Raw genomic sequence first — 48,565 nt, 5'->3', positions numbered from 1 at the left:
TCGTCAGGCTCATAACCTGAAGGTCAGAGGTTCAAATCCTCTCCCCGCTCCCAATAACTTCCACTCAAAATTGCTATATCATCACTTAAACGAATTTTACTCGTTATATCAGTTTAAAATTTAATTTGATATTTATATATTGCTTGTTAATTGCTTTTAATTTGTAGGTCTGGTTCATTAAAAGAAATATTATTTTTCTGCAATGTCAATTCTATGAAAGGAGATTATGACACAAAAAAAAACTTACAATTCTATTAATCAGACTTGGTTTAAAATTCTTTTTTTGTTTCATTTTAGTTTTTTTTACAGTGTTTACTATTCTAAATGCGTTTTTTCACAGACTTATTCTGATCATGAAATTGATACATTAGACCAAAATGGTAAAAGTGTACCTTACGATTCAGATGGTGAATTATTTTTCCATAAATTAAATGAAAAGTTGGATCCTCATGGTGTGCAGTTTGCTTTAAGCTGGACAGGTGAAACAGCAGGTATTGTAAGGGGAGGACGTAGAAAGGGTGTCGATTATGCACATCAGATTGCTTTTTCAGTTGATATGGATTGGGAGAAAATTGCAGGTTTTAAAGGGTTTTCGACTCATGCGATGATTTTAAATCTAGCTGGGCGTAATGCCAGTTCCGATTATGTTGGGGATTCACAAATTCAGGCCCAGGAAATATATGGGGGTGGATATGACCGATTATTTCATATGAATTATATTTATATTGAACAACAGTTATGGAAAGATCAGGTTAATATTCGTGCAGGACGGTTAAGTGTTGGAAATGAATTTGCATCAAGTCCATTCGCATGTCAGTTTATGTTAATTGCAACTTGTGGTCAACCTAGGAGTATTCAGTCCCAACAAGGTTTCACACCCTGGCCTGGAACTGTTTGGGGGATTAGATTTTTATTTCATTTAACAAAACAAAGTTACTTTCAATTGGGTGCTTATGAAAGTTCTCCATGGGGAACCGGTAAAGGGGGTGTTGCAGGTTTTGACTGGAGTACGAATGCTGCAACAGGTGTTTTTATGCCAATTGAATACAGTTATAACCCTGAATTTGGTAAAGATAAGTTAACGGGATATTATCATATAGGTGCTGGTCTTGATACCAGTCGTTTTCAAACCTGGTCTGCACAGGCTGTAAATGGAAATAAAAAAGATCATCGCAGTCAATTTTGGGTTATGATGGATCAGATGATTTTTCGTAATGACCCCAAGAAAGATCATGGATTATATTTAATTTTGAATTATGGACATGATTCAACAACAACTTCTACATTTAAGGATCTTTATAATGTAGGTTTTATTAATAAGGGATTTTGGAAAAAAAGACCCTATGACCAAATAGGCTTCATGTTTACCTATTATACAGTGCCTAAGAGTTTAAAACATGCACAAAAATATCAAATGACGCAATTGTCTTCCCCTTTTAATGCAAAGGTTTTGTCATTATTGAATGGTGCACCCGCAGCACAGACAAATTCTGCTTTGTTTGAATTGAATTATGGTATTTCTGCTTATCGGGGTGTTATGGTCATGCCAGTTGTCGAATATTTTCATCATGTTGCTGCCACTAAAGCCTACAAAGATGCTTTTGTTATTGGATTAAAAACCAATATTAATTTTTAGAAAATTTATTCAGAGGTTTTTTGTTCAATCTATACTTATAAGATGTGAAATCCTTGTATCGTTTCATTATATTGTAAATTAGTGAATAAATAGGTAATAATTTGTAGTGCGTATTTTTATTTTCCCTTTTATATAATGTATAATTAATACAGTTTAAAATTTACTGAAAAAAGGTGGTTTTTCTTTAATGAAACAAAAAGGAAATAGATTGATTTTGGGGATAATTGGGGGATTGATGGTAAATTCAATGATTCCGTTCTTATCTTGTTTCGCACGTCACCACCATCATCACCATGTTCCCCCTCCAAAGACGGTTGAAAAAAAAGAAGATGAAAACACGCCGCAACAAACGATTAAAGACGCGGATTCCATTCCTTCAACCATCAGGCAAAAAATGCAGGAGAATCAAAGGGTTGAACATTATCAATCTTTAAAACAAGAAAACAAGCCCGCCTTGTTACTTCCCAATCATTATACAAGGGGTGATAAAGGCCATTTGAATGCTGAACAAGGTTGGGTGAACAGTAAACGTCAACGTGGTCATCATGATATTGGTATTAATGCACCGCTTCCTCAAACAGCGGATCCAACTCAAAATAAAACACGTAACGTTTTTCGTAGAGCAATGCCGATATATGAACCAAATTATTAAACGTTCATGAAACAATATTTAATTTTTCGGCAATTGCTTTTTTAGCCTGATTAATGGTTTCTTCAATGGGTTGTGTATTATTGTCAATATCAATAATGGGGGCACCATTATAGGTTAACTGTTGTAATGTTCCAATTTTTTTGATCATTGATTCAAGGCGATGATCAGGTTTTCTCTGTTGGGCTGTTTCAACGGTTACGTTTAGCCGTATAACCAGATCGGGTGTATGGTTGATCATCCAGTTATAAAGTGATCGTTCAAGCTTTGTGAGCAGGCGTGTTATGGACGACGCTGGGTTTTCTGTTGTCAGATCAGGTCCATCCAGTCCACCAATAACGGCAACTTGGGGAAATCGGTCAGTAAGAATGTAAAAGCCTTGCTTACGCAGTGAAAGCATCCTGTAAAAGCGATAAACGCGACGCAGAGACATTATGAATATTCCCAATGCCAATAATGCGTTCGGTCCTTCTTTTGATTTAGCCTGTTTATTGGTCTTGGTAATATTTTTATCAAGTTTTTTCCCTAGAAACGGAAGTTTAATCAGACGTCTTCTTATATTTCCCGTTTGTCTGCCCAAGTGGCATAATTTTGTAGGATGAATTGAATTCAACCAGCGTTCCAATTCCAGACAGACTGTTGTTTTGCCAGATCCGTCGCACCCAATAATAGCAATAATCGGTGGCGTAGAAGATTGTGTCATAAATTATATATCTCTTGGTTATTTGAATGGGATATCGTAATCTTTCTATATTTCAATAGATTACGGTCAAATTTGATTTGTTAGTCAATGAAAACTGTATTATAAGACAACCTTTCCTAGTCTGTTAGGTTGGAAATTACTTGGAATTTTTCAGTATAGAATCAGTAACTTAAAGCAAATCAGGCTTTGAGTTAAAACTTTTGTTCCAAAGATATCCATAATTATATACATAAATCTGTTATATTTTAGAAGATTATATATGCATAAAAAAAGATCAACTGAAAATCAGGGCCCATTAATTGCATTAGTCGGTTGTGATGGATCAGGAAAATCAACATTAAGTTTTGATCTTGCTGAAGCATTAAATCAAGGGCGACCTGCAAAGTGCTGCTATTTGGGCCAAGGATCAGGAAATATTGGTCGAAAGATCAGTCAATTCAGATTTGGGGGAAAAATACTTGGACGTATAATCGATAAGAAAGCGGGAACGGCTCGTACCAAGGGAAAAAAAATTCCTGGTGTTTTAACGGCCTTGGTTATTTTCTTTTTTTCCTGTGTTCGTTTTCTTAATTTTATAAAAATGTTGAAATTAAGAAAACAGGGGGTTTTGATTATTGCGGATCGCTATCCTCAGACAGATGTTGTAGGATTTTATGACGGACCCGGTTTGTCAGCTGCACATACGCAAAATCGTTTTATCCAGTTTCTTGTTAAAACAGAATACAGGCTTTATGATTACATGGCTTCTATAAAACCGGACTTGATAATTCGGTTGAACATTGATGTTGATACCGCATATCAACGTAAACAGGATCACGATTATAATTTGTTAAAAATCAAAGTGGAAGCCACTCAAAAATTGAAATTCAGAGGGGCACCAATTGTTGATATTGATGCTTCTTTGCCTTATAAAGAAGTTTATGAAACAGCTATGCGGGCAATTAGGAAAGTAGAAATTGCATATAGCGAAGGGAAAATAAGGAATTAATTGTTGTTCAATCATAAAATGCTATTTTTAATAGGTTTTATTTTTCTTTTATTTGCTGTTTTTTTATTCCTTTGCACAGATCTGGATCAGAAACTCAATGGTGTTTTGCTTTCTGATCATGACAGTAGCTTGATTTATTGGAATAGACTTGTATCTAAATCGGGTTCATTTGCGGTTGTTCTTCCCTTAAGCTTAATATTCATATTATGGGTCTGGATTCATCGTTCGCATCGAGACGCGGTTTGGCTGTTTGTAATCTTGATTTCAGCGCGTCTGGTTTTTCTTTTAATGAAAAATATAATTGTTAGAGCAAGGCCCGCTTTTCCATTTTCTCATATTCATGCGACAACCGCCAGTTTTCCAAGTGGACATGCAGTCAATGGACTGATGTTTGTGTTGATTATATTATACTGTTTAAGAAATTACAGTTTGGTTTGTTGGATATCATTGATATGGGTTTTTTTGGTGGGATGGTCGCGTTTGGCATTGGGAGCACATTGGATAAGTGATATACTGGCAGGATGGGGATGTGCGATCATGTGGTTTGCTTTTATGATGGGGATTAGAAATACTGTATTTGTTCAAAAATTGCTAGATTATATTTTATAATCAGGCAGGTTTTTACTGTATTAATTTTATAGCGGAAATATCGTGAATTTTAAATTTTTTACCAAGCCACAGAATATTATACAATTTGAGGGTTTCCATTTTTCTCGTTTTCAATGTGATCAGCTATATGAAATGATTTTGGTGGATGATGAAATTCACCTCAATGTTTCATTACCTGACAAACTTGTATTTGATTATACACAGGATCAACTGATTGACGGTTTTATGATTAGTCGTCAATTATGGGTGGAAGGGGTTATGGAACCCGCATTTATGAATATTTTGCATTCCTTGAGATACTCTTGCCATTTATCCAAGGAAAATAAAGCCGTTTACAAGAAGGTAAGGGCCAAATTCAAACATTTGTGCTATGCATATAGGGCTTTTGATGAACGCCATTGTAGACCGTACTGGCTTGGCAAGATGACGGGTTTATTAGGCAAATTACAGGATGGCTTCAAAAACAGGAAATCTCTCATTGTAAAACCAAGGGCGGTATTTCTGGATTATATTTGGCATGAAAAAGGGTTGTATTTATTAGAACGGGAAGTAAATTGCTTTTTTCCCTGCAACCTGAAAAGCTTTGTAAAATATTTTCGAAAAAGACTGGAAATTATTAAGAAAGAGCTTGAAACACATGTAACTATAACAGCTCATGAGTTTCATAACATGAGAAAAACAATCAGTATGATTGCAGCCACCTATGGTACTTTTGATGTTTTGTTTCCATCAGATTATCATCATCACACTTTTCAATATTTATCGACAATTAATGGTATGATGGGCGATTATCATGATGAATTGGTGGAAAAAAAATTGAATAAAATTCAAAATTACTATTTTGATCGATTTATGATACCTGAAGAAATTAAGAACAGGTTAAACACTTTTGCATGTCGTTTTATAGACGATAGTAATGATTTTTATTGATCTTGTTTTACTTTATTGAATGGATAATCAATTTTAAAATGAACCACCAAGCGTAAATGGATGCTGATGATGATGCTTCATTATCATCTAGTAGTCCATGAGCGGTATTATTACGAAGATTAAAGCCTATTGGATCAATAAATAAACTTTTAAATTCAAAAAGTAAATTTACATCTAAAATTTTTTCTATTTCAGGTGATTTTAAAAGAGTATTCAGGCTATTATATGTTTCAATATTATTTTTATCCAAATTGCTGGTACGAACTTTAATTTTTTTAAGTTGATCTCTTATAATATTTTCAACTTGCGGGCAAAGTAGATAAATAGCAGCTATAAAATCCTTTTGAAAACCTGACCACAGGGCGTTTGCTATGATTTTTTCCCGATTTTTAGGAACAATAGGAGATTTATGACAGATATTTTCAAAAATTTCTTTTGAAAATTTATCTTCTTTATGAAGTTGGTTCAGCCCTTCATTAATCAATGATATGTTTGTATAAATAATTAATCTATATTTTTCTTGTTTTTTTTCATTTAATTTATTTTCTTCATCGTCAGGTGAGATTTTTGCGATTATACGTCCATCATCACTTCTATAATCTTTTGTAAATAAATTAGAGAAAAAAAATTGATCTGATTCTTTTACAGCATTTTGAACAAGATCTTGATAATCAATTCTTAAACCGGTAAAATATTTGAGAGTTTCAATAGGATCTGTTTTGTTTGAAATATGTTGTACAAATCCTTGCACTGAATTTGTAATATTAATGGGGCCTATATATATTTTACGCATATTTGCTAACACTATTTGGTTAGATTCTTTTAATTTAGCGTAAAGGTTGTGTATTTTATTATCTACATCGTAATCGTTTCGATTTTTTTTAGGTATTTTATTATATGTTTGTAAAGCTTCCTCATAAATATAATAAGCGCTACAATTATTATTTTTATATCTAAAATCCCCATCATATTCATGATATTCGGCTATGTTGAAAAGAGATTTTATTTCATTTTCTTTATCGTGAAACTGTTTATATTTATTGTTTAGAAATGTTAAAATAATTATTGCTAAATGAAAATTATTTTCATTTTTAAGTTGAATTGCCTCTTGATATAAGTTAGGCATTACAATTTTTTTTAATACATCCTTATTTTTTGTTTTATCTATTAATTCTGCTAATATTAATATTAGTCCACTGTCATTTTCATTTTTAAAAACATCTGTCAATTTAGATAGTATTTTACCTAATCGATTATTGTCATTTATCTGTTGACACAAATAAATCGCACGTTCGTAGTATTTGTTCAAATCTTGGAACAGAAAACTTACATTTTTTTTGTTGTCAAAAGTGTAATAAGTGTATGAATCAATTGCGATTTGGGCATATTTATAATTTTTTGGTTCTTGAACAAGCCATAAAATATCGGCTATTCTTGCTTTTAACGATGGTTCAGGAATGTCATTTAATATAAGGCTTAAAAATTCAAGCTCTTCTTTTGTAAGATCTGAAGGTTCTTTAGTACGTCCTAGTATATTTGTAAAAAAAGCCCTAAAAGGTTTATCTTTATTATCAGCATCTAAATACATTAAAGAAATTTCCGCTAACAATTCAAAAATTTCATATTGTTCTTGCTGTCCAATATCTAGTTTTTCTTTTGCAATTTTTTTTAAACTGGAGTGAAGTTTATCGTAAAAAACAGGGTTTTGTTCCGGTTCATATTTCCAATTACATTCAAGAAATGCCTCTCGCGTTAGTTTTGGCGAACTTTTCATTTTTTTAAATTAAGGTTAAATTCGTTTCGAATAAAATATAATAAACGAAATGAAATTTAATGAAATTAAATTAAAATTGAAAAGAGATCAGTGTTTTGTGGCAAATCACTGCAAACTACTAAATAATATATATATAATTAATTTTTATGGTGCCCAAGGGCGGAATCGAACCACCGACACAGCGATTTTCAGTCGCTTGCTCTACCGACTGAGCTACTTGGGCATCTTGATATTCGCTTTCGGTATTTGACGCGAATCAATGTATACAAAGCATTTACCCTACATTGGGATCAGGATCAAGTCTTTCTTTTATGGAATTTAGCAATTCTTTTTCTTCCTCTTCATTTTGTGGAGGGGATGCAATGCGATAATCCTCGTAAAACCAACGACCTAGATCAATATCGGCGCATCGTTTAGAACAAAATGGTTTGAATTTTTCTTGGGCCGGTTTTTTACAGATAGGACAATGTAACGCAGGTTTATTCATAAGAAAAATCCCATTCTTGAGGTTTAAATGTTAAATCCGCTTTTAGTTGTAGCGATATAGAACATCGTCGTTCAAAATCTTTAATGGCATATTCATCCTTTAGTAATGCCTGATATAAATGGGGGTGAAGTTTCAATTTTAAAAGATGATAACGGTAATGGTGATTGACTGAATTGAATTCCAGCATGACCTTCGCAAGGATCTTAACAGCTTTTCCGTGATCCGAGGTTAACAGTTCATGAAGGGGTGGGCGTTTTCTCATTCGAACGATTTCGGCCAATCCCAGGTGCGTAAATCCCAATAATCGGGGGGATAATGGATCATTGGCCAATGCGTCATTGATGTCCTGTTGTAATAAACGTCTTTTTTTGATTGGCAGACCTATTAGATCAATAAAAATTGCACCTGATAGATTACGCAATTTTATTTGATGCAATAATGGTGGCAAAGCGATACGGTTTGCGTCAAATTGCGCCTTTATTTTTGTTTGATTTTCTTGGCTATGGCTTACACTATCCATATCAATAGCGACGAGAGCCGGGGTCGGGGTAATTGATGCTTGAATTCCTTTTGGTAATTTAACGGATGATTCCATTAATGTCTCAATCTGTTCCGATATAATGCTTGGACAGGAGGTCTGCGCAATTTGAACGCGATTATGCAACGAACTTGGTATGATATGAATAAGGTGCGGATCATCAATTATGATTGGTGAATTCCCCCAAAACCTTGAAAGATCTTCTAAAGGAGACGGTCCTTGCTGGATCAGATGTGTTTCAGTGCTTTTCTGGATATTGATGGATAGGTTTTTGGTATCCAAACGGACATTTTTTCCATTCTGGGCACTTCGTGAGACTTTGACAATTATTTTATCGCCATTGTGCAGATTTTTGGCACCTGCATTATCAGGCAAGAAACCGGATATGTTTTTACCCAGAAGAATAAAGGCTCCACCTAATGCAGGTAAATGGGCGGTAACCCGACCATAGTAAATGTCCCCGAAACCATCAGGAAATCCAGGATACCACAAGGCATAATCTAAGAGAGCGTCTTGATGGGTAACGGCAATATGTATTAGACCAGGCGCTGAAATAACCCAGATTTGAGGCATCAGGGGATTAATCCTTGACCGCGTATAAGCTGGGCTGTCTCAAATAATGGAAGACCGACAACATTACTGTAGCTCCCATTTATGGATTTGATAAAACTCGCGGCATAACCCTGAATGGCATAGGATCCAGCCTTGTCTTTCCATTCATCGGTTTCTAAATAAGAAAAGAGTTGTTTATCAGTCAATCGTGAAAAATGCACGATAGTACAGACAAGACGTGAGGAGATCCGTTGTGTCTTTGCATTATACAATATAACAGCTGTATAAACTCTATGTCTTCGACCAGACAGTAAACGTAATTGTTTTTCCGCGATTTTTACATCTTTCGTTTTATTTAAAATACGTCGTCCTGCTGCCGCAACCGTATCAGCGGCTAAAATCATGGGTGATTCAAGAGAGAGTTCTCTGCCAGCCGATAGTTTTTCCTGTGCAAGGCGCTGAACATACTGTCTGGGCAATTCTTTTTTTTGGGGCGTTTCATTAATTCGAGGATGAACGATTTTTTCAGGATTAATGCCGATTTGTTCAAGCAGTTGTAAACGTCTTGGTGATGCGGAGGCCAGTGTAATTGGAAAATCAGAATTTTCCATCAAGAAAGAGGAATGATGCATTATTATTTAAAGCGGAACGTGATGCGACCTTTGGTTAAATCATAAGGGGTCATTTCAACGCTTACACGATCACCCGCCAAAACACGAATACGGTTCTTGCGCATTTTACCGCTGGTGTGGGCCAAAATAACATGTTCATTATCCAATTTTACACGAAACATTGCGTTCGGCAAAAGTTCAGTAACAGTTCCGTTGAATTCGATCATATCTTCTTTAGACATTTTTAGTATATATATCCTTCAAGTTAAAACAATTAATTTTGTTCTTACCATAACGATGAATATTGAAAAATGTCCAGTTTTATTTATGCAAACTGTCCAAACGGGAGGAAATACTTAAGGCATGTGCGGTTAAACCCTCAGTTTTTGCTATGGCCACTGCAGCAGGTCCCACTTTTTCAATACCCTTTTCATCGCTTTTAAGGAAAGTCGTTCGTTTAAGAAAATTAAAAACCGATAATCCGGATGAAAAACGTGCAGTACGACTGGTTGGCAAAACATGATTGGGACCGCCAACATAATCTCCAATTGCCTCAGGACACCATTTTCCAATGAATATTGTGCCGGCATGCTTGATTTTGCTGAATAGGTCATCTGGATTTTCAAGCATGAGCTCCAGATGTTCAGGGGCAATCCGGTTGATAAGGGGAATGGCTTCTTCCCAGGATTTTACAACAAGAATAGCACCATGATTTTTCCAGCTTGTTTTCGCTATTTCTTTTCGTGAAAGACTTTTCAATTGTTCATTGACAGCTTGCGAAACTTGATGGGCAAATTCCTCATTATCAGTAATAAAGATTGATTGTGCCATGGTATCATGTTCCGCTTGTGCCAAAAGATCCAGGGCGATATGCGTTGGATTATTATGCCGGTCAGCAACAATCACAACCTCGGAGGGGCCTGCGACGCTATCAATTCCGACCAAACCGAAAACCTGTCTTTTTGCTTCGGCGACATAGGCATTGCCAGGACCAACAATATAGTCAACGGACTCAATGGTTTGTGTCCCGAAGGTCAGGGCGGCAATGGCTTGTGCTCCACCAACACGGTAAATTTCGGTAACACCTGCCCTATAAGCCGCAGCCAAGACGAGGGGGTTTAAATGGCCATCCGGGGTCGGGACACACATTGCCAACCGTTTGACTCCAGCAACCTTGGCCGGGATAGCATTCATTAAAACGGATGAAGGATAGGCAGCGGTACCTCCTGGAACATATAATCCGGCGGAATCCATGGCATTCCAGCGATACCCAAGATTAAATCCACAATCATCCCGGTAATCAAGATCGGGAGGCAATTGTTTTTCATGGAATTTTTGAATTCGTTGGGCGGCTAGATCAAGTGCATCAAGCAATTCCGGATCAATTTTCTTGCAGGCTTGCTTTATTTCCTGTTCTGTGATCCGTAATTCCGTGGGAGACAGTAACAAACGGTCAAAGCGTTTGGTATATTCACAAAGTGCATCATCGCCATCATTTTTTACAGCCTGTAGAATCTCTGTTACGGGTTTTGTTGCTTGTGAAGTGTCTGCTGTTCGCGCGGCAAGAAGATTACAGAAAAATGTTTTAAAATCCGGTTGATTTGTTGATATGATTTTCATGATATATCTTCATTGTTTGGAAGGGTGACAAGTTGGCGAAACCGTTCAATTAATGCATTAACGCGGGCAGATTGTGTTTTTAAGGCGGTGCGATTGATGATGAGACGGCTGGAGATTTGTGTAATCGTTTTAATTTCCTGTAGACCATTGGCCCTTAGGGTTGATCCTGTATCGACAAGATCCACAATCAAGCTGGATAATTTCAAGACAGGCGCAAGTTCCATGGCACCATGCAAATTAATGATATCTGCTTGCACGCCTTTACTGGCAAAATAACTTTGGGTGATATTCGGATATTTGGTTGCAACACTTATCTGTGACCAACGCGCGGGGTCTTCCAGATTTTTATTTTTTGTATCCGCTAATTGCGCGATAGATAAACGACAGCGTCCTATATTGAGATCAAGAGGTGCATAAATATCCGAATAATCAAATTCCATCAGGACATCGGAACCACAAACACCCAGAGAAGCCGTGCCAAAAGCTACAAATGTTGCGACATCGAAAGAACGGACGCGGATAATGTCAAGTCCAGGGTCATTTGTCTTAAAGCGAAGAAGGCGGCTGTCTTTATCAAAGAAAGCGGGTTCTGGTATAATATTGGCTGTTTCAAGAAGAGGGAGACAATCCTTTAGTATCCTTCCTTTAGGAAGGGCTAAAATAAGAGGGTTTGATTTCACGCCAGGTACAGACATTTAAAGTGTAAGCAAAAGTGGATCTGATTATAATAAAATTGTTAAATAATTTAAGGTTTAACTATAATCAGATCATTGGTATAAAACAAGTTCTCTTCTATGAGGAATGAAAATATTATTTAGTCTTGATTCTTTCAATTTGAGCACCGCAGGCAGACAGTTTTTGATCGACTGCTTCATAACCGCGGTCTAGATGATAAATCCTGTTCAGGCTTGTTTCTCCGGCTGCGGCCAGACCGGCTAGGATTAACGAAAACGAAGCCCGTAGATCCGTTGCCATAACAGGCGCGCCGGATAGGGAATGAACACCACGAATAATTGCTGAAGAACCATGAACATTGATTCTTGCACCCATACGGTTCAGTTCTGGGACATGCATGAAACGGTTTTCAAAAATTGTTTCCGTAATCATGCTCGCTCCTTCAGAAATTGAGAGAAGGGCCATGAATTGGGCCTGCATATCCGTCGGAAAACCTGGATAGGGTTCTGTCATGATATCAATGCCTCTTAAATCACCCGTGCGCCGGACAAGAATGGCGTTTTTTTCCGGAAACACCTCTACCCCAGCCTCTTCCAACGCATGAATAACAGATCCCATGGCATGAATGTCGGCTCCGATCAGGCGCAGTTCTCCACCTGTAATACCGGCTGCACAGGCATAGGTACCGCATTCAATTCGATCAAACAGGATGGAATGTTCCGCGCCATGTAAATGATCCACGCCATCAATGATCAGATGATTTGTTCCTTTACCCTCTATTTTTGCACCCATCGCGATCAAGCAGTCGATAAGATCGCAGATTTCAGGTTCACGGGCTGCATTCAGCAGTTCCGTTCTGCCTTTGGCAAGGCAGGCAGCCATGATTGTATTTTCTGTAGCGCCAACAGAAACAAATGGAAATACAAAGCGACCACCACGTAATCCCTTGGGTGCAGTTGCAATAACATATCCCTGATCAATTTCGATTTCAGCGCCCAAGGCTTTGAGTGCATCCAGATGAAGATTAACAGGACGGGTTCCGATTGCACATCCTCCCGGCAGGGAGACCTTGGCCTTACCACAACGAGCTAGGATGGGCCCTAGAACAAGGATAGAGGCTCGCATTTTCGAAACGATATTGTAGGGAGCTTCGGTGTTTGCAATATCCCCTTGAAAAGTGATATGATGTAGATCCTTGTCATTATAAGTGATAGTAAGACCATGTTGTTGCAGAAGTGCGCACATGGTACGTATATCAACAATACTTGGAACATTTTGCAGTGATAAAGGTTCAGGGGTAAGCAAGGCGCATGCCATGATTGGCAAAGCTGCGTTTTTTGCGCCCCCAATGACGATATCACCATATAAGGGTCTGCCCCCACGGATTAAAAAGCGATCCATTCTTTTTTTTTCATTTATAAGCGAGGGGTAGCGACACCCATCTGTTTCATGTATTTGCCATTTTTATCGGCATAACTGACTTCACAAGGTTCACTGCCCTTGAGGAAAAGAAGCTGGCAGATTCCTTCATTCGCGTAAATTTTGGCAGGAAGGGGAGTGGTATTACTGATTTCAATCGTAACCTGTCCTTCCCATTCAGGTTCCAGCGGAGTGACATTTACAATTATGCCGCAGCGTGCATATGTTGATTTTCCTAGACAGATGACCAAGATATTTTTTGGAATACGAAAATATTCCACGGTTCTGGCCAGAGCAAAGCTGTTGGGCGGAATCACGCATACATCTGTTTTACGGGTTACAAAGCTGCTTGGCGTAAAATTTTTAGGATCTACAATGGCATTGTCGACATCTGTAAAGATTTTGAATTCATCTGCAACACGGGCGTCATATCCGTAAGATGATACACCATAAGAAATTATTCCCTGACGATGCTGTTTATCAGCAAAAGGTTCAATCATTTCTTTTTCTTTAGCCATCTGTTTAATCCAGCGATCAGGCATAATTGGCATAAAGCTACTCCCTACCCTTTATATCTTTGCGTTTTAATTAAATAAATTTGAAATGATAAACAAGTATTTTGTAAACAAACCTTTACAAAAATTATTTTACGTCAGTGGTTCTCGCTCTTTTCTTTCACGCTGTTGCTGTTTTCTGCGTTTTAGATTCTCGCGTAACGCCGCGGCTTCCTTGTCGCGACGTTGAGTTATAGAATCTTTCAAAATTATTTTTTTTGGCTCACTATTCATAATGAATCAATTTACCTAATTTTTTGAAAGAATCAACAAAGCTTATTTTAAATGTTGGACTGCAAAAGCCGCAGCCGCTCCTAAAAGTCCTGGTTGTGGATAGGTAAGAATTTCAACAGGGATATCAGCCAGCATTCTTTCAAAGCGACCCTTATCAACAAACCGTTCTGCAAAACCCGAATGGGGAAGATAATCGGCTAGAAGAAGACCGATGCCACCACTAATTACAACACGGTTGGCCAATTGTACCAGAGCCATGTCGGAGCAGAAAGTTCCCAAATTCAGACAAAACCGTTCCAGTGCAGCCGTGGCAAGATGGTCGGTACCCTTTAATGCGGCCTCCCATAGATTGCTATCGCTGTGATGGGTAACAGGCAGTCCGGCATTTGCGCCAAGCGCATCATAGATATTGCCCAATCCGGGACCAGAAATGATCCGTTCTGCGGAAACCCTGCGATAATGTTGTTTCAGGTACCGTAAAATACTGATTTCGATATTGTCACAAGGGGCATAAGAGGAATGTCCGCCTTCACTTGGAATAACGGTATATTTGTCTGTATCAAATGCAAGAGAAGCCACTCCCAGTCCTGTTCCAGGACCGACAACTGTGGTTATTCCTTGAGGACTTTCTTTTCTTCTTGGACCACAAACATGTTTAAGATGGTCCTCTTGACAGTTGGCGATCGCATGTCCGATTGCTTCAAAATCATTTATCAGAACAAGCTTTTCCAGATTTAGCTGTTGGGGAATAAGGGCGGGCCGAATGATCCATGGACTGTTTGAAAATTTGAGAATATCACCTCGAATCGGACAGGCAATTGCCATGGAGGCTTGTTTAGGCAAAGGACGGCCAACCTTTTGTCCAAAGGCATCCCATGCAAGTTGCAAAGTTGCATAATCTGCTGTTTTTAAAATGGTTTCGCTGTCAATGGTAACGACCTGTCCATTTTGTATCTTGGCAATTGCAAAACGTGCATTTGTCCCTCCGATATCTGCAACGACAATTTCAATGGGAGCATCAACAGGAGTGGAGTTATTCTTGGAGTTGGACATAATAAAAATCTCCATTTAAGAGGATTAAAACAAATAATATTAACAATATTTTTGTTCACATAAATTTGAATTTAATTTAAGGATTTTTAATATTTTTTTCAACTTTTTGTTAAATTCGTTAAGGCATTTTTTGGGTAAAGATTAAAAACAATCTCTTTAGATTATTGCGAAGCGGTTGTGCTCGGTAAGGTTAAGTTAATCTCTGGATGTGTTGTTATTATAAGCTGCATAGCTTGATTGACTTGTTTCAGGGATAAAGATTGCGATGAAATGGGTGTGATCAGACGAGCCTTACGTACAGTAACAAGATTATTCACAAATTTTTGTCGGTTTTCCAAATCTATTGTCGCGGAATAATAGCAGTTTTCCTGATCTCTTTTCTGAAGAATGAGATTGATGCCCTGTTTTTCTGTTTTATCATTCAGGTAGAAAATAATTCCCGTATTTGGCCAAAGTGGCGTTACGGCATTGAGTGTGATTTTTTCAGCTGAAAAGGAAATATATAAGATTGGTGCAGCTCGGGACATTCTCTCATTCCACCAGGCAAGTGTCGGTGGATTAGATTGGGGATAATATAACCATTCCCCAAATTTTATGTTTTCGCTGGTTTGCTGGGTTATTTTTTGTGTTTTCAGAGTTTCAGAATATGTTGTCACAGAATAGGATGTTGTAAATAAACTCACACCCAGAACAAATAATTGACATGTTTTTGATAAAGAAATCATGGAATACGTTACCCTTCATAAATTAATTCTAGAGTAAAGGTTTAAAACCGAAGTTTAAAGCAAAAACTATGATTTGTTCTGGTTTACATAAATTAAATTTGATCTTTCATCATGGATTGAGCCTTTTGCAAATCCTCTTGGACCTTTTCTTTCAACTTGGGAACGCTTCCTTTAGGACTCATGATGCATAGTCGCCAATTTTTATTTTTATCATGTTGGTCAGGGTCACCGCTTCCCCAGCACCAGCCTTTATCTTTCATCTTTTTTAAATAATCGTTACGTGTTGTACACACTGATTTTCTGGTTGGACTATTTAATGGTTCTGAGGCATGATCAATACATTTTTTGACATAATAATCAGCCTGTTGAAAAAGAGGTATTAAATCTGGAGACATCCCGTCAGGAGGGGTAACAGGTTCAGGATTTGTTTTTCTTGTGACTAGGGGAGGGGGGGCTTTCAGATTTTTTTCCTTGATTACATTCATGAAAGAATTCAATGCAGATCGTTCACCATTCATGTCAATTGGAATTGAGGTTGAAATCGAAAGATTCAAAATCATTGGTGAACTGTGTTGCAAAGCATTAATGAATTTTGTGATGTTATCTGTGTAGATAGCGGTAGAATAGGTTACCCAGCCATTATGATCCCTTGTCTTGTTTAGGGTCACGGAAACTTCCCTGATGTTCCAGGTTATGTAAGAAAGCTTGAATTCCCGATAAGTATTTTTTTTGGCTGTTACATCAAGGGTTATTCTGTGTTCGAAAGGTGTAATATATAAATTTAAATTGGAAGTTGAATTTCTGTTCCAGTTAAGGGAGGCATGATTTTTACCGACAATCACATTCCAGTCATGAAAATCTTTTTCTTTAATGATGGAATGAATTTCCTCATTTTTAATTGTGGAAGGATAAGTTTTAGGATCAGGGGAGGATGAGGTCGTTGAAATATTGGCAAATGTTGAGAGTGGAAAAAAAGTTAAAAGGTAAAATAATTTACGCATTGGAATACCTGATTGCCTCGAAAAAGAATTAATTGCATTATAATATGAAAGTGGTAAAGCAAAGCAAAGAATATTTTTATTAAATAATGTTTTATAACTTCCATTATTTTATTACAAGTAAGGAACAGTAAGATATAATTCGTATTTTTTCTAAATTGTATTCTGTAAGGATGGTATTGTTAAAGTGAAAGCAAAAAGTTTAAAAGATCTGGCGGCACGTTCCCCAGTGACTGAAAATTTATATAATCAGCATGGCTGTAACGATGTCATGACGGCATTTAATATCGCTAATCACTTACATTTATACGGTTTTTTAGAAGAGGCAGCAGCTTTTTATCAAGAGGCGATTAATTATCGTAAATTAGAAGCCGAAGCACATCCACGCGAAGCTATATTATTGCAGGTTAAACTGTTGTGTTTGGTAAAGGCCGGTATAGCTCTGGATGAAAAAGATTGCCAAAGGTTGCACGAGCTTTCCCCATCCTTGATGAATTATATTAGGGGTGTTGAAGAATATAGATGCGGAAAAATTGATGCTTTACAGGCGATAAAGAAAATTGATCATACTTTTGAACAATTTCATACAGGTGAAGAAATTGATGCTATTAACGTTGGTTTAATTCATGATGCATTGAAATCTGATATTTTCCCTGAGAGAATGGTTAAGAATAAGATTCCTCAATCTATTTTTTTTTACTGGGATCAGAATTTACCGGAGGATGTTAAGGAAAACATTCAGTATCATCAGAATTTTCAGCATTTTAAAGTAGAGGTTTTTGACAGGGATAGGGCTTGTGAATGGTTATATGGCTATTACGGACGTGATGCCAGGGAACTTTTTCTAAAATCCAGACATCCTGCAGAGGCTGCGGATATTTTGCGCGTTCATGTCATTAATCTATTGGGTGGGTTTTGGGTAGATGCGGATTTGAAAATTGTTTCTGAAAATCAGTTTATTGAAATGATTCCGGCAAATTATGATGCAGTTTTTTTTCTGACTGAGGGAAATTTTGTTCATAATGATCTTTTTGGAGCCCAACCGCATAACGTTTTTTTAGAAGATTGTTTGTTGTCTATCTATCACAATTGTTATAAATATGATGGTTTATTTATTTCTTATAAAACAGGTCCGGGTGTTTTTATGAGAGCATTAAATAGAATTTATTCGCGTTGTATAAAAGAAAGAAAATTGAAATATCCTTCTTTGAAAATTATGGATTCTTCATTTTTTTCCAAATTAACTGAACAATATCCAGTTGCATACAAACAAAAAGGGACCTGGAGTTCAGTTTGATAGTCAATAGTGGTCTCATATTTGAAATATTAAGCAATTTTAGAATTGAATATATAATTAAGGTAAAGTTAAAATTATGACTGATAATATGAATTTGGATGTTGGTTATGAGGAGATTTTATCTGTTTGTCCCCAAGCTTTGGATGTTTTCAAACATCATGGGGCAAAAGATTTAAATCCCTTGTTTGATATTGCAAACATTCTCTCGACAAATCATTTTTATTCCGAGGCAGCTTTTTTCTATAAAATAGCGTTTGATACCCACTCCAAAAGTCCAACCCAATATCCATTGGCTCATGTTTTACTTATGGCCCGTCAGGTTGCTTTACTGAAAGCAAGTCTGCCTTTAAAGCAGGAAGAACTTGAACAGTTAAAAAATCTATGTATTCCTTTATATAATTTTGTGGTTGGATGGAAACAATATAGAGAAAACAATGATGCTTTTAATGCCATTCGAATTATGCAAAATTGTTATGAGGAATTTCATACCGGTGAGGAAGCCGATACAATCTATCTTACAATTATGATGAATATCTTTAATCCCGCATCATCGATAGGAATTAAAAATAGAGAAGTGGGTAGGGCCGATTTTAGTGTTATTCCCAATAATTTATTTTTATATTGGGATCAGAATCCTCCGGAGGAAATAAGTAATAATTTTAAATTTCTAAAAGAACTTGGTCATTTTAACCTAAAAATTTTTGATAAGGTGGAAGCAACAGAGTGGTTATATCAAAATTACGGTGTTGAAGCACGGCAAATCTTTCTTTCTGCTCGTCATCCAGCTGAAGCGGCGGATTTTTTAAGAGTTCACGTTATTAATTATTATGGTGGCTGGTGGCTGGATGCTGATATTCAGATTCAATCTGTTGAAAAATTTTACTCAATAACTCCTGCTATTTATGATCATGTATTCTTTCTAACGCATAATAATGTAGTTCATAATGACTTTTTTGGTTCTGTTGCGAAAAGTCCTATTCTAGAAGAATGTATGTTGAGTCTTTACCGGAATAGTTATTTGCATCAGGGTTTATTCATTGCTTACAAGACAGGCCCAGGAGTGTTCGCGCGTGCACTGAACCGTCATTTTTATCGTGCTTTGCGTGGAGAGGCAAAATATCCATCCTGTATATTATTGGATCATCAAAAATTTGCCGAGGTTATAAGGGAGTTTGATACACCTTATAAAGGAACAACTACAAGCTGGATGGCTGTTTGAAGAATAGCTGATTGTTTATTAAAATTCAATGACAATGGGGGCGTGGTCAGAAGGTTGGGTTTTGGCTCGTTCCTCTTTATCAATCCAGCAATTTTTTAATTGTTCAGTTATTTTTGCTGACAATAGAACATGGTCAATTCGAAGACCTGCATTTCGTTGCCATGCAGCTTTGGTGTAATCCCAAAAACTATATTCGATTGTATCAGGATGGAGAATGCGAAATGCATCCGACAGACCCAACCATAAAAGCGTATAAAAACCTTTTCGGCTTTCCGGACGGATCAATGCGTCATCGGAAGAAAGTATATTGGTGGTTAAATCACTGTCGGTGGGGCAAATGTTGAAATCACCTGCAAAAATACAGTTTTGTTTGTCGTTCAATAAGGATTGGGCATGTTTGATTAATGCATTGATAAAATCCATTTTGAATTGAAATCCCTCTTCGCCGCCGGAATTACCATTTGGCAAATATAGATTGCAGAGATGAATGTCTCGACTCTCAATCTCGAGATATCGAGCATGGTCTTTTGTATTCTGTAGATCAGGTAAATCCGTATGAAGCAATTTATAGGGATGGCGGCTTAAGGTGGCAACCCCGTTATAGGCTTTTTGTCCATGTACGATAACATGATAGCCTAAGGCTTTAAAACTTTCCGATGGAAACTGTGCGTTCTGGCATTTGATTTCCTGTAAAAAGAGCCAGTCAGGTTGTTCTTTTTGAAGCCATTTTTGAACATGGGAAAGTCTTTGGCGAATAGAGTTAACATTCCAGCTAGCAATCTTCATCAGGATAATCCTTGGTATGAAAAGATACAAATTGAATTCCAGTCAAATTAATCTCATTATATCTTGATGGCAAGGGTGGACAGATGATCCTTTTCGTCTCTAAGCTTTGATTTTTTGTGATTGGAAAAAATAAAATTCCGCATGATTGGATTATGTAAAATCGAGAGTGCTGTATTTTAATCTAACACATATATGATTGTAGTCATTGAATTTTGGTCGTATTTTAAAATAAATTGAGAGCTATATACCATTACAATTTTATAATGATATAATTAGAATAATAAATGATCAGGATAATTTAAATTGATTATGTTGGATAAATTTAGGCGTGGCAATCATGAATTTAGCACCTTATGCCGTTCAGGAAAAAACAGCTCGGGGACGATTTTATCCTGAAACGGAGGCACAAGGTCGTAACCCATGGCAAAGAGATCGGGATCGTGTAATCCATTCTACAGCTTTTCGTGTATTGCAATATAAGACGCAGGTTTTTATCAATCACGAGGGTGATTTTTTTCGAACTCGTTTGACGCATTCGTTAGAGGTTGCGCAAATTGCCTGTTCTGTTGCTCGCGCTTTGAAATTAAATGTGGATTTGACAGAATGTTTGGCGCTGGCACATGATTTGGGACATTCACCTTTTGGACATGCTGGAGAAAGGGCTCTGGCAAAGATGATGCAGGATTATAACGGTTTCAGTCATAATGACCAGTCATTAAGACAGGTAACGTTATTGGAGCAACAATATATTGCCTTTAATGGACTCAATTTAACTTGGGAAAGCTTAGAGGGATTAGCCAAACATAATGGGCCGGTTGACAATCCCGACCCTTATTTAGAACGGATTAATCGGTCATATCCCTTGGATTTGTTCAATTATGCATCAGCGGAAGCCCAAATAGCATCAATTTCCGATGATATTGCCTATCATAGCCATGATTTGGATGATGGTTTACGTGCGGGATTGATAGAATTTAAAGATTTGGAAGATCTTCCCGTTGTTGGAGAGGCTTTATATGAAGTAAGAAAACAAATGGAGCAATGTAAATTTAAGGATAGTCTTCAAAAGCGTTTGAGATATGAAGTAATAAGACGGGTTATCGATTGTCTGGTTCGTGATTTGAAAAAACAGACTGCTGATAACTTAAGCGGTTTGAACCCGAAGACGCCAGAGGATATCAGAAATTGTACATATGGGATCGTGCAATTTAGTCCTAAAATTATGGAAGGCAATCAAAAAATTCGTAAATTCTTGTATCAGAATTTATATTCGCATTGGCGTGTCAATCGTATGAGTCGAAAGGGGGAATTGTTGGTTCAGCATTTATTCGAGATTTTATCTGAAAATGTTGATTTGTTACCCAAAAAATGGCAAATACGTGCCTTGGAGGCAGGAAAAAGAAAACAGAAATCAGGTATTTTACGGGTTATTACGGATTATATTGCTGGTATGACAGATCGTTATGCAATAGAAGAGTATCAAAGACTGACCGATTTATCTATTTTGTCGTAAAAATCTAAATAATTTGTTGGATGGTTCAAAGTCTTGTTTAGGGTATGGTCAATTTTATTTTCAGTATTACTGAATAATTGGGTATGGATAAGGTGTTTATAAAGAAAGATAATTTTTGTATGGCTGAGCAGAATTTATATGTTTCCTTTTATCATTGTGTTATAAAGGCCTTGCGACAAATTTTACCTGATTTGTCAGAAGATTTGATAAAAAGAATTGAATTGACACCTACACGTGATGTTTCACATGGGGATATGGCGACGAATGCAGCCTTGATTACGGCAAAAATTGCCAAGCGTCGGCCACAGGAAATTGCCAAGGAATTGGCTGAACGCCTTCAATCTGTTTCTGGTATTGAAAAGGCTGAACCTGCTGGGCCGGGATTTGTGAATTTGAAATTGGCCCCTTCTGTTTTTCAAAATCTTGTTTCAACGATTTTGCAGATACAGGAAGCGTATGGAAACAGTCAAATTGGAAATAATATCAAAACCAACATTGAATATGTATCTGCCAATCCGACAGGGCCAATGCATGTAGGTCACTGTCGTGGCGCGGTCGTTGGGGATGTGTTGGCCAATTTGATGGCTAAGGCTGGTTTTGACGTTACCAAGGAATATTATATCAATGATGCGGGTAATCAGGTTGTTGCATTAACATGGGCAGCCTATTGGCGTTATGTTCAGGTTCTTGAAGGAGATTGTTCCCCGACTGATTTTGAAGAGCGTTACAAGGCGTACATGCCAACTGGTTTACAATACCAAGGAGATTATCTTATTCCAGTTGGACAGGATCTTGCTCAGCAATATGGTAAGACATTATTGAAGGGCATAGAACAAAAACCGTTTCCAGCATGGTTTGAAAAAGTTAAACAGTGCGTTTTGACTCACATGATGCATGATATCCGCCAAGATCTGAAAGCTTTAGGTGTTTTGCAGGAAGAATTCATCTCAGAACGTGCAATTCTTGAATCTGGTATAGCCGATCAGGCAATTCGGATATTGGAAAAAAAGGGACTGGTGTATACAGGTATACTGGAGCCTCCCAAAGGGAAATTGCCAGATGATTGGGAGGCTCGTCCACAAACACTTTTTAAATCAACGGCTTATGGTGACGACGTGGATCGTCCCTTACGGAAATCTGATGGCAGTGCAACATATTTTGCTAATGATATAGGTTATCATTATGATAAAATAAAAAGAGGTTATCAGATTCTATTGGATGTATGGGGTGCAGATCACGGTGGATATGTTTCCCGTATGAATGCGGCAGTAAAAGCTCTAAGTCCAGTGGATGTGTCAACTGATTTTGAAGTTATTTTATGTCAGATCGTTCGAGTTGTTCGTAATGGTGAGGTTGTAAGGATGTCCAAACGGGCAGGCACTTTTGTAACATTACGCGATCTGATCGATGAAGTTGGAAAAGATGCGGTGCGGTTTACCATGTTAACACGTAAATCTGATGCGCAAATGAATTTCGATCTTGAACAGGTTGTTGCTCAAACCCGTGACAATCCTGTTTTTTATGTTCAATATGCGCATGCAAGATGCCGTTCCGTTTTGCGTTCTGCTGAAGAGATTTTTGGTCAAGAGCGATTAACGGCCTCCGATCTGGCAAAAGCGGATCTGTCCAATATCAGAAATGAAGAGGAATTAGCGGTTATGCGGCGACTTGCACAATGGCCCCGTACAGTTGAAAGTGCCGCCTTGATGCGTGAACCACATCGTATTGCCTATTATTTGATGGAGCTTGCATCAGATTTTCATGCATTGTGGAATGCCGGACGGGATGATGCGACTTTACGCTTTATCCAAAAAGGTGATGTTCATGGCACGTTGGCCAGAATGGCGTTGATTGAAGCTATTGCAAGTGTAATTCGTTCTGCTATGCAGGTCTTGGGAATAGAACCAGTTGAGGAAATGAGATGATGGATCAAAATTCACCTGAACCACCTAGAAAAAGATCATTTTTTGATGATGATTCCATGGACGCCTCTCGTTCGGGTCAGGGCAGAGAGAATATGATACGTGGACAAGACCCGCGTATGAATCCTGCCCGTGAAGATGATGGACGATTGTCTCCACGTCAAAATCGTCCTGATCCAATTGGCAGGGAAAGAATGGCATCACGTTATCATGAAGAAGACGATGAAGAAGACGAATATGATGAGGACTATGATCGTCGCGGACAGCCACGTTTCGCATTTATGCAGAATTTATTTCATGGAGATTCCTCGACACGTCGATTAGCCTATGCCGCAGCGGGAATTGGCGGTATTTTATTGCTTTTCATTGGAGGGTGGATGATGTCTCATGCAGGACATCAGGGTATTCCCGTTTTTGAACCGCCTCAAATTGCTGCCAAGGAAAAACCTTTACCGGAAAACAACACAGAAACTATTGGTATGGATAAGGCTGAAGGTCAAATGGAAGCGAATGGAAAACCTGTTCTTGCACCTGGACCTGAACAGGCTGACCCATCGGCATTAGCTGCACAATATGGAACAGGCAATTCAACAGCCTCTAATAATCAGACTCCCGCAGTGACCAATGTGAATGGCAATGTTATGGATAATGGAGTATCGTCTCCCAATAATGTACCTTTGGTTGCAGCACCATCGACGGCAACGTCATCAATGGGTAATGACTTGCCAGAGAATAAAAACAATAGGCAGGCACAATCAAAGGAAGATGAGGGTAATGTCTCAGATGAACAATCGGATGAGGCAGAAAAATCTGTTGCGCCTGTTCCTTCAAAAAAACCTATTCGGCATCATCGTCAAGATAACGGTAAAAAAGTCCCTTCTGTAAAATTGGAAGAAAAACGCGTAGGAAATGGTCATTTTATTGTGCAGCTGGCTGCATTAGGGTCAAATGCTGCAGCACAAAAACAATGGCAGGTCATGCGCAAAAAAGCCCCAGAGTTATTGGGGCAATATTCTCCCACCATTCAAAAGGCTAATGTTAAGGGTAATACGATTTATCGAATAAGAATTAAGGGTTTTACCTCCAAGACTCAGGCAAATAGTTTTTGTAGCCAATTGAAAACGAAAAGTCTTTCTTGCACGTTGGCCAATTTTTAATCTGGTTTTCATAAATCTGGTATAATAATGCGGCAATCGGATCTTGTTCATGAGACGGAAATGGAAAATCATTCTTCTTCATGGAATGATGAGACTTTCATTGTTCGGCTTGATGGATTTGAAGGGCCGTTGGATATGTTGTTGCAATTGGCTAAAACCCAAAAAGTTGATTTAACTCAGATATCAATTTTGCCACTGGTTGAGCAATATCTACAAATTATTGAATCTGCAAAAAAAATAAGATTGGAGTTGGCAGCCGACTGGTTGGTTATGGCGAGTTGGTTGGCATGGTTGAAATCATGTCTGTTATTGCCGCAAAAAACTGATCATTTTGGCGATACTGAACAGGCGGTTGATTTACTTCAAGAACGTTTGCAAGGGCTGGAACAAATCAATAAAGCGGCATTGTGGATGCAGGAGCGACCTTTATTGGGGAGCGAGGTTTTTGCCAGGGGATATTATGAAGATCTTACTTCAGTGGATTCCTCTGGATTGATATTGGATAGTGCACGTTTTATTGACGCATATATTCGGATATTCCATCGTAAAAATAAAAAAAGGGAGTGGCGAATTCGATCGTTTCATTTTTGGACGGTCAAAGATGCTCTAAATCGTTTGAAACGTTTACTCAAATCTCATCATGTACCTGGATGGCATGCGTTGGATGCTTTTCTACCCTGTTGGGAGGCGGTTAATAAAAAGGATCAATCACCCGTCCAACAACAGCAACAATGGAAAGCTGCCTGGTGCGGAATGTTACTGGCCGGATTGGAACTGGCAAAGCTTGGTGAAATAAAGCTTGATCAGCAAGAGCAGTTTGGTCAAATTCGATTGCAATCACGAAATGAAAGTCAATCCTATCATAAAAATTTGGAAGCGGAATGAAAACGGACTTGGAAGATTTAAAAGGGTTGATCGAAGCATATATATTTTCGCAAACGGAACCTGTTTCAGAACAATCAATTGAATCTTTGCTGGAAAAAAATTCAATAAATTTAAATCCTGAAGGAAAGGCAACTGTTAGCATCCTTGACATTATTCATTCACTTCAAGAGGATTATGCGTATCGTGGCATTCGTTTATGTAAAGTTGCCGGTGGATGGCAATTTCGGACAGCTCAGGAATGGACGGCATATCTGGTAAAAATCATTGCCAGGCCAAAGCGTTTATCTCGCGCAACAATGGAAACCTTGGCCGTCGTTGCTTATCATCAGCCTTGCACTCGGACAGATATCGAAAAAATTCGAGGGGTCGGTTTAAGCCAAACTGTTTTGGAAACTTTATTGGAATATGGTCTTATCAAACCTTGTGGACATAAATCTGTACCAGGACGACCAACTTTATGGAAAACATCCAAAGAATTTTTAACTTATTTGGGGTTAAATGATTTAAATGATTTGCCAAAAAAAGAGGAGTTATTTGGAGATATTCCGTACCATTCTTTAAATGATGAATAAATAAGTGGTAATATCTTTGCTAAACAAATCATGATGCATATTATGGAAATAGAGGGGACAATATAAAGCATGTTTGATTTTTCTTGGGCAGAACTGATATTGATTGCGATTGTCAGCATGATATTTATAGGACCAAAAGATTTTCCAAAAATTGTCCATTGGTTTGGTGACATAGTGAAAAAATGCAGGGGCATGGCACGTGAATTCCATAGTCAGGTGGATGAGATGGTTAAGGATCCAGACCTCAAGGAAGCCAAAGATCAGTTGATGAAATTACGTCGTATGAATATTAAAAGTGCAATATTGGATGTAATCGATCGAGATAGAACACTTCAGGAGAATTTGAATTCCCCCCTAAATCAAACATCTATTCAATCTCCGAAACCTTATGAAATTCCTTTTTCAAATAAAGAGCCTGAGATTATTCCCGAATATTCAGCGTCAACCGATCATAAGGAACCTGATCTGGAAGCTTTGGCAAAAAAAGATCCAGCTCCAATTTTTTTTCCTCCTGCAATTGCGCAGCGTTTACAGGTTAAAAGATCGGCTCCACCTGTTCCAGCGATGATTCCACCACAAATTGTCAATTACAGGGAACAGGGATGGTCATGAATATTCCCGAAGAAGAGTTGATCAATGATAAATCAATGTCTCTGATGGAACATTTTATTGAGTTACGTCGTCGAATGATTGTCTGTCTGGCAACTTTTTTGATTGCTTTTGGGTTTTGTTATTACTATTCGGAACAAATCTATATGTTCTTGGCCCACCCCTTGGCGCAAGCCATGCGACAACAGGGAGAACAACCCCATCTTATTTATACGGCCTTATATGAGGCATTTTTTACTTATATCAAGTTGGCATTTTTCGGTGCAATTTTTTGTTCATTTCCTATGTTTGCCATTCAAGCATGGATATATATCGCCCCGGGATTATATCGAAATGAAAAAAGGATTTTTGCGCCTTTTTTGGTTGCAACACCGATTTTGTTTTTACTGGGTGCAGCGCTCGCTTATTTCTTTGTCTTTCCTTTTGCGTGGAAATTCTTTTTATCATTTCAGGTTGGGGGGGATCATAATATGCATATTGAATTGCAAGCCAAGGTTTCCGAATATCTTTCGTTAGTTATGCGGTTAATCATGGCTTTTGGTATTGCATTTGAGCTTCCTGTCATGTTGACATTGATGGCAAAAATAGGTTTTGTGACTTCATTAAAGTTAAAGAAATTCAGAAGATATGCATATGTTATTGCTTTTGTAATTGCTGCAGTTCTTACACCTCCCGATGTAATTACACAAACTTCCTTGGCTATCCCTTTAATTATTTTATATGAGATTTCAATTTTATCTGCCCGAATGGTGGAACCCAAATCAGAAAAGGAATTATTATAATGCATGATTTTCGTGCTCTGCGTTCTGATCCTGTGGCTTTTGATAACGATTTGGCCCGTCGTGGATTATCCGCAGTTAGTCAGACATTATTATCGTATGATGAGGAACGGCGCTCATATTTGAATGAGCTGCATCAAAAACAAGCTGATCGAAATAATATTTCAAAACAAATTGGTCAGTTAAAACGGAATAAAGAAAACAGTTCCGTTTTGGAAGCGCAAGCCATAAGGTTGCGTCAGGAAATAGATTCATTGCAGACGCGTGCGGATAAATTGGATCAACAAATTTTTGAGGTTCTGGCAAGTTTGCCTAATCGTTTGGCTGTGGAGGTTCCGACGGGAAAAGATGAAACTGAAAATGTTGTTGTACATTATTGGGGAAAAATACGTGAATTTGGTTTTACTCCATTGCAGCATTTCGAGTTGGGCGAAAAATCAGGGTTGATGGATTTTAATGCAGCTACCAAGTTAGCGGGCGCACGGTTCAGCATTTTACGTGGAGCGTTGGCAAGACTTGATCGTGCCCTGGGACAATTTATGCTGGATTTTCATACAACTGAACATGATTACGAGGAATATGTCGTTCCATTACTAGTTAATGAACAGACCATGTTTAACACGGATAAATTGCCTAAATTCGGGGATCAGTCTTTTTGTACAAAAGATGATCGTTGGCTAATTCCAACAGCAGAGGTCCCTCTGACAGGAATACAGGCAGGTGAAATAATCAATTATGATCAATTACCTGTTCGCAGAACTGCTTTAACCGCCTGCTTCCGAAGTGAAGCAGGAGCTGCTGGTCGTGATACAAGGGGATTAATTCGACAGCATCAATTTTATAAGGTTGAAATGGTCAGTGTGACCGCACCTGAAGAAAGTGAAAAAGAGCATGAGCGGATGACCCGTTGTGCCGAAATGGTTCTTGAAAAATTGGAATTACCCTATCGTCGTGTCTTGTTATGTTCTGGTGATACTGGATTTGGGGCAGCAAAAACCTGGGATCTGGAAGTTTGGCTGCCAGGCCAACAAGCCTGGCGCGAAATTTCATCTTGTTCCAATACACGTGATTTTCAGGCGCGTCGCATGAATGCTCGCTATCGCCCACAACCTGAAGAGGGTAGAAAAACAACTCCGGTATTTCTGCATACTTTAAATGGATCTGGTGTTGCAGTTGGACGGGCTTTGGTTGCTGTTATGGAAAACTATCAAAATGAGGATGGTTCAATATCTATTCCTGAAGTGCTTCGATCTTATATGGGTGGTATTGAAAAAATCGGATAATGAAATATAACAAAAGGGGATAAAATTCACCCCCTTTTGTTTTCGGACTGTCAAACTGTAAAAAGAAAAAAGTGTTATCCACTGGATAATTTGGCCGTTAAATCCTCTATAAATTGCCAGGCAACACGGCCATTTCTGGCACCACGAGTAACTGACCATTCGTTGGCCTGTGCTATGAGATCCTCTTTTGAAATGGGTAATTTTCTTGCTTTTGCATATTCTGTTACAATCTGATCAAATAAATCTTTGGAGCAATTATGAAATCCGATCCATAATCCAAAACGATCAGAAAGAGATACTTTTTCCTCAATGGCTTCAGAAGGATTAATGGCGGAAGAGGATTCATTTTCAATCATATTCCTTGGCATTAGATGTCTACGATTGCTTGTGGCGTAAAATAACACATTTTCTGGGCGTCCGGCAATTCCACCGTCTAATACAGATTTGAGCGCTTTATAATCACGGTCTTCTGATTCAAAGGAAAGATCATCTGAAAAAATGATGAATTTGTAAGACAGAGGTTTCAATAACCGTAAAAGAATGGGCAGGGAGTAGATATCATCCCTGGGAATTTCAATAATTTTCAAAAGAGGGCAAATGGTTGATAGTTTGCTGTTTACTTCATGATAAACCGATTTGATCAATGAAGATTTTCCTGTTCCCCTTGCCCCCCATAAAAGAACGTTATTGGCGGGAAGATTTTTGGCAAAATGATATGTATTCAGAAAAAGTGTTTCTTTTTGGTTTTCGATACCTTGTAACAGATGAAAGTCGATAAAAGACATGTTCTGAATGGGTGTCAATTCATTATTCTGGGCGGACCAGATAAAACAGTTATGTTTATCAATATTTTCAATTTTTGGCTGAGGGGGGGCAAGTCTCTCTAGGGAAATCGCGATACGTTCCAGTAAGGGGATAAGGGATTGAGTCATCTTTTTTCCGGTTTTCATGATCTTGTAGTATGCGAGATACTTTATATAGTGTATGAAGGTGCCTATAATGATAGATGATCAATATACGTAATGTGAATAAGATAGGAAAGCAGTTTGATGATCAATTTTATGGATTTATTTATTACTCCTGCCTATGCACAAAGTGCAGGCGGTGGTGGAGGTGGTACTGCCACAATCATGAGTTTATTGCCTTTTATTGGAATATTTCTGGTATTTTATTTTATTGTTATTATGCCGCAGCAAAAAAAAGCCAAGCAAGTTCGTGAAAAAATGAAAGCATTGCGACGGGGTGATAAAATTGTAACCGCGGGTGGTATTGTTGGTAAAATTGTACGTAACCAGGAAGATTCAGATCAAATGGAAGTGGAAATTGCGTCAAATGTTCGAGTAATGGTTGTTCGTAGTACTGTTACGACTGTTTTGGAAAGTAAGGCCCAAACAGAAAATACCCAATCCAAGATAAAAAACCAAGGTAAAAAAGAAGCCAAAGAAAATAAGGCTGTTACATTGGATAAAGCTGATGAAACGGTAAAAGCGGAATAAAAAACCGGCGGAATGCCGGTTTCCTTGATACAGTTTATTTTGCGTTTATTTGGGCTTCTGCAAAATCATAATTTGCGAGGTTATTAAGGAAATTATCCACAAAATCAGGGCGGCGATTACGGAAATCAATATAATATGCATGTTCCCATACATCAATGGTTAATAGAGGTTTTCCCTGGCCCTCGGAAATCGGGTTTTTACCATTTGGTGTTTTGGTAACGATTAATTTATTGTCAGAAGTCAAAACCAGCCAAGCCCATCCCGAGCCAAATTGCGTGGTAGCGGCTTTTTTGAATTCAGCTTTGAAATTTTCAACTGAACCAAAATTTTTACGGATTAACTCTTCAAATGCAGGAGACATTGAACCACCATCAGGACTTAGGGAATTCCAGAATAAAGAATGGTTGTAATGTTGACCAGCATTATTCAAAACAGGTGTTAAGGATTCATCCTTTGCTGCCGTTACAATTAATTCCTCTAATGATTTCCCTTCAAGTGCAGGGTTTGCTTTGATAAGATCATTCAGGGTATTAACATAAGCTTGATGATGCTTGTCATGGTGAAATTGCATGGTTTCTTCGCTCATTCCTGAACGAGCCAGAGCATTATAGGGAAAGGGAAGTTGTGGTAATTCAAAAGACATTTGGTTCCTCGATATATTGCAATAATTTTAAAAAATTATATAAGACCTTTTTGGTTCTTAATTCTCTTATATAGAGATTATGCGGAATTTTACAGAGATTAATTGATAAATTTTTTAGGCACATCTCCTTCATAAATTATATATATCTTTTGAAAATGATTAAAGAAAAATCTAAACCCCTTTCTTTTTGCGGCCAATATATAAGGAAGTCTGATCCAGATCACTTCTTTTGCGCGCTTTTTATGCCTTCTGATTTACGAGAACAATATTTTCGTTTATTGGCATTTTATACCGAGATTACTCGGGCCGTGACCCTATCCTCTTCATGGGATGTGGCAGGGCCAATGGCGGGTTATATCCGTTTGCAATGGTGGCGGGACTTGTTGGCAAACAAACCCGACCGGGATCATGAAATTGCGCCTTATATCAAGGATTCTCTGGATCGAAATTTGTTTTCTGCTGAAGACCTTTTAAAAATCATTTCCGCTCGCGAAGAAGAATTGGAGGGTATAAAAAATTGGAAGCATTGGGATTCGATAATGGTGCGGTCTGTTGGACAAATTCAGCGGATTCTTGCAAATCTTTTTAAAATAAGAGAATTACCGTTGGTTGAAGCGGTGATTGCAGCGGGGATTGCCAGTGAAACCGTTCATATTTCAAAAAATTTACCGAATATATTTAGAAAAGGTCGTTGTCCTTTGCCAGCAGAGATAATTCATGATTTCTCGTTACAACGGTCAGAAAATGGAATTAGCGTAACATCATCAGAACTTAATGCAATCCGTGATATTTTAATAGAAAAAGCATATTTTTATTTGCGAAGAAGCGAGAAGGCTTGTTTGTTAGATCGTCATTACAGATCCGTTATTTTACCTGTTATTTTGGCCAAACGGGATCTACATAGGTTTGAACAATGGGATCATTTGTCCCGGAAACGTGGAATTGGAGACAAGTTGTCCGTTTTAAAGGCAAATTATTGGGTTAAATTGAAAATAAGCGAGACTTAGAAAGATAATTTTTTATAAAAAAGGTTCATTATAAAATTAATGAACCTTAAAAATAATGGATATTTAGAGATTATAAAGTAGAAAATAATAAGATTATCCAGGTTGTCCTGTTCCTCCCACAATTCCCCAGCTTTGCCCTGTTACATAAGACGATTCAGTAGAGGCAAGTGTAACATACAAGGGAGCGATTTCTGCAGGTTGCCCAGGTCGTTTAAATGGACTTTCACCACCAAAGTTGGGAATAGCTGATTGGGGCTGAGCCCCGCAAATTTGTAGGGGGGTCCAGAAAGGTCCTGGATCAACACAGTTGACACGTATTCCTTTGGGAAGAAGCTGTTTGGCCATTGATTTTGTAAAGTTGCTGATACCTGCTTTGGACATGCCATAATCCACCAGAATTTCTGGAGGCATATATGATACGAGTGAAGAGGTGGTGATGATGGAACTGCCAGGTGGCAAATGTGGAATGGCAGCTTTGGTGATCCAGAAAAGTGCATAAAGATTGGTTTTCATTGTCCAATCAAATTCTTCTGTTGTTATATCAGTCAGTTGTTCAGAATATTTTTGCCTTCCAGCCACATGGGCAAGAATATCTATTTGGCCCAATTTGGCTAAAGCATCTGCAACAAGTTTTTTACAGAAATCCTCATTCCGGATATCACCGGGTAATGCAACAGCCTTACGTCCGGCTTTTTGTATAAGATCGATGACCTCCTTTGCATCAGGTTCTTCTTGTGGTAGATAATTGATGGCAACATCCGCTCCTTCACGTGCAAAGGCTATAGCGGCAGCGCGTCCAATACCGGAATCACCTCCTGTAACTAGTGCGTGTCGTCCTTTTAAACGTCCGCTTCCCTGATATGTTTTTTCTCCGCAATCAGGAACAGGTTGCATCTTGGACTGTAAACCAGGCCAAGGTTGTGGCTGTTTAGAAAAGGGAGGCGTTGGGTATAGGGACATTGGGTTTTTTAGAGGAGGAACAGATTTATTTTCAACATGTTCAGGCATGGCATGAATACTCCTGTTTGTCGCTAAAGCGGCAGCTCCAACAGCGACACCGGTAAGGACTTGGCGACGAGAGTTGGTATGAAATACGGAAGAATTCGCATTATTCTCAGACTTTTCTTTTTCAGACATATTTATCACCTAAAGAAATTTGAGAAATATAAAATAATAAATTAATAATTAAATTTTATTACTTGGATAAGTTTATTAATTATTATTGGCAAAATTATTTTATATTATATAACTCATTATAATTTCTATTCTATATTTTAAATATTTTAAATTCAATATATTTTAATTTATTACTTAATTATATAGCAAATAATGAAATGCTATGAGATATAGTTATTCTATGAATTTTAATGAAAAAAGATAACTGAAGAAAAGAGAGTTTCTCCAGTTATTAAATGTTATCTTTATTTGCTTAAAGATGCCGGTTTATTGGGTTGATCAGGCTGACTTTCGATTATATCTTTTATATGTTTCAGTTCCCGATATATATCGCTATTTTTGTCTTTGGCCTTTGTTTCTAATTCATTGAGTTTTTTATAAAGGTCACTGTTCTTATCATTAACTTGTGTTTTAAGATATTCAATTTCTTCATTTAAATCTTTCTTTTTATCATGTGTATAGGTTTTAAGTTGTTCCAGATTTTTGTGTAAATTGCTGTTTTTGTCTTGGATTTGCTTTTCCAGCGTATCTAGATCTTTATCGAAATCTTGGTTTTTTTCATGAGCGTAGGATTTTAGAAAATCAAATTTTTGATGCATCATGTTATCTCCCGTTGGGGAGTGATTAATGGTCGTTTTTGATTCGTCTGTGACTTGGGTAGTTTCAGCCAAGGCTGGACAGGATAAGAGTAATCCCAGAAAAGCGCTATAGGACAGTAAAAGTCTTTTTTTTATAATCCTCATAATTACCATACCCATTTTGATATAAGTTTATCTTTTAATAATATTAATCCCGGTTGTGATGTTTTGGGTCAATCTTACCTAATAAAATGATCATTTTTAATTATATATCTTACCGGAATTATGATCAACCTTACCCAATAAATTGACAATACTTATCAGACCTTATCGAAATCAGAATTAAAGCCACCTATCGTGTTATAATCATTATCGTAAACCTAGCTGTCACCTGCATTGGCATAGGAAAAAGACAAATGGTTTAAAAAATTACTGAAATAAAAATTTAGTTAATTTATAAATGAATGTTGGATTTCCAAAATTTTTTAGGCTTAAATAAAATATTAAATGTTATTAATTGTTATTTGAATATAATTGTTCAAGAAAAGTTTTTTTGTCCGATCACTCGGATGCAAACCATAAAAAGATAATCAAAAAACATTCACCATTTGTCTAAAAAAATATTATAATCTAGGCGATTATTAAGGGATATGAACGAATTATGAAAAAATACCAACTTTTCTTATTCATGATTGGGATAAGTCTATATGATTCATCAAGTCATTCAATTTATGCCAAGCCTTCTGTGACAACTAAGGAAACCCCGAATGAAGAATGGAATATCCATCAATCGGAGAATAAGTATAATACTGATACTGGCATTTTTCCATCTTATCATAAAAAAAGAGGTTTATACCCTTCCAAACATCAGATGCATAATTCGTTACGTAAAAAAGGTTGGCATACTCATCCAGATCCCTATATTGAGGAGGGGGGTGTCTATACCAATTCTGAACATCCTGCCTTGACAGATGATCAATCGACTATGCGTGAATATACAAGTGGAACACCTAATCATTATGTTTCACCCCCTTCTATTTTGTTAGGGTTAAAACATTCACGCCAGTCTCAGCAAAAGGTCAGGATCACTGACCCGTCTAATGGGTATGCACCGCCCATTTCATTACCCCCTTCATAAAAAGAGTCTCTTTAGTTTTGAGGAACATTTAAAGCGTGTTCTTTGATTTTAAACTGATTCATGATACATAGAAAAATTTGATTTGCCGAGTTCAAGTCAACGTTAATTAAATTTTTGACCAAATCTGATTTTGAGATAATATTATGACCCCAAAAAGTTCGTTTATGCAGGAAGCACAGGCACGAGGATTTATTTTTCAGGCGACTGATCTGGAAAGCCTGGATGAGCGTATGGCAAAAGGTTCTATTTCTGGATATATCGGATTTGATCCAACAGCTGACAGTTTGCATGTCGGGTCTTTGGTACAGCTGATGCTGTTGCGTTTATTGCAAAAACATGGACATCAGCCCGTTGCTTTAGTTGGTGGTGGAACAGCCCAAATCGGAGACCCCTCTTTCCGGGAAGAAGCACGCAGCTTGATGAATCAGGATACAATTGATCGGAATTTAGATGGGATTGTCCAGAATATTCATCAAATTTTACAACCTGGATCAGGGGAAAACAAAACAATTACGGTTGATAATGCAGAATGGCTGAAAAAGCTTTCCTACATTGACTTGCTAAGGGATGTTGGCATTCATTTTTCAGTTAACCGTATGTTATCCTTTGACAGTGTTAAAACACGTTTGGAAAGAGAACAAGGGTTATCATTTCTTGAATTTAACTATTCCATTTTGCAATCATATGATTTTCGCGAATTAAATCGTCGTTATGGAACTGTTTTACAGATGGGTGGTTCAGATCAATGGGGAAATATTGTATCTGGTGTAGAACTTGTACGTCGAATGGAGGGAAAACAGGTATTTGGATTAACAGCCCCCTTATTGACAACAAGTTCAGGGGCCAAGATGGGGAAAACAGCCAAAGGAGCCATTTGGCTTAACAAGGAGAAATGTTCGGTTTTTGATTTCTGGCAATTTTGGCGTAATACGGAAGATCAGGATGTTGGTCGTTTTCTTAAACTTTTCACAGATCTTTCCATTCAGGAATGTGAACGTTTAGCCGCTTTGCAAGGAGCGGAAATAAACGAGGCGAAAAAAATGCTGGCAACAGAAGTGACCGCAATTTGTCATGGTCGTAGCGCAGCAGAAGCTGCACAGAAGGCGGCTAGAGACATATTTGAGCAGGGTAAACTGGCTCAAGACGGATTACCCGAAATAGTCTTGCCCACGGAAATGCTACAACAGGGTGTTCCTGTTTTTCGTTTATTTGTTCTTGGAAAGTTAGTGAATAGTAATGCGGAAGCCAGAAGATTAATTCGAGGGGGTGGGGCAAGAATTAATGATGAAAAAATTAGTGATGAGGGACAAATTATTACTGATGATGCGTTATGTGATGGAGTTATTAAGCTGTCATCAGGTCGTAAAAATCATATATTGATACGTTGTCGATAGTATAAGGATGCTATTTTTAATATTACCGTTTAGAACAATCGTTTTTTGTCTTAACCTTTTAAAAACCAAATATCGGTTTTAAAAGATTTATTTTCATGATTTGGTTTTTATACAATTAAATGAATCATTTTCTATCAATGATTATAAAATAAATATACATCGCTGTATTATTATAGAATTAGATTAAAAAATTGATAATTTTATAGTGATTATCTTTTTTCGTTTACGGTTTTTATGAAATTACAGTTTGATTTTTTAAACTATCCTTACAATTTCGAAAATGTTTTGAGGATTATACAAACACGTCAGTTGGATAAGGTTTTATCCTGTATACAGGAAATAGAGGAATGGGTAGGAAAAGGATATTATGCAGCAGGATTTATAACGTATGAAGCCGCGTCTGCCTTTCGTTCTTATTTGATAACGCATCCTCCTGAAAAAATGCCATTGTTATGGTTTGGTATTTTTGAAAAACCGATAAAAAGAAAATTCAAACCACAATCTAAAAAAATTGATTTTGGATTAATGAATTGGCAACCTGATTGTTCATGGCATGAATATCAACAAGCTATTGCAGCTGTTAAAAATCATATCGCTGACGGTGATACCTATCAGGTGAATTATACATTGAGAATGGGAACGGATTTCCAGGAAGACCCGTATGAGTTCTATCTGCATATGTTGCAGTCCCAACAATCAAGTTATAGTGCATATCTGGATATTGGATTGTTTCAAATTCTTTCGGCATCTCCGGAATTGTTTTTTCAGGTAAAAGAAAGGAAAATCACTGCTAAACCGATGAAAGGAACAGCCCCAAGGGGATTAATCTTAACGGAGGATCTTGAAAACGGGAAAATATTGAATAATGAAAAAAATCGTGCTGAAAATTTGATGATTGTTGACTTGCTGCGTAACGATTTGGGACAAATTGCAGAGCAGGGAAGTGTGAAGGTTTCATCTTTGTTCGATAAAGAAAAATATCCTACAGTTTGGCAACTCACTTCAGAAATAACCGCACTATTAAAGGAAAAAACAACATTATTGGATATTTTTAGGGCGTTATTTCCATGTGGTTCTATAACTGGTGCACCGAAAGCAAATACAATGAAAATTATTCGAAAGCTTGAAAAACAGCCGCGTGAAGTTTATTGTGGTGCTATTGGGATAGTAACCCCTGATCAAGAAGCGATATTTTCCGTTCCTATTCGAACGTTGGTTGTCCAAAATAAAAAAGCTGTATATGGTGTTGGAGGAGGAATAACTTGGGATTCCACTTCCAAGGATGAATATCGTGAAGTTATTCATAAAATACAGGTTTTGTATGATCGCCGGATACCCGATCATTTACTTGAATCAGTCTTGCTAGAGAATGGATGTTATTTTCTTTTATCTTTACATCTGGACCGGCTGAAAAAATCGGCTGAATATTTTGATTTTTCCTTTAACCAGGCAGAATTGTTAAAAAGCCTGCAACATCTCTCCTGTCAATATGAACGAGGATGCTGGAAGGTAAGAATATTGTTAGATCAAAAAGGGTTAATCCAGATAGAAATTAATGCTATTCAGTCTTTACATCACGATTTGATCGCAAGATGGGCGAAAGAACCTGTTCTGTCAGATAATATGTTTCTATACCACAAAACGACAAGAAGGGATTTTTATCCTCCTGTTACATTGGATTGTGAACAATTACTTTTTAATGAGAGAGATGAAGTTACAGAATTTGTCAATGGAAATATTCTTTTGTGTAAAGGGGGGAAATGGGTTACGCCACCTGTCTCTTCTGGCCTCTTGAGAGGAACGATGTGTCAATATCTGTTGGATCAGGGCATGGCGACAGAACAGGTGATTTATAAACAGGATATACAGATAGGAAGTCAGATCGCTTTTATAAACAGTGTTCGTAAATGGCGTAAAGTGATCTGGAAAAATTCGTTAAACGATTAAAATACTACAGATAAGATATTAAGATATCGAAGATATATTTGGGTTAAAATAACCAGATTTTTTAATGAGATTATTAATGAAAAATTATTTTATCGCACAATTAATCAAGAGGTTAATATGCAACAACATATTATAGATTTTTTACAGCAACATGGTTTTAAATTTAATCAGTTTACTTTGTTTTTAACAGCTGTATCTATTATCATCCTTACGGCGGTCATTGTTCATGTGATTTTACATCGGATTGTATTGGTCCGATTGGTTCAATTTGCACAAAAAAGCACACGACTATGGAGCAAGGTCGTTACAGAGAATCAGTTATTTAGCCGTATGGCTTTTACTGTGCAGGGGTTGATTGTCATACTGCAGACCACTTTTTGGGTGCATCAGGGTGTGAAAACGCTAGTTTTTCTTATGATTGCCGCAAAAGTTTGGGTATTGGTCTGTGCACTTCTGTCAATATTTTCATTTCTGGATATTGTTTTAAAATTTGCAAGTAAGCTGGATATAGCGGCACGGCTTCCGCTTGGAGGTATATTTCAAGGATTTAAATTATTGGCCGCACTGCTTTTTGGTATTTTTATTCTTTCCGTACTAATTGACAAATCGCCACTTATCCTGATCAGTGGACTGGGAGCCATGGCAGCTGTCATCATGTTGGTTTTTAAGGATTCCATTCTGGGCTTATCAGCGGGAGTTCAGTTATCTGCAAATAATATGATGCGTGTAAATGACTGGATACAAATGCCCAAATATGGTGCGGATGGAATTGTAATGGATATTGGTTTGACAACTGTCAAGGTTCGCAATTTTGATAATACAATTACGATGATTCCTACCTATGCGCTTGTTTCCGATTCTTTTACCAATTGGCGTGGAATGCAGGAATCTGGCGGTAGACGGATCAAACGTTCTGTGTATATTGATGTTACAACCGTTCATTATATAACACCTGAGGAAAAGGAAAAAATATTAGAAAGCAAGTTGCTTCAACCCTTTGCAAATTCAGAAAAAAATAAGGACAGGGTTGATCATAAAGAATTCATTATGGATTTAGGCAAATATTTATCCAAAGGCCAGTCAATCACAAATCTGGGTCTTTACCGTATCTATTTGGATTTATATTTGAAAAATCATCCTCGTATTCTTAATCAGATGACCTATATGGTGCGACAGATGGCCCCCGATGCAACAGGATTGTTACCGTTGGAGATTTATGGATTTAGCAATACAGTTGTCTGGAAGGATTATGAAGCCATTCAATCGGAAATTTTTGAACATGCCTATGCGGTTATTGAGGAGTTTTCATTAAGTGCATATCAAAATCCATCAGGAAACAGTTCATCTGTGACAGTTTATCAGGGAAATGCTGCATAATGATTGATGTATAGTAAGACAAGAATTTGTTGAACAGATTAACATTTAGATATTGTTTAACAAATTTCTTTTTATTGTTTTATATGAAATTCTATAGGAATATCCAAATTAATTAGTAAACCTTGGATATCATCGGGTGGAGGAGGAAGTTTTTTAACTCGGTGGGATAAAGTAAGGACTTCTCGATCCAGGATCAAATATCCGGAACTTTTTGCAAGACTGCTTGTTAGGATGATTCCCTGGCGATTTATGGTAATGTGCAAAATGGCGGTTCCTTCTAGGTCATCAGCTTGGGCTTCAGGCGGGTAATGTTTGAAACGTTCGAATTTATTTAAAACCATTCCCTGCCAGTTAGCGGATGTTAAAGAAGTGTGTGAGACTTGTGTGTTTTGATCCTTTTCTGATGGATGATTGGTATTATTATTTTTTGATGTGGATGTTGAATTTGATCCAGATTGAGAAGTATGTTGTGGAATAATATGTTGGGAAGGTTGCTTTATTTTGAGTTTAGAGAATTTTTCTATTCTTGGTATATCAGGTAGAATATTTGAGACAGGAAATTTTGGCAATAATTTTTGAATGGGTGTCAAGGGTTCTGTTTTGGCAAGTGTTGTAGGTTTATTCAATAATGGTGAAGTCGGAGTTTCTGTTCGATTGGGGAATAAGTCAAGTACAAGAGCACTGCTTTCAGTAACAACGGGTTTGTTGGGAACTGAAGAATTATTGTAAAAAAGAAAAAAAGGAAAAATAAGAATTAATAAAGAGACGATAAAAGAAACAATTATTATATAACGGTTTTCTTTAGATCTGAGATCATTTCGATTGGCTTGCCATTCTGTAAAGGAAATTTTGTCAGTAATCGTGGAGGTTTTCATGCCATTATTGTTTGTATTGTAAATTTACCAAAGAAATTTTATGATAACCTGCGGCACGGAGTTGATCCATTACCATAATGAAAGAGCCGTAATCAATTTTGGTATCCGCATAAAGAAAGATATGTTCTTCCTTATTGCCGTTTGTTGCAATGTTAATAGTGGAATTGATATCCTTTAATGAAATAGTTTTATCATTTAAGGTTAGGGTATGGTCTGTTTTCAGTGTTAGATAAACAGGGTGGTTGGGTTGTTTCATGTTTTTTGAGGAAGAGTAAGGCAAAGTGACCGGAATTTTTACTGTTGTCAAAGGTGCGGTAATCATAAAGATAATTAAGAGAACCAAAACCACGTCAATAAATGGTGTGACATTGATATCGCACATTTCTTTTGAATCGTTATCAGCATGACGCATACGGATCATGATATTTTTTCTCCCATCATTTTTGGTTGAAAGGGTATGATCTGTGTATTCTTGTCTTTTATTTGCAACTTGCTTATGTCACGAGAAACCAGACGCATGAAAATGGTACTTAAGTCTGCAATTTTTGATCTGCAATTCGCGTTTGAACGAAGAATCATATTATAGAATATTACGGCAGGTATAGCGGTAACCAGACCAACAGCCGTGGCAAGTAAGGCTTCTGCAATTCCCGGGGCAACAGCTGTTAGACTTGTTGTTTGGGTGGAAACGATCCCTGTGAACGATGTCATGATCCCCCATACTGTTCCAAATAGGCCTATAAACGGTGAAATCGCACCAATGGTTGCCAAAAAACCGGTTCCTTTATTTAAATAATGACCTTCATTGCTTTCAATTCTTTCTAATAACAATACAATCCTTTCCTTCAGCCCTTCCGAATCATGTGTCAAAACATTGGAACACTGATATTCATCCGTGATAGCCATTAACATTGTCCTACCAATCCCTTTTTTGGAAAGATCAATGTCAGGCATCAATTCTTTGGCATTTTGTAAACGGAACTTATCAATCAAAAGGTTATGGTTGAGGCGGAAAATCTCTATATATTTCGCTATAAAAATTGTCCAGCTGATTAAACAGGCAAGTAAAAGCATGATCATGACAAACTGCACAACAGGATTTGCATTTTCAAATAGTTGCCAGGGTGAAAAAGATAAAGTGGTCATTAGTTATCTCCATATAGACGATGAGAGATAAAATATGATCCTATAAATGTATTTGACATGATGTTAATCCAATAAGATCCTGTATATTTAATAAATTTTTTAACAGGCAATTCAACTTAATGAATTTTATCTTATATTAAGTGATATTAATTATCAATATTAAGTGATATTAATTATCATTATTAAATTATGGAGCTGGTATTAAACTGGATGAGAAAGCCTAAGATTAAATATTTTTCTGTATCGTAAAAAATAGAAAATTTTTATGTAAAGATGGTAATAAGGATATTTGTATTTAAAACCGGGTTATGTAATAAATAACCCGTTTTATGTAATTAAAGTTATGTCGTTACAAATTTAGCATAGGCAAGGATTTGGCTAAATGCGGTAGTGGCACTTTTAATGGTGGTATGAATATCCAATTTTGCCTGGTTAATTGAATTTTGAAATATTTTCCAGGATGCGCCTCTTCCATCTTGATCTGGTGCCATATGTCGTGCCCCATAATTTTCAGATAAACCAATTTTTTCCACGCGTTTCAAAAGCGTATTTGCCCCAAGTTTAGATCCTTCGACAACATAAAGAAAACCTACCGCCTCAGAAGCATTCGTTGTGTTTGGTGAAGTAAAGGTAGTGGAAGGGATATCAATTTTTAAATCTTTCAAATCCTCTTTCACTTTTTCAAAGCGGTTGCGATTGATGAGATCGGGGATAATGGCTGTTAATGTTTGGTCATGATAATAACTGTTGGCATCACGATGAATATAATATTGAAGTGAGAGAAATTTCTTGTAGAGTTCAATGTTGTTGAATAATCCAAGGTTGGTAAGATAATGATCCAATTTTTCGTGAGTTTCCCGTGTTTGTTGACGTAAAGCTTCTGTTAAAGTAAGGGTTCCTGAGTCTGTCATGGTTGTGTTTCCATTATTGCATGAAAATTAATTAGTTAAGTTGGCTAAATTTATTTAACACCATAATTTTTAGACATATACCAATTAATAGTAATTATCAATATCAATTGATATTAAGAATCATTATTAATTCATTGACATTAAAATTCAGTTGTGTCATCAAAAAGTTAATAATAATCATTCACAATAACGATTGATGAATTCCATGCAGACTATTCAAAAAAAACATTTTTTTTTTCCATTTTCATATAAATTTCCATGGTTTGTAATGTCCGGTTTTTTAGGTTTGACCAATATATCAGCCTGGGGGCAATCTTCTAATCCCATTAATCAGGATTTATTGCCGGACCTCAAAACGCAACAGAGAGATGAACAAAAAAGATCGGATAAATTTAACCAGAAAAACAATATTAAAGGGACTTCGCTAAAGCTTTCTCCGATCCAAGTCAAGGGAAAATCAGACCCGATATTGTCTTATACAAAAATTGATCCCGATAAAGATTATAGCTCCCAAGGAAAATCAAGAGTTTTAACGACAACAACAACCTTTAAAACTTTCAGGGATAAACAGATTGATAGTTTGGAGGATTATTCGCGTCGTGTGGATGCGGCAATTAACTATAATTCAAATAATTATAGTATTAATATGCGGGGTCTTGATCAAAGTCGTTTATTAACAACGATTGATGGTATTCGTATGATGTGGGCAAATGATGGTGCATTTGCAAGTGCATTTACGACTCAACAGGGTGGTTTATCAACCTTTGATTTTAATTCTTTGGGTGGAATGGATGTTATTAAAAGTGCAGATTCCAGCTTTTTTGGAACAGGTTCTTTGGGTGGAGTGGTTGCCTTACGAACTTTTAATCCAGAGGATATTCTAAAATCAGGACAAAAATTTGGCGGGATTACAAAAACTACCTATGATGGCGTCAGTGCAAGCGCTTTGTTAAACCAGATTTTTGCCACACGTTACAAAAATACACTATTTTTACTGGAAGGAGGCTATTCCAATGGTAGTGAGACCGGAAATATGGGACATACTGGGGGGTATGGAAATACACGTACAAAACGTAATCCTGCCTCTTACGATCAGGGAAGTTTTGTAGGAAAGGTCATTCATTATTTTTCAGGCGGTCATCGGCTAGGAATTACAGGAGAATGGGTCGATCGCAATGTTGATGAACATACATTGACTTCCCAACGGGTAAAAGAGGAATTTTATCGTACACAAAGTGAAAATCAACGATCCCGTTTTTCTGTCCATTATGATTACAAGGCAAAGGACCCAGCCAAGGATTTATTTGGCGAAGGGCAGTTTATTGCGTATTGGCAGGATAATAATGTTATAACGAATATCTCGGATCGTTATGATTTGATGCCGAAGCGTGATTCGTGGCAGAAACTGGACATGGATGTTCAATCTTATGGAGTGGTTGGACATGCAACAATGAACGTGTTTACAGGCTCGATACATCATGCAATTACATATGGGGGTGAAGCTTATCTAACAGATACAAGTCAGTATCAATCAGGATGGAACGCTACCAAGAATCCATTCCTGCATAATAATTTTTCGGATATGCCAAATGTGCACGGGACTGATTTGGGGGCCATTTTACAAGATCGTATTGGCATTGGAAAAAATGAGTGGCTGCATATCACATCAGGTGTAAGGTTTGATTATTTTAAACGGGATCCGCATAACACTTCGAAATATCAAAACAATCCAATTTACAATGGATTGCCCAAAGGGGCCAGTGGCTCTCGTTACTCTCCAAAGATTTTGGTCGAAGCCCGGATTATTCATCAATTGGTTGCTTATGCACAATATTCACAATCCTATCGTGCACCCAGCGCAAATGAAGAGTATTTAAGTTATGGAACGCCTCCCATGTATCAGGTCACTGGTAATCCCGATTTAAAGGCTGAAACAGGTCGTGGTTGGGAAGTTGGACTTAAATATGGCAATTCAAGACGGGGCTTCAATATTGCCTTTTATGATAATTACTATCGCAATTATATTGATATGATCGGTATCAATCCTTGCACCGGAACACAAATGTGTTTTGGCTATGATAACCTGTCTCGTGTTCGTATTTATGGAACAGAGGCCAGTATGAACTGGGAATTCGATCCCAACTGGCATACGTGGGCCTCTTTTGCATATGCCCATGGACGTAATACAGATATAAATTATGCTTTAAGTTCAATAGCGCCTTTCCGGGGAATCATTGGGTTTGGATATAAAACAGATAATTGGGGAACGGATTTATCAAGTACTTTTGCAATAGCCAGGGATAATGCCAAATTTTTGAATAACACGGGTGTTCTTTCCAAACAGTGGAATACGCCAGGTTATGTTGTTTTTGATTTGACCGGATGGTACAGACCTTCTTTTTATCGTCCCTTGCGGTTTCAATTTGGTATGTATAATATGTTTGACAAAAAATATTATAATGCATCTTCTTTGCCGGTTGGACAATCCTCTCGCAGTCTACAGAAGGCATATTTCTCTCAACCAGGACGTTATTTCAAGGTGACTGCACGTATAGATTTCTGATTTGATTTTTTTAAAATTTTGAATTTTTGCATAGTATTCAGGTCTTTATATTTTTGTAAGAGCCTGATTTATTATGCATAAAAGAAAATTAAATAAAATTTTTGAAAATGAATTGACGAATTACACGGAATTATAGTAAAGACATTTCATCACATAATGGCGGATGTAGCTCAGTTGGTAGAGCGCCGGTTTGTGGTACCGGTTGTCGCGGGTTCGATCCCCGTCATTCGCCCCATCCGACAATTTATTGTGACAATAAAATTTTTCCGTAAAACATAGTTTAAATTTGGCATTTAATCCCTTTTATTTGCAGGCAATTAAATCAATTAGGACTGGTTGTACCAATTATTATAATACTTTGATTAATATTCATTATAACAAGAAGATTAAGATACAGAAAAATCTAGCGGAAATAATTTTCCATTATTGTATTGCTTGTCTAATCAATGCTGGATCATTGTAGTATTGTAGTAAGTAATAAGAATTTATTTGGTTTTTTGTCAAAGAGAAGAGAAAATAATGTGGTATTATAATACCACATATTTAAAGTCGTTGAAAAACAAATAAAAATTAGTAAATATTAAAAAAAAACTTGACGAAAATCATACTTGAGTTAATAAACAAAAATCAAATTACAGTTTTGCTCAATTAACGGGATCTAGAGTTAATGAAAACAACCATTTCGCTTAAACCAGCGGAAGTAACCAAGAATTGGGTTCTGATCGATGCGAAAGACATCGTTTTGGGACGTTTGGCTGCTATCGTTGCTAATCGCCTTCGTGGCAAGCATAAACCACAATATACACCCCATGTCGATTGTGGTGACAATATTATTGTTATCAATGCTGATAAAGTCGCCTTAACAGGCAAAAAAGTAGAACAGAAGATGTTCTATTATCATACAGGTTATCCCGGTGGGATCAAAGAACGTACGATCAGACAACGTTTGACGGGTAAAAATCCGGAACATCTTGTCATTAAGGCAGTTGAACGTATGATTAGCCGTGGTCCATTGCAGCGTAAACAGATGAAACATTTATATGTTTACGCCAGTGATGCTCATCCACATGAAGCACAGCAACCGGTTAAGCTCGATATAGCTGCGTTGAACCGAAAAAATAGTGTTAATAAAACTACAAAAGTTGGAGCCTGAGGAATATGTCAGAGACTCAAGAACGTACAGGCAGTTTGGCTGATTTGAAAGAGGCAGTTGTTGATACTGTTTTGGCACAACAGGAAGTTATCGTTCGTGAACCAAAGCGTGACCAGTTTGGTCGTGCCTATGCAACCGGTCGTCGTAAGGATGCCATTGCACGTGTATGGGTAAAACCCGGTAAGGGAGAGATTATTGTTAACGGACGTCCGGTAACAAGTTATTTCGCTCGTCCAGTTTTGCAGATGTTGTTGAATCAACCTTTTCAGGTAACCAATCGTGAAGGTGAGTTTGATGTTTACTGCACTGTAACAGGGGGAGGTTTGTCAGGACAGGCTGGCGCGGTTCGTCACGGATTAAGTCGTGCTTTATGCAACTATGAACCTGAATTACGTGCCGCATTAAAAGCGGCAGGTTTCTTGACACGTGATGCGCGTGTTGTTGAACGTAAGAAGTATGGTAAGGCAAAAGCCCGCCGTTCCTTCCAGTTCAGTAAACGTTAAGCCTTACAGCTTTATGAAATCAGGGGCGAGGAAAGGCATTATGCTTTTCTTCGCCTTTTTTATTTAAGCATATGTTTAATTATTAAAAACCGATTTATTTGGAATGACAATCATGACAGAAATGCCTAAAATTTTTATTGATGGGGAATATGGAACTACGGGGTTGGGTATACGACAACGTTTGGCGGATTTGCCAATTGAATTATGTTCGGTCCCCATTGAGCATCGTCATGATATTGATAAACGTCTTCAAATGATGGCGGCAGTTGATTTGGCGGTTTTATGTCTTCCGGATAAGGCTTCACGTGAGGCTGTTGCTCTTGTTGAGATGATGGAAAGTAAAAGACCGCGTATTTTGGATGCCAGTACAGCATTTCGAACAGATCCGGAATGGGTTTATGGATTTGCTGAATTGGATCCGGGGCAAGAACGAAAAATTGCAAAAGCCGATAAGGTTGCCAATCCTGGATGTTATTCCAGTGGAGCAATTGCTTTGCTTCATCCTTTGGTAAAGGCGGGTATAATTCCCGTAGACTATCCATTAACCATTAATGCTGTAAGTGGTTATAGTGGAGGAGGGAAAAAGCTGATTGCAGTTTATGAACAGGAAAAGAATGCACCTCCTTTCGAATTATATGCTTTAGATTTGAATCATAAGCATTTACCGGAAATTTGTCATTATTGCGATCTGGTGCAGGAACCTGTATTTGTTCCATCCGTAGGAAATTTTGCACAGGGAATGATTGTTTCGATACCTTTGCATGTTAATTTGTTAAATGGTACGGTCAAACAGCTTAAGACATGTTTGAAGGAACATTACTTTCAACGAAAAAATATTGTTTTTGTTGAGGATGGTTTAACGCGTCTTCCCGCAAACCAGCTGGCCTTTACCGATCGTATGGAGCTGAGGGTTCATTCGAATAATAGAAATGATCAGGTAATATTGACTGCAAGTTTGGATAATCTTGGTAAAGGAGCATCAGGGGCGGCCATCCAGAATATCAAATTGATGTTCGGTATATGAGGTATTTATCAATCAATATCATTGGAACAATAACCATTTGTATATAAAATTTTAATTGAAATGTTGATAAATGCAGATAATGAGAATTTTTCGATGAAATCGAGGATAAGAATTATTCTAGAAAGATGTCTGGTAAATTTTATAGTAAGATCAGGTTATGAAATACAGTATTGAAACGTATTAGATAACCTGATCCTGTAATAATCTGAAGTATGCTGTTCAGTTTCTCAACTGATTTTTATGATCCAACTGGTTTTGTGAGATATACGGTCCAGCGGCGATGACCTTTACGGTAAGGATCTTCCGGCCCTTTTGCAGAACATGCTGGTCCAGGGGCAGGAGAGCATAGCCGTCCGTCCAGCGGCAGGGTATGTTTTCCTGATTATGCCACCCTTCAAGTTTCCTGGTTTCCAGGTGGGTTTTGACATAGTGGTTCTCCCTGTTGTCAAACAGGGTGATGGTTTCGATCAGTACGCCGAGATTGCGCCTGTCATCAACGAATGGACCGATGGCATCGCACGGGCGACTGCTATTTGAAACGATATGGACATGATGAACGGGACTGGGGAGAACAAAGACATAATTTCCATTTCCCGTTACCGGCCATTGTGGATGGATAACCTCGCCTCTGTCAGTAATGATATGAAGATTTGTGGAGTGGGTGATTGTTTCTGGCGCAACCATGTTCTTCATGCCCAGATGCAATGCCCTCTGTTTCAAATGGGCATGGACAGGTTCAACGGCCTCACGACTTGTTTCCAGAGGGGCTGCGGGCATCCTGTGCCCAGTCTTTTGTCTCCTGTCTTAACTGAACCACCTTTTCAGGATTGTGGAAATTTTTATGGTTGTCCGTATTG

General features: G+C 37.5%; 50 protein-coding genes and 2 tRNA genes. 27 read left to right on the top strand and 25 right to left on the bottom strand.

All coding sequences use genetic code 11. The annotated features are described in order from the left end of the window. Window positions 1-226: 226 nt before the first annotated feature. Together H3T44_RS08870 and H3T44_RS08865 are read left to right on the top strand one after the other, a co-directional pair. Window positions 227-1,636, top strand: a complete 1,410-nt coding sequence (locus H3T44_RS08870; RefSeq protein WP_122122953.1) for a carbohydrate porin — start codon at window positions 227-229, stop codon at window positions 1,634-1,636. 187 nt (window positions 1,637-1,823) lie between these two features. Continuing rightward, entirely contained in the window at window positions 1,824-2,288 is a 465-nt protein-coding gene (locus H3T44_RS08865; RefSeq protein WP_110439338.1) for a hypothetical protein, read from the top strand. 4 nt (window positions 2,289-2,292) lie between these two features. Here the strand turns inward: H3T44_RS08865 and H3T44_RS08860 are convergent, their stop codons facing one another. Then, window positions 2,293-2,988, bottom strand: coding sequence for a nucleoside triphosphate hydrolase (locus tag H3T44_RS08860; RefSeq protein WP_122122955.1), 696 nt, complete (start codon window positions 2,986-2,988; stop codon window positions 2,293-2,295). Window positions 2,989-3,247: 259 nt separating this feature from the next. Between H3T44_RS08860 and H3T44_RS08855 the strand changes: the two genes are divergently transcribed. The 3 genes from H3T44_RS08855 to H3T44_RS08845 are packed head-to-tail and all read left to right on the top strand — an operon-like array spanning window position 3,248 to window position 5,515. Then, complete coding sequence (locus tag H3T44_RS08855; protein ID WP_196424200.1) at window positions 3,248-3,976, top strand: hypothetical protein; 729 nt, start codon at window positions 3,248-3,250, stop codon at window positions 3,974-3,976. Window positions 3,977-3,979: 3 nt separating this feature from the next. Then, window positions 3,980-4,585 carry a phosphatase PAP2 family protein gene (locus H3T44_RS08850; protein WP_110439340.1) on the top strand — a complete coding sequence of 202 codons (606 nt, stop codon included), beginning with the start codon at window positions 3,980-3,982 and terminating at the stop codon, window positions 4,583-4,585. 42 nt (window positions 4,586-4,627) lie between these two features. Next, the gene (locus tag H3T44_RS08845; RefSeq protein WP_198196915.1) at window positions 4,628-5,515 is read left to right on the top strand and encodes a hypothetical protein; all 888 of its coding nucleotides are present in this window, start codon (window positions 4,628-4,630) and stop codon (window positions 5,513-5,515) included. A 7-nt stretch (window positions 5,516-5,522) separates the two neighbouring features. Here H3T44_RS08845 and H3T44_RS08840 read toward each other — a convergent pair whose 3' ends face one another. The 14 genes from H3T44_RS08840 to H3T44_RS08775 all read right to left on the bottom strand — a co-directional run bounded on the left by H3T44_RS08840 (window position 5,523) and on the right by H3T44_RS08775 (window position 16,758). Continuing rightward, a complete protein-coding gene (locus H3T44_RS08840; RefSeq protein ID WP_198196916.1) occupies window positions 5,523-7,289 on the bottom strand; it encodes a DUF4209 domain-containing protein in 1,767 nt (588 codons plus the stop codon). Window positions 7,290-7,436: 147 nt separating this feature from the next. Beyond that, window positions 7,437-7,512 (bottom strand) — tRNA-Phe (locus H3T44_RS08835). A 51-nt stretch (window positions 7,513-7,563) separates the two neighbouring features. Then, entirely contained in the window at window positions 7,564-7,776 is a 213-nt protein-coding gene (locus H3T44_RS08830; RefSeq protein ID WP_155566314.1) for a DNA gyrase inhibitor YacG, read from the bottom strand. Then, window positions 7,769-8,887: a ribonuclease E/G gene (locus H3T44_RS08825; protein ID WP_198196917.1), complete on the bottom strand. Its 1,119-nt coding sequence runs from the start codon at window positions 8,885-8,887 to the stop codon at window positions 7,769-7,771. Before H3T44_RS08825 ends, H3T44_RS08830 begins: the two co-directional genes overlap by 8 nt. Beyond that, window positions 8,887-9,498, bottom strand: coding sequence for a nucleoside triphosphate pyrophosphatase (locus H3T44_RS08820; RefSeq protein WP_122122961.1), 612 nt, complete (start codon window positions 9,496-9,498; stop codon window positions 8,887-8,889). Before H3T44_RS08820 ends, H3T44_RS08825 begins: the two co-directional genes overlap by 1 nt. A gap of 2 nt (window positions 9,499-9,500) precedes the next feature. Next, on the bottom strand, window positions 9,501-9,719 hold the full coding sequence (gene infA / locus H3T44_RS08815; protein ID WP_110439346.1) for a translation initiation factor IF-1: 219 nt from the start codon (window positions 9,717-9,719) through the stop codon (window positions 9,501-9,503). Between the two features lie 79 nt (window positions 9,720-9,798). Next, window positions 9,799-11,097 (bottom strand): histidinol dehydrogenase, encoded by a 1,299-nt coding sequence (hisD, locus tag H3T44_RS08810; protein ID WP_198196918.1) that lies wholly within the window; start codon window positions 11,095-11,097, stop codon window positions 9,799-9,801. Continuing rightward, entirely contained in the window at window positions 11,094-11,792 is a 699-nt protein-coding gene (gene hisG, locus H3T44_RS08805) for an ATP phosphoribosyltransferase (protein WP_198196919.1), read from the bottom strand. Before hisG ends, hisD begins: the two co-directional genes overlap by 4 nt. Before the next feature lie 115 nt (window positions 11,793-11,907). Then, complete coding sequence (gene murA / locus H3T44_RS08800; protein ID WP_198196920.1) at window positions 11,908-13,173, bottom strand: UDP-N-acetylglucosamine 1-carboxyvinyltransferase; 1,266 nt, start codon at window positions 13,171-13,173, stop codon at window positions 11,908-11,910. Window positions 13,174-13,187: 14 nt separating this feature from the next. Further along, window positions 13,188-13,742, bottom strand: coding sequence for a dCTP deaminase (gene dcd, locus H3T44_RS08795; protein ID WP_198196921.1), 555 nt, complete (start codon window positions 13,740-13,742; stop codon window positions 13,188-13,190). A 96-nt stretch (window positions 13,743-13,838) separates the two neighbouring features. Next, complete coding sequence (locus H3T44_RS08790; RefSeq protein WP_162988518.1) at window positions 13,839-13,979, bottom strand: hypothetical protein; 141 nt, start codon at window positions 13,977-13,979, stop codon at window positions 13,839-13,841. A 42-nt stretch (window positions 13,980-14,021) separates the two neighbouring features. After that, the gene (glk, locus tag H3T44_RS08785) at window positions 14,022-15,032 is read right to left on the bottom strand and encodes a glucokinase (RefSeq protein WP_198185390.1); all 1,011 of its coding nucleotides are present in this window, start codon (window positions 15,030-15,032) and stop codon (window positions 14,022-14,024) included. A 161-nt stretch (window positions 15,033-15,193) separates the two neighbouring features. Continuing rightward, window positions 15,194-15,757, bottom strand: a complete 564-nt coding sequence (locus tag H3T44_RS08780) for a hypothetical protein (protein ID WP_198196922.1) — start codon at window positions 15,755-15,757, stop codon at window positions 15,194-15,196. A 92-nt stretch (window positions 15,758-15,849) separates the two neighbouring features. Further along, window positions 15,850-16,758, bottom strand: coding sequence for a hypothetical protein (locus tag H3T44_RS08775; RefSeq protein ID WP_198196923.1), 909 nt, complete (start codon window positions 16,756-16,758; stop codon window positions 15,850-15,852). Between the two features lie 184 nt (window positions 16,759-16,942). Here H3T44_RS08775 and H3T44_RS08770 point away from each other — a divergent pair, with 184 nt between their 5' ends. Both H3T44_RS08770 and H3T44_RS08765 read left to right on the top strand, forming a co-directional pair. Continuing rightward, window positions 16,943-18,052 carry a hypothetical protein gene (locus tag H3T44_RS08770; protein ID WP_198196924.1) on the top strand — a complete coding sequence of 370 codons (1,110 nt, stop codon included), beginning with the start codon at window positions 16,943-16,945 and terminating at the stop codon, window positions 18,050-18,052. Between the two features lie 76 nt (window positions 18,053-18,128). Beyond that, the gene (locus tag H3T44_RS08765) at window positions 18,129-19,271 is read left to right on the top strand and encodes a hypothetical protein (RefSeq protein ID WP_198196925.1); all 1,143 of its coding nucleotides are present in this window, start codon (window positions 18,129-18,131) and stop codon (window positions 19,269-19,271) included. Window positions 19,272-19,289: 18 nt separating this feature from the next. On the opposite strand, the gene xth is transcribed toward H3T44_RS08765, so the two are convergent. Next, entirely contained in the window at window positions 19,290-20,057 is a 768-nt protein-coding gene (xth, locus tag H3T44_RS08760) for an exodeoxyribonuclease III (protein WP_110439356.1), read from the bottom strand. Between the two features lie 337 nt (window positions 20,058-20,394). Between xth and H3T44_RS08755 the strand changes: the two genes are divergently transcribed. The 8 genes from H3T44_RS08755 (at window position 20,395) to serS (ending at window position 28,777) form a co-directional block, all read left to right on the top strand. Then, window positions 20,395-21,570, top strand: a complete 1,176-nt coding sequence (locus tag H3T44_RS08755) for a deoxyguanosinetriphosphate triphosphohydrolase (protein ID WP_198196926.1) — start codon at window positions 20,395-20,397, stop codon at window positions 21,568-21,570. A 119-nt stretch (window positions 21,571-21,689) separates the two neighbouring features. Further along, a complete protein-coding gene (argS, locus tag H3T44_RS08750) occupies window positions 21,690-23,495 on the top strand; it encodes an arginine--tRNA ligase (RefSeq protein ID WP_198196927.1) in 1,806 nt (601 codons plus the stop codon). Then, window positions 23,492-24,649: an SPOR domain-containing protein gene (locus H3T44_RS08745; protein WP_198196928.1), complete on the top strand. Its 1,158-nt coding sequence runs from the start codon at window positions 23,492-23,494 to the stop codon at window positions 24,647-24,649. Before argS ends, H3T44_RS08745 begins: the two co-directional genes overlap by 4 nt. Before the next feature lie 27 nt (window positions 24,650-24,676). Then, complete coding sequence (locus tag H3T44_RS08740) at window positions 24,677-25,534, top strand: ScpA family protein (protein ID WP_231504047.1); 858 nt, start codon at window positions 24,677-24,679, stop codon at window positions 25,532-25,534. Beyond that, a complete protein-coding gene (scpB, locus tag H3T44_RS08735) occupies window positions 25,531-26,106 on the top strand; it encodes an SMC-Scp complex subunit ScpB (RefSeq protein WP_110439360.1) in 576 nt (191 codons plus the stop codon). Before H3T44_RS08740 ends, scpB begins: the two co-directional genes overlap by 4 nt. A gap of 69 nt (window positions 26,107-26,175) precedes the next feature. Then, complete coding sequence (gene tatB, locus H3T44_RS08730) at window positions 26,176-26,718, top strand: Sec-independent protein translocase protein TatB (RefSeq protein WP_110439361.1); 543 nt, start codon at window positions 26,176-26,178, stop codon at window positions 26,716-26,718. Further along, a complete protein-coding gene (tatC, locus tag H3T44_RS08725) occupies window positions 26,715-27,497 on the top strand; it encodes a twin-arginine translocase subunit TatC (protein ID WP_110439362.1) in 783 nt (260 codons plus the stop codon). Before tatB ends, tatC begins: the two co-directional genes overlap by 4 nt. Next, entirely contained in the window at window positions 27,497-28,777 is a 1,281-nt protein-coding gene (gene serS / locus H3T44_RS08720; protein ID WP_198196929.1) for a serine--tRNA ligase, read from the top strand. Before tatC ends, serS begins: the two co-directional genes overlap by 1 nt. A 74-nt stretch (window positions 28,778-28,851) precedes the next feature. Here serS and H3T44_RS08715 read toward each other — a convergent pair whose 3' ends face one another. After that, the gene (locus tag H3T44_RS08715) at window positions 28,852-29,709 is read right to left on the bottom strand and encodes an ATP-binding protein (protein ID WP_155564957.1); all 858 of its coding nucleotides are present in this window, start codon (window positions 29,707-29,709) and stop codon (window positions 28,852-28,854) included. 117 nt (window positions 29,710-29,826) lie between these two features. On the opposite strand from H3T44_RS08715, the gene yajC reads away from it, so the two are divergent. Further along, the gene (yajC, locus tag H3T44_RS08710) at window positions 29,827-30,273 is read left to right on the top strand and encodes a preprotein translocase subunit YajC (RefSeq protein ID WP_110439364.1); all 447 of its coding nucleotides are present in this window, start codon (window positions 29,827-29,829) and stop codon (window positions 30,271-30,273) included. 34 nt (window positions 30,274-30,307) lie between these two features. Here the strand turns inward: yajC and H3T44_RS08705 are convergent, their stop codons facing one another. Further along, window positions 30,308-30,916 (bottom strand): superoxide dismutase, encoded by a 609-nt coding sequence (locus tag H3T44_RS08705; RefSeq protein WP_110439365.1) that lies wholly within the window; start codon window positions 30,914-30,916, stop codon window positions 30,308-30,310. A 155-nt stretch (window positions 30,917-31,071) separates the two neighbouring features. Here H3T44_RS08705 and H3T44_RS08700 point away from each other — a divergent pair, with 155 nt between their 5' ends. Then, complete coding sequence (locus H3T44_RS08700) at window positions 31,072-31,923, top strand: squalene/phytoene synthase family protein (protein WP_255552128.1); 852 nt, start codon at window positions 31,072-31,074, stop codon at window positions 31,921-31,923. Between the two features lie 93 nt (window positions 31,924-32,016). Here the strand turns inward: H3T44_RS08700 and H3T44_RS08695 are convergent, their stop codons facing one another. Next, complete coding sequence (locus tag H3T44_RS08695; protein ID WP_110439367.1) at window positions 32,017-33,060, bottom strand: SDR family oxidoreductase; 1,044 nt, start codon at window positions 33,058-33,060, stop codon at window positions 32,017-32,019. Window positions 33,061-33,344: 284 nt separating this feature from the next. Then, window positions 33,345-33,842, bottom strand: a complete 498-nt coding sequence (locus tag H3T44_RS08690) for a hypothetical protein (protein ID WP_110439368.1) — start codon at window positions 33,840-33,842, stop codon at window positions 33,345-33,347. 496 nt (window positions 33,843-34,338) lie between these two features. Between H3T44_RS08690 and H3T44_RS08685 the strand changes: the two genes are divergently transcribed. The 4 genes from H3T44_RS08685 to H3T44_RS08670 all read left to right on the top strand — a co-directional run bounded on the left by H3T44_RS08685 (window position 34,339) and on the right by H3T44_RS08670 (window position 39,533). Then, entirely contained in the window at window positions 34,339-34,815 is a 477-nt protein-coding gene (locus H3T44_RS08685; RefSeq protein WP_198196931.1) for a hypothetical protein, read from the top strand. A 143-nt stretch (window positions 34,816-34,958) separates the two neighbouring features. Further along, the gene (gene tyrS / locus H3T44_RS08680) at window positions 34,959-36,209 is read left to right on the top strand and encodes a tyrosine--tRNA ligase (protein WP_232347584.1); all 1,251 of its coding nucleotides are present in this window, start codon (window positions 34,959-34,961) and stop codon (window positions 36,207-36,209) included. A 234-nt stretch (window positions 36,210-36,443) separates the two neighbouring features. Next, window positions 36,444-38,156 (top strand): aminodeoxychorismate synthase component I, encoded by a 1,713-nt coding sequence (gene pabB / locus H3T44_RS08675; RefSeq protein ID WP_198196932.1) that lies wholly within the window; start codon window positions 36,444-36,446, stop codon window positions 38,154-38,156. A gap of 117 nt (window positions 38,157-38,273) precedes the next feature. Then, on the top strand, window positions 38,274-39,533 hold the full coding sequence (locus H3T44_RS08670; protein WP_198196933.1) for a mechanosensitive ion channel family protein: 1,260 nt from the start codon (window positions 38,274-38,276) through the stop codon (window positions 39,531-39,533). Between the two features lie 71 nt (window positions 39,534-39,604). On the opposite strand, the gene H3T44_RS08665 is transcribed toward H3T44_RS08670, so the two are convergent. The 4 genes from H3T44_RS08665 to H3T44_RS08650 all read right to left on the bottom strand — a co-directional run bounded on the left by H3T44_RS08665 (window position 39,605) and on the right by H3T44_RS08650 (window position 42,465). After that, window positions 39,605-40,408: an energy transducer TonB gene (locus tag H3T44_RS08665; RefSeq protein WP_198196934.1), complete on the bottom strand. Its 804-nt coding sequence runs from the start codon at window positions 40,406-40,408 to the stop codon at window positions 39,605-39,607. Between the two features lie 4 nt (window positions 40,409-40,412). Beyond that, on the bottom strand, window positions 40,413-40,829 hold the full coding sequence (locus H3T44_RS08660; protein WP_198196935.1) for a biopolymer transporter ExbD: 417 nt from the start codon (window positions 40,827-40,829) through the stop codon (window positions 40,413-40,415). Next, the gene (gene exbB / locus H3T44_RS08655) at window positions 40,826-41,554 is read right to left on the bottom strand and encodes a tonB-system energizer ExbB (RefSeq protein WP_155564967.1); all 729 of its coding nucleotides are present in this window, start codon (window positions 41,552-41,554) and stop codon (window positions 40,826-40,828) included. Before exbB ends, H3T44_RS08660 begins: the two co-directional genes overlap by 4 nt. Window positions 41,555-41,895: 341 nt before the next feature. Further along, the gene (locus H3T44_RS08650) at window positions 41,896-42,465 is read right to left on the bottom strand and encodes a biliverdin-producing heme oxygenase (protein WP_155564968.1); all 570 of its coding nucleotides are present in this window, start codon (window positions 42,463-42,465) and stop codon (window positions 41,896-41,898) included. A gap of 268 nt (window positions 42,466-42,733) precedes the next feature. Between H3T44_RS08650 and H3T44_RS08645 the strand changes: the two genes are divergently transcribed. The 5 genes from H3T44_RS08645 to argC all read left to right on the top strand — a co-directional run bounded on the left by H3T44_RS08645 (window position 42,734) and on the right by argC (window position 47,708). Next, the gene (locus tag H3T44_RS08645; protein ID WP_198196936.1) at window positions 42,734-45,028 is read left to right on the top strand and encodes a TonB-dependent hemoglobin/transferrin/lactoferrin family receptor; all 2,295 of its coding nucleotides are present in this window, start codon (window positions 42,734-42,736) and stop codon (window positions 45,026-45,028) included. Between the two features lie 159 nt (window positions 45,029-45,187). Next, window positions 45,188-45,263 (top strand) — tRNA-His (locus H3T44_RS08640). Between the two features lie 432 nt (window positions 45,264-45,695). Further along, window positions 45,696-46,181: a 50S ribosomal protein L13 gene (gene rplM, locus H3T44_RS08635; protein WP_110439377.1), complete on the top strand. Its 486-nt coding sequence runs from the start codon at window positions 45,696-45,698 to the stop codon at window positions 46,179-46,181. A gap of 5 nt (window positions 46,182-46,186) precedes the next feature. Continuing rightward, window positions 46,187-46,684, top strand: coding sequence for a 30S ribosomal protein S9 (rpsI, locus tag H3T44_RS08630; RefSeq protein WP_110439378.1), 498 nt, complete (start codon window positions 46,187-46,189; stop codon window positions 46,682-46,684). Window positions 46,685-46,796: 112 nt separating this feature from the next. Further along, window positions 46,797-47,708: an N-acetyl-gamma-glutamyl-phosphate reductase gene (gene argC / locus H3T44_RS08625; RefSeq protein ID WP_198196937.1), complete on the top strand. Its 912-nt coding sequence runs from the start codon at window positions 46,797-46,799 to the stop codon at window positions 47,706-47,708. Between the two features lie 287 nt (window positions 47,709-47,995). Here argC and H3T44_RS08620 read toward each other — a convergent pair whose 3' ends face one another. Further along, window positions 47,996-48,136, bottom strand: a complete 141-nt coding sequence (locus H3T44_RS08620) for a hypothetical protein (RefSeq protein ID WP_199276117.1) — start codon at window positions 48,134-48,136, stop codon at window positions 47,996-47,998. A 121-nt stretch (window positions 48,137-48,257) separates the two neighbouring features. Here H3T44_RS08620 and H3T44_RS08615 point away from each other — a divergent pair. Continuing rightward, window positions 48,258-48,565 (top strand): hypothetical protein (locus H3T44_RS08615; protein WP_199276116.1); only part of this gene is annotated, 308 nt, incomplete at its 3' end.

The sequence above is a fragment of the Commensalibacter sp. M0355 genome, from assembly GCF_016101365.1.
Classification (GTDB): domain Bacteria; phylum Pseudomonadota; class Alphaproteobacteria; order Acetobacterales; family Acetobacteraceae; genus Commensalibacter; species Commensalibacter melissae.
Note: the sequence above shows the minus strand (reverse complement) of the source record. Positions and strands in the feature narration are given on the sequence as shown.

What these genes read in the sequence shown, in the direction of transcription:
- H3T44_RS08870 (WP_122122953.1), top strand. Translation starts at nt 227, where the DNA reads ATGACACAAAAAAAAACTTACAATTCTATTAATCAGACTTGGTTTAAA.
- H3T44_RS08865 (WP_110439338.1), top strand. Translation starts at nt 1,824, where the DNA reads ATGAAACAAAAAGGAAATAGATTGATTTTGGGGATAATTGGGGGATTG.
- H3T44_RS08860 (WP_122122955.1), bottom strand. Translation starts at nt 2,988, where the DNA reads ATGACACAATCTTCTACGCCACCGATTATTGCTATTATTGGGTGCGAC.
- H3T44_RS08855 (WP_196424200.1), top strand. Translation starts at nt 3,248, where the DNA reads ATGCATAAAAAAAGATCAACTGAAAATCAGGGCCCATTAATTGCATTA.
- H3T44_RS08840 (WP_198196916.1), bottom strand. Translation starts at nt 7,289, where the DNA reads ATGAAAAGTTCGCCAAAACTAACGCGAGAGGCATTTCTTGAATGTAAT.
- H3T44_RS08830 (WP_155566314.1), bottom strand. Translation starts at nt 7,776, where the DNA reads ATGAATAAACCTGCGTTACATTGTCCTATCTGTAAAAAACCGGCCCAA.
- H3T44_RS08825 (WP_198196917.1), bottom strand. Translation starts at nt 8,887, where the DNA reads ATGCCTCAAATCTGGGTTATTTCAGCGCCTGGTCTAATACATATTGCC.
- H3T44_RS08820 (WP_122122961.1), bottom strand. Translation starts at nt 9,498, where the DNA reads ATGCATCATTCCTCTTTCTTGATGGAAAATTCTGATTTTCCAATTACA.
- infA (WP_110439346.1), bottom strand. Translation starts at nt 9,719, where the DNA reads ATGTCTAAAGAAGATATGATCGAATTCAACGGAACTGTTACTGAACTT.
- hisD (WP_198196918.1), bottom strand. Translation starts at nt 11,097, where the DNA reads ATGAAAATCATATCAACAAATCAACCGGATTTTAAAACATTTTTCTGT.
- hisG (WP_198196919.1), bottom strand. Translation starts at nt 11,792, where the DNA reads ATGTCTGTACCTGGCGTGAAATCAAACCCTCTTATTTTAGCCCTTCCT.
- murA (WP_198196920.1), bottom strand. Translation starts at nt 13,173, where the DNA reads ATGGATCGCTTTTTAATCCGTGGGGGCAGACCCTTATATGGTGATATC.
- dcd (WP_198196921.1), bottom strand. Translation starts at nt 13,742, where the DNA reads ATGCCAATTATGCCTGATCGCTGGATTAAACAGATGGCTAAAGAAAAA.
- H3T44_RS08790 (WP_162988518.1), bottom strand. Translation starts at nt 13,979, where the DNA reads ATGAATAGTGAGCCAAAAAAAATAATTTTGAAAGATTCTATAACTCAA.
- glk (WP_198185390.1), bottom strand. Translation starts at nt 15,032, where the DNA reads ATGTCCAACTCCAAGAATAACTCCACTCCTGTTGATGCTCCCATTGAA.
- H3T44_RS08780 (WP_198196922.1), bottom strand. Translation starts at nt 15,757, where the DNA reads ATGATTTCTTTATCAAAAACATGTCAATTATTTGTTCTGGGTGTGAGT.
- H3T44_RS08775 (WP_198196923.1), bottom strand. Translation starts at nt 16,758, where the DNA reads ATGCGTAAATTATTTTACCTTTTAACTTTTTTTCCACTCTCAACATTT.
- H3T44_RS08765 (WP_198196925.1), top strand. Translation starts at nt 18,129, where the DNA reads ATGACTGATAATATGAATTTGGATGTTGGTTATGAGGAGATTTTATCT.
- xth (WP_110439356.1), bottom strand. Translation starts at nt 20,057, where the DNA reads ATGAAGATTGCTAGCTGGAATGTTAACTCTATTCGCCAAAGACTTTCC.
- H3T44_RS08755 (WP_198196926.1), top strand. Translation starts at nt 20,395, where the DNA reads ATGAATTTAGCACCTTATGCCGTTCAGGAAAAAACAGCTCGGGGACGA.
- argS (WP_198196927.1), top strand. Translation starts at nt 21,690, where the DNA reads ATGGCTGAGCAGAATTTATATGTTTCCTTTTATCATTGTGTTATAAAG.
- H3T44_RS08745 (WP_198196928.1), top strand. Translation starts at nt 23,492, where the DNA reads ATGATGGATCAAAATTCACCTGAACCACCTAGAAAAAGATCATTTTTT.
- H3T44_RS08740 (WP_231504047.1), top strand. Translation starts at nt 24,677, where the DNA reads ATGCGGCAATCGGATCTTGTTCATGAGACGGAAATGGAAAATCATTCT.
- scpB (WP_110439360.1), top strand. Translation starts at nt 25,531, where the DNA reads ATGAAAACGGACTTGGAAGATTTAAAAGGGTTGATCGAAGCATATATA.
- tatB (WP_110439361.1), top strand. Translation starts at nt 26,176, where the DNA reads ATGTTTGATTTTTCTTGGGCAGAACTGATATTGATTGCGATTGTCAGC.
- tatC (WP_110439362.1), top strand. Translation starts at nt 26,715, where the DNA reads ATGAATATTCCCGAAGAAGAGTTGATCAATGATAAATCAATGTCTCTG.
- serS (WP_198196929.1), top strand. Translation starts at nt 27,497, where the DNA reads ATGCATGATTTTCGTGCTCTGCGTTCTGATCCTGTGGCTTTTGATAAC.
- H3T44_RS08715 (WP_155564957.1), bottom strand. Translation starts at nt 29,709, where the DNA reads ATGACTCAATCCCTTATCCCCTTACTGGAACGTATCGCGATTTCCCTA.
- yajC (WP_110439364.1), top strand. Translation starts at nt 29,827, where the DNA reads ATGATCAATTTTATGGATTTATTTATTACTCCTGCCTATGCACAAAGT.
- H3T44_RS08705 (WP_110439365.1), bottom strand. Translation starts at nt 30,916, where the DNA reads ATGTCTTTTGAATTACCACAACTTCCCTTTCCCTATAATGCTCTGGCT.
- H3T44_RS08700 (WP_255552128.1), top strand. Translation starts at nt 31,072, where the DNA reads ATGATTAAAGAAAAATCTAAACCCCTTTCTTTTTGCGGCCAATATATA.
- H3T44_RS08695 (WP_110439367.1), bottom strand. Translation starts at nt 33,060, where the DNA reads ATGTCTGAAAAAGAAAAGTCTGAGAATAATGCGAATTCTTCCGTATTT.
- H3T44_RS08690 (WP_110439368.1), bottom strand. Translation starts at nt 33,842, where the DNA reads ATGAGGATTATAAAAAAAAGACTTTTACTGTCCTATAGCGCTTTTCTG.
- H3T44_RS08685 (WP_198196931.1), top strand. Translation starts at nt 34,339, where the DNA reads ATGAAAAAATACCAACTTTTCTTATTCATGATTGGGATAAGTCTATAT.
- tyrS (WP_232347584.1), top strand. Translation starts at nt 34,959, where the DNA reads ATGACCCCAAAAAGTTCGTTTATGCAGGAAGCACAGGCACGAGGATTT.
- pabB (WP_198196932.1), top strand. Translation starts at nt 36,444, where the DNA reads ATGAAATTACAGTTTGATTTTTTAAACTATCCTTACAATTTCGAAAAT.
- H3T44_RS08670 (WP_198196933.1), top strand. Translation starts at nt 38,274, where the DNA reads ATGCAACAACATATTATAGATTTTTTACAGCAACATGGTTTTAAATTT.
- H3T44_RS08665 (WP_198196934.1), bottom strand. Translation starts at nt 40,408, where the DNA reads ATGAAAACCTCCACGATTACTGACAAAATTTCCTTTACAGAATGGCAA.
- H3T44_RS08660 (WP_198196935.1), bottom strand. Translation starts at nt 40,829, where the DNA reads ATGATCCGTATGCGTCATGCTGATAACGATTCAAAAGAAATGTGCGAT.
- exbB (WP_155564967.1), bottom strand. Translation starts at nt 41,554, where the DNA reads ATGACCACTTTATCTTTTTCACCCTGGCAACTATTTGAAAATGCAAAT.
- H3T44_RS08650 (WP_155564968.1), bottom strand. Translation starts at nt 42,465, where the DNA reads ATGACAGACTCAGGAACCCTTACTTTAACAGAAGCTTTACGTCAACAA.
- H3T44_RS08645 (WP_198196936.1), top strand. Translation starts at nt 42,734, where the DNA reads ATGTCCGGTTTTTTAGGTTTGACCAATATATCAGCCTGGGGGCAATCT.
- rplM (WP_110439377.1), top strand. Translation starts at nt 45,696, where the DNA reads ATGAAAACAACCATTTCGCTTAAACCAGCGGAAGTAACCAAGAATTGG.
- rpsI (WP_110439378.1), top strand. Translation starts at nt 46,187, where the DNA reads ATGTCAGAGACTCAAGAACGTACAGGCAGTTTGGCTGATTTGAAAGAG.
- argC (WP_198196937.1), top strand. Translation starts at nt 46,797, where the DNA reads ATGACAGAAATGCCTAAAATTTTTATTGATGGGGAATATGGAACTACG.
- H3T44_RS08620 (WP_199276117.1), bottom strand. Translation starts at nt 48,136, where the DNA reads ATGTCAAAACCCACCTGGAAACCAGGAAACTTGAAGGGTGGCATAATC.